Annotated in this window: 49 protein-coding genes, 2 tRNA genes and 1 pseudogene (2 of these 52 only partly in view); 34 read left to right on the top strand and 18 right to left on the bottom strand. The window is 35.5% G+C overall.

Annotated features, from left to right (window positions below; genetic code table 11):
* The 8 genes from AC5XHR_RS06730 to pckA form a co-directional block, all read left to right on the top strand.
* Nucleotides 1–792 carry the end of a SusC/RagA family TonB-linked outer membrane protein gene (locus AC5XHR_RS06730; protein WP_495950011.1) on the top strand. Its footprint begins 2136 nt before the window's first position, so 792 of the gene's 2928 nt are visible here — the last part of the coding sequence; the start codon falls outside the window, past its left edge; the stop codon is at nucleotides 790–792.
* Nucleotides 793–805: 13 nt separating this feature from the next.
* Nucleotides 806–2227 carry a RagB/SusD family nutrient uptake outer membrane protein gene (locus tag AC5XHR_RS06725; protein WP_495950010.1) on the top strand — a complete coding sequence of 474 codons (1422 nt, stop codon included), beginning with the start codon at nucleotides 806–808 and terminating at the stop codon, nucleotides 2225–2227.
* Between the two features lie 78 nt (nucleotides 2228–2305).
* Nucleotides 2306–4231, top strand: coding sequence for a putative porin (locus AC5XHR_RS06720; protein ID WP_495950009.1), 1926 nt, complete (start codon nucleotides 2306–2308; stop codon nucleotides 4229–4231).
* On the top strand, nucleotides 4231–5814 hold the full coding sequence (gene bshC / locus AC5XHR_RS06715) for a bacillithiol biosynthesis cysteine-adding enzyme BshC (protein ID WP_495950008.1): 1584 nt from the start codon (nucleotides 4231–4233) through the stop codon (nucleotides 5812–5814). Before AC5XHR_RS06720 ends, bshC begins: the two co-directional genes overlap by 1 nt.
* A gap of 37 nt (nucleotides 5815–5851) precedes the next feature.
* On the top strand, nucleotides 5852–7774 hold the full coding sequence (locus AC5XHR_RS06710; protein WP_495950007.1) for an amino acid ABC transporter substrate-binding protein: 1923 nt from the start codon (nucleotides 5852–5854) through the stop codon (nucleotides 7772–7774).
* A 52-nt stretch (nucleotides 7775–7826) separates the two neighbouring features.
* The gene (fabD, locus tag AC5XHR_RS06705) at nucleotides 7827–8702 is read left to right on the top strand and encodes an ACP S-malonyltransferase (protein WP_495950006.1); all 876 of its coding nucleotides are present in this window, start codon (nucleotides 7827–7829) and stop codon (nucleotides 8700–8702) included.
* A 6-nt stretch (nucleotides 8703–8708) separates the two neighbouring features.
* Nucleotides 8709–9611: a GYDIA family GHMP kinase gene (locus AC5XHR_RS06700; protein WP_495950005.1), complete on the top strand. Its 903-nt coding sequence runs from the start codon at nucleotides 8709–8711 to the stop codon at nucleotides 9609–9611.
* A gap of 133 nt (nucleotides 9612–9744) precedes the next feature.
* The gene (gene pckA, locus AC5XHR_RS06695; RefSeq protein ID WP_495950004.1) at nucleotides 9745–11349 is read left to right on the top strand and encodes a phosphoenolpyruvate carboxykinase (ATP); all 1605 of its coding nucleotides are present in this window, start codon (nucleotides 9745–9747) and stop codon (nucleotides 11347–11349) included.
* Between the two features lie 77 nt (nucleotides 11350–11426).
* Here pckA and AC5XHR_RS06690 read toward each other — a convergent pair whose 3' ends face one another.
* Nucleotides 11427–11840 (bottom strand): type II 3-dehydroquinate dehydratase, encoded by a 414-nt coding sequence (locus AC5XHR_RS06690; RefSeq protein WP_495950003.1) that lies wholly within the window; start codon nucleotides 11838–11840, stop codon nucleotides 11427–11429.
* A gap of 170 nt (nucleotides 11841–12010) precedes the next feature.
* On the opposite strand from AC5XHR_RS06690, the gene AC5XHR_RS06685 reads away from it, so the two are divergent.
* From AC5XHR_RS06685 to AC5XHR_RS06660, 6 genes and pseudogenes are all read left to right on the top strand, one after another.
* Nucleotides 12011–17023 carry a translocation/assembly module TamB domain-containing protein gene (locus AC5XHR_RS06685; RefSeq protein ID WP_495950002.1) on the top strand — a complete coding sequence of 1671 codons (5013 nt, stop codon included), beginning with the start codon at nucleotides 12011–12013 and terminating at the stop codon, nucleotides 17021–17023.
* 3 nt (nucleotides 17024–17026) lie between these two features.
* Nucleotides 17027–19348 (top strand): translocation and assembly module lipoprotein TamL, encoded by a 2322-nt coding sequence (gene tamL / locus AC5XHR_RS06680; RefSeq protein ID WP_495950001.1) that lies wholly within the window; start codon nucleotides 17027–17029, stop codon nucleotides 19346–19348.
* Nucleotides 19349–19365: 17 nt separating this feature from the next.
* Nucleotides 19366–20307, top strand: a complete 942-nt coding sequence (locus AC5XHR_RS06675; RefSeq protein ID WP_495950000.1) for a YihY/virulence factor BrkB family protein — start codon at nucleotides 19366–19368, stop codon at nucleotides 20305–20307.
* Between the two features lie 255 nt (nucleotides 20308–20562).
* Nucleotides 20563–20817 carry a hypothetical protein gene (locus tag AC5XHR_RS06670; RefSeq protein WP_495949999.1) on the top strand — a complete coding sequence of 85 codons (255 nt, stop codon included), beginning with the start codon at nucleotides 20563–20565 and terminating at the stop codon, nucleotides 20815–20817.
* Between the two features lie 12 nt (nucleotides 20818–20829).
* Nucleotides 20830–21012, top strand: a pseudogene (locus tag AC5XHR_RS06665) (GLPGLI family protein); the annotation flags it as partial.
* A complete protein-coding gene (locus tag AC5XHR_RS06660; RefSeq protein ID WP_495949998.1) occupies nucleotides 21013–21195 on the top strand; it encodes a hypothetical protein in 183 nt (60 codons plus the stop codon).
* 119 nt (nucleotides 21196–21314) lie between these two features.
* On the opposite strand, the gene AC5XHR_RS06655 is transcribed toward AC5XHR_RS06660, so the two are convergent.
* From AC5XHR_RS06655 to AC5XHR_RS06635, 5 genes are all read right to left on the bottom strand, one after another.
* On the bottom strand, nucleotides 21315–21530 hold the full coding sequence (locus tag AC5XHR_RS06655; RefSeq protein WP_495949997.1) for a hypothetical protein: 216 nt from the start codon (nucleotides 21528–21530) through the stop codon (nucleotides 21315–21317).
* Between the two features lie 140 nt (nucleotides 21531–21670).
* Nucleotides 21671–21742 (bottom strand) — tRNA-Glu (locus AC5XHR_RS06650).
* Nucleotides 21743–21752: 10 nt separating this feature from the next.
* Nucleotides 21753–22007, bottom strand: a complete 255-nt coding sequence (gene rpsT, locus AC5XHR_RS06645) for a 30S ribosomal protein S20 (RefSeq protein ID WP_495949996.1) — start codon at nucleotides 22005–22007, stop codon at nucleotides 21753–21755.
* A gap of 135 nt (nucleotides 22008–22142) precedes the next feature.
* Nucleotides 22143–22214 (bottom strand) — tRNA-Glu (locus AC5XHR_RS06640).
* Between the two features lie 44 nt (nucleotides 22215–22258).
* Complete coding sequence (locus AC5XHR_RS06635; RefSeq protein WP_495949995.1) at nucleotides 22259–23563, bottom strand: N-acetylmuramoyl-L-alanine amidase family protein; 1305 nt, start codon at nucleotides 23561–23563, stop codon at nucleotides 22259–22261.
* Between the two features lie 53 nt (nucleotides 23564–23616).
* On the opposite strand from AC5XHR_RS06635, the gene AC5XHR_RS06630 reads away from it, so the two are divergent.
* Genes AC5XHR_RS06630 through AC5XHR_RS06620 form a run of 3 tightly spaced genes read left to right on the top strand, consistent with a single transcriptional unit; the run spans nucleotide 23617 to nucleotide 27094 of the window.
* Nucleotides 23617–26211, top strand: a complete 2595-nt coding sequence (locus AC5XHR_RS06630) for a putative LPS assembly protein LptD (RefSeq protein WP_495950498.1) — start codon at nucleotides 23617–23619, stop codon at nucleotides 26209–26211.
* 50 nt (nucleotides 26212–26261) lie between these two features.
* On the top strand, nucleotides 26262–26645 hold the full coding sequence (locus tag AC5XHR_RS06625; protein ID WP_495949994.1) for a RidA family protein: 384 nt from the start codon (nucleotides 26262–26264) through the stop codon (nucleotides 26643–26645).
* Between the two features lie 2 nt (nucleotides 26646–26647).
* Nucleotides 26648–27094 (top strand): hypothetical protein, encoded by a 447-nt coding sequence (locus AC5XHR_RS06620; RefSeq protein ID WP_495949993.1) that lies wholly within the window; start codon nucleotides 26648–26650, stop codon nucleotides 27092–27094.
* 70 nt (nucleotides 27095–27164) lie between these two features.
* On the opposite strand, the gene AC5XHR_RS06615 is transcribed toward AC5XHR_RS06620, so the two are convergent.
* On the bottom strand, nucleotides 27165–28691 hold the full coding sequence (locus AC5XHR_RS06615) for a trypsin-like peptidase domain-containing protein (RefSeq protein ID WP_495949992.1): 1527 nt from the start codon (nucleotides 28689–28691) through the stop codon (nucleotides 27165–27167).
* A 295-nt stretch (nucleotides 28692–28986) separates the two neighbouring features.
* On the opposite strand from AC5XHR_RS06615, the gene trhO reads away from it, so the two are divergent.
* Together trhO and AC5XHR_RS06605 are read left to right on the top strand one after the other, a co-directional pair.
* On the top strand, nucleotides 28987–30363 hold the full coding sequence (gene trhO, locus AC5XHR_RS06610) for an oxygen-dependent tRNA uridine(34) hydroxylase TrhO (RefSeq protein WP_495949991.1): 1377 nt from the start codon (nucleotides 28987–28989) through the stop codon (nucleotides 30361–30363).
* A 7-nt stretch (nucleotides 30364–30370) separates the two neighbouring features.
* Nucleotides 30371–30952 (top strand): 5-formyltetrahydrofolate cyclo-ligase, encoded by a 582-nt coding sequence (locus tag AC5XHR_RS06605; RefSeq protein WP_495949990.1) that lies wholly within the window; start codon nucleotides 30371–30373, stop codon nucleotides 30950–30952.
* On the opposite strand, the gene AC5XHR_RS06600 is transcribed toward AC5XHR_RS06605, so the two are convergent.
* On the bottom strand, nucleotides 30895–31482 hold the full coding sequence (locus tag AC5XHR_RS06600) for a hypothetical protein (protein ID WP_495949989.1): 588 nt from the start codon (nucleotides 31480–31482) through the stop codon (nucleotides 30895–30897). The two genes, AC5XHR_RS06605 and AC5XHR_RS06600, sit on opposite strands and share 58 nt — an antisense overlap.
* Nucleotides 31469–32575: a hypothetical protein gene (locus tag AC5XHR_RS06595; protein ID WP_495949988.1), complete on the bottom strand. Its 1107-nt coding sequence runs from the start codon at nucleotides 32573–32575 to the stop codon at nucleotides 31469–31471. The genes AC5XHR_RS06600 and AC5XHR_RS06595 overlap by 14 nt, the downstream gene beginning before the upstream one ends.
* 242 nt (nucleotides 32576–32817) lie before the next feature.
* Here AC5XHR_RS06595 and AC5XHR_RS06590 point away from each other — a divergent pair, with 242 nt between their 5' ends.
* Complete coding sequence (locus tag AC5XHR_RS06590) at nucleotides 32818–33045, top strand: hypothetical protein (protein WP_495949987.1); 228 nt, start codon at nucleotides 32818–32820, stop codon at nucleotides 33043–33045.
* A 52-nt stretch (nucleotides 33046–33097) separates the two neighbouring features.
* On the opposite strand, the gene AC5XHR_RS06585 is transcribed toward AC5XHR_RS06590, so the two are convergent.
* The 6 genes from AC5XHR_RS06585 to AC5XHR_RS06560 all read right to left on the bottom strand — a co-directional run bounded on the left by AC5XHR_RS06585 (nucleotide 33098) and on the right by AC5XHR_RS06560 (nucleotide 39385).
* Nucleotides 33098–33862 (bottom strand): TrmH family RNA methyltransferase, encoded by a 765-nt coding sequence (locus AC5XHR_RS06585; RefSeq protein WP_495949986.1) that lies wholly within the window; start codon nucleotides 33860–33862, stop codon nucleotides 33098–33100.
* Between the two features lie 35 nt (nucleotides 33863–33897).
* A complete protein-coding gene (locus AC5XHR_RS06580) occupies nucleotides 33898–35262 on the bottom strand; it encodes a DNA recombination protein RmuC (protein WP_495949985.1) in 1365 nt (454 codons plus the stop codon).
* 285 nt (nucleotides 35263–35547) lie between these two features.
* Nucleotides 35548–35925: a hypothetical protein gene (locus tag AC5XHR_RS06575; RefSeq protein WP_495949984.1), complete on the bottom strand. Its 378-nt coding sequence runs from the start codon at nucleotides 35923–35925 to the stop codon at nucleotides 35548–35550.
* Between the two features lie 2 nt (nucleotides 35926–35927).
* Nucleotides 35928–37106 carry a nicotinate phosphoribosyltransferase gene (pncB, locus tag AC5XHR_RS06570; RefSeq protein WP_495949983.1) on the bottom strand — a complete coding sequence of 393 codons (1179 nt, stop codon included), beginning with the start codon at nucleotides 37104–37106 and terminating at the stop codon, nucleotides 35928–35930.
* 65 nt (nucleotides 37107–37171) lie between these two features.
* On the bottom strand, nucleotides 37172–38797 hold the full coding sequence (locus AC5XHR_RS06565) for a leucine-rich repeat domain-containing protein (RefSeq protein ID WP_495949982.1): 1626 nt from the start codon (nucleotides 38795–38797) through the stop codon (nucleotides 37172–37174).
* 111 nt (nucleotides 38798–38908) lie between these two features.
* On the bottom strand, nucleotides 38909–39385 hold the full coding sequence (locus AC5XHR_RS06560) for a Dps family protein (RefSeq protein ID WP_495949981.1): 477 nt from the start codon (nucleotides 39383–39385) through the stop codon (nucleotides 38909–38911).
* 140 nt (nucleotides 39386–39525) lie between these two features.
* Between AC5XHR_RS06560 and AC5XHR_RS06555 the strand changes: the two genes are divergently transcribed.
* The 8 genes from AC5XHR_RS06555 to AC5XHR_RS06520 all read left to right on the top strand — a co-directional run bounded on the left by AC5XHR_RS06555 (nucleotide 39526) and on the right by AC5XHR_RS06520 (nucleotide 46574).
* Nucleotides 39526–40890, top strand: coding sequence for a glycosyltransferase family protein (locus AC5XHR_RS06555; protein WP_495949980.1), 1365 nt, complete (start codon nucleotides 39526–39528; stop codon nucleotides 40888–40890).
* Between the two features lie 107 nt (nucleotides 40891–40997).
* Entirely contained in the window at nucleotides 40998–41405 is a 408-nt protein-coding gene (gene rpsL, locus AC5XHR_RS06550; RefSeq protein ID WP_495949979.1) for a 30S ribosomal protein S12, read from the top strand.
* Nucleotides 41406–41428: 23 nt separating this feature from the next.
* Nucleotides 41429–41905, top strand: coding sequence for a 30S ribosomal protein S7 (rpsG, locus tag AC5XHR_RS06545; protein WP_079667158.1), 477 nt, complete (start codon nucleotides 41429–41431; stop codon nucleotides 41903–41905).
* 8 nt (nucleotides 41906–41913) lie between these two features.
* Entirely contained in the window at nucleotides 41914–44031 is a 2118-nt protein-coding gene (gene fusA / locus AC5XHR_RS06540) for an elongation factor G (protein WP_495949978.1), read from the top strand.
* Between the two features lie 18 nt (nucleotides 44032–44049).
* Complete coding sequence (gene rpsJ, locus AC5XHR_RS06535) at nucleotides 44050–44355, top strand: 30S ribosomal protein S10 (RefSeq protein WP_069800872.1); 306 nt, start codon at nucleotides 44050–44052, stop codon at nucleotides 44353–44355.
* Between the two features lie 201 nt (nucleotides 44356–44556).
* A complete protein-coding gene (locus AC5XHR_RS06530) occupies nucleotides 44557–44832 on the top strand; it encodes a hypothetical protein (RefSeq protein ID WP_495949977.1) in 276 nt (91 codons plus the stop codon).
* Complete coding sequence (locus AC5XHR_RS06525; RefSeq protein ID WP_495949976.1) at nucleotides 44832–45641, top strand: GLPGLI family protein; 810 nt, start codon at nucleotides 44832–44834, stop codon at nucleotides 45639–45641. Before AC5XHR_RS06530 ends, AC5XHR_RS06525 begins: the two co-directional genes overlap by 1 nt.
* A 96-nt stretch (nucleotides 45642–45737) precedes the next feature.
* Nucleotides 45738–46574, top strand: a complete 837-nt coding sequence (locus tag AC5XHR_RS06520; protein WP_495949975.1) for a GLPGLI family protein — start codon at nucleotides 45738–45740, stop codon at nucleotides 46572–46574.
* A gap of 2 nt (nucleotides 46575–46576) precedes the next feature.
* On the opposite strand, the gene AC5XHR_RS06515 is transcribed toward AC5XHR_RS06520, so the two are convergent.
* Entirely contained in the window at nucleotides 46577–48220 is a 1644-nt protein-coding gene (locus tag AC5XHR_RS06515) for a tetratricopeptide repeat protein (protein ID WP_495949974.1), read from the bottom strand.
* A gap of 548 nt (nucleotides 48221–48768) precedes the next feature.
* Between AC5XHR_RS06515 and AC5XHR_RS06510 the strand changes: the two genes are divergently transcribed.
* On the top strand, nucleotides 48769–50979 hold the full coding sequence (locus AC5XHR_RS06510) for a TonB-dependent siderophore receptor (protein ID WP_495949973.1): 2211 nt from the start codon (nucleotides 48769–48771) through the stop codon (nucleotides 50977–50979).
* 87 nt (nucleotides 50980–51066) lie between these two features.
* On the opposite strand, the gene AC5XHR_RS06505 is transcribed toward AC5XHR_RS06510, so the two are convergent.
* Entirely contained in the window at nucleotides 51067–53760 is a 2694-nt protein-coding gene (locus AC5XHR_RS06505) for a hypothetical protein (RefSeq protein WP_495949972.1), read from the bottom strand.
* Nucleotides 53760–54734, bottom strand: a complete 975-nt coding sequence (locus AC5XHR_RS06500) for a hypothetical protein (protein ID WP_495949971.1) — start codon at nucleotides 54732–54734, stop codon at nucleotides 53760–53762. Before AC5XHR_RS06500 ends, AC5XHR_RS06505 begins: the two co-directional genes overlap by 1 nt.
* Before the next feature lie 81 nt (nucleotides 54735–54815).
* Between AC5XHR_RS06500 and AC5XHR_RS06495 the strand changes: the two genes are divergently transcribed.
* The 5 genes from AC5XHR_RS06495 to rplB form a co-directional block, all read left to right on the top strand.
* Entirely contained in the window at nucleotides 54816–55316 is a 501-nt protein-coding gene (locus AC5XHR_RS06495; protein WP_495949970.1) for a nuclear transport factor 2 family protein, read from the top strand.
* Nucleotides 55317–55577: 261 nt separating this feature from the next.
* Nucleotides 55578–56204, top strand: coding sequence for a 50S ribosomal protein L3 (gene rplC / locus AC5XHR_RS06490; RefSeq protein WP_495949969.1), 627 nt, complete (start codon nucleotides 55578–55580; stop codon nucleotides 56202–56204).
* Nucleotides 56195–56824 (top strand): 50S ribosomal protein L4, encoded by a 630-nt coding sequence (rplD, locus tag AC5XHR_RS06485; RefSeq protein ID WP_495949968.1) that lies wholly within the window; start codon nucleotides 56195–56197, stop codon nucleotides 56822–56824. Before rplC ends, rplD begins: the two co-directional genes overlap by 10 nt.
* A gap of 3 nt (nucleotides 56825–56827) precedes the next feature.
* Complete coding sequence (gene rplW / locus AC5XHR_RS06480) at nucleotides 56828–57118, top strand: 50S ribosomal protein L23 (protein ID WP_495949967.1); 291 nt, start codon at nucleotides 56828–56830, stop codon at nucleotides 57116–57118.
* 23 nt (nucleotides 57119–57141) lie between these two features.
* A protein-coding gene (gene rplB / locus AC5XHR_RS06475; RefSeq protein WP_495949966.1) for a 50S ribosomal protein L2 crosses the window boundary here: on the top strand, nucleotides 57142–57671 show its 5' portion. The gene runs 292 nt beyond the window's last position; 530 of the gene's 822 nt are visible here — the first part of the coding sequence; the start codon lies at nucleotides 57142–57144; its stop codon lies beyond the right edge, outside the window.

Genomic DNA, 57671 nt, shown 5'->3' with positions numbered 1-57671 from the left:
GACGTATCTTCACTAAACATCAAGAAAGAAAACTTCCAATGGAGAACTTCATTGAATATGAGTTTTGTTAAGAATGAATTTACAGAACTTACTCAAAAATCTGTTATCAGTGGAACTAAAAGATGGGCTGTAGGTCAATCATTGTATGATTTCTATTTAGTTGAATGGGCAGGTGTAAATCCAGATAATGGAAAAAGCTTATATTGGTTCGATAAACAAGATGCGAACGGGAATATAACAAGAGAAACAACGGAAGATTATAACTTAGCAAATACTGAAGCAAGTAAGAGATATGTAGGTAGCTCTTTGCCAGATTTCACAGGTGGTTTTACAAATTATGTGAAAATTGGACCTGTTGATTTGAATGCATTATTTAATTTTAGTTTTGGTAGTCAAGTGTATGATAGTAGTTACAATGCGTTAATGTCAGGTTTTGCTTCGGCAGGTAGACAGCAATCTGTAGATGTAATGAATGCTTGGCAAAAACCAGGAGATACTTCTAGTATCCCGGTTAATACAATGTCGCAGAATAACAATTCTGCAACATCTACAAGATTTTTGTTTGACAATGATTACGTAAGATTAAAGTCACTTACTTTAGGCTATAATATTAACAAGGAATTATTAACAGGTATCGGGCTTTCTGGTATGAGGATTTTTGCTCAAGCAGATAACTTATGGACATGGCAGTCACACAAAGGGATTGATCCGGAACAAAGTATTGCGGGAACAACAGATAGCCGTTCTTATAACTTGAAAACAATTTCACTAGGTTTTAACGTAAGTTTCTAAAAAATTAAAAAAAATGAAAAATTTAAAATATATTTTATTAATCGGACTAGGGTTGTTTATCACATCTTGTAGTAGCGATTATTTGGAAGAGCCTGCTCCAACAGATGCGGTTGCACCTGATGTTGCTTATGGTTCTTATGAAGGAGCAAAAGCTCACATGGCTGGGATTTTGAGAAGAACAAGAGGGCAATACCAATCAACTGATTCAGGGAATCTTGGAGCTTTATATTTTGCAAGAGAAGTAAAGGGGAATATTAGTGCAGTAAGTAATAACTGGTTTGCATTTGATTATGAAAATGATAACAGAGAAGCAAACTATAGAAGATCAGGATTTACTTGGAATTTTCTTTATACTTTGATTAATCAAGTAAATGCATTCATTAGTGGTGTTGAAGGTAGTACAGCCATCTCAATAGAAGAAAAAAATGAGCTTTTAGGACAGGCTTATACAATGAGAGCGATGTATTATTTTGAGTTGAGCCTAGACTTTCAACATACATACAAGTTCGATCCTAATTTGCCAGGTCTTCCTATTTATAAGGAGGCAGGGGCAACTGAAGGGAATGGAATGAGTACTATGAAGGAGGTTTATGACTTTATCATTAGTGACCTTGAACATGCGATTGAAATCGGTTCAACAGCTAGAGATAATAAATCATATTATAATAAGAATGTATCATATGCTGTTGCAGCTAGAGTTTACCAAGTGATCGAAAACTGGGCAAAAGCAAAGGACTATGCTAATAAAGCTTATGGAGGAAGTGCAAATGCGGTATTGTCGCCAAGCTTTTATCAAGCAGGTTTTGATAATATGGACGAAGGAAATGAGTGGATTTTAGCTGTTCCTCAGTCCTCAGATCAGTCAAATTACTATTATTTAGCGCCTCATGGATTCTATACAAGAACAGAATCTGCTTATAATAATACATTTATCAATAAATCTTTTGTCTCATTATTTTCTGCAACAGACGTAAGAAATCAATTTGCAAAAACTGGGGTGACAGATTATAGAGAGTGGTATACTAAAAAATTCAAATTTGCGTTTGATGCGCATTTAGCTTTGTTAAGAACTCCAGAAATGATTTTAATTGAAGCGGAAGCTATGTATAAATTAGGTGATACTACTGGTGCTCATAATTTATTATATACCTTACAAAAAAATAGAGATGCGAATGCGGTTAAATCTTCAGCATCCGGAGCTGATCTTTATGAAGAAATCCTTACTGAAAGAAAGAAAGAACTTTATGGCGAGATGGGTGTAGAATGGTATGACGCAAAACGTCTTAGAAGAGGTATTGCAAGAGATCCTTGGCATAGAGTAAATATGGCTAGCAATCCATTGAAACCGGATGATAACAGATTTATTCTTAAAATTCCACAAGCAGAGCTTGATTCGAATCCTAATATCCCAAGTGATATTAACTCAAATAGATAATTTTTGTTAATTGAAATACTGAATAGCCCATCAAAAGATGGGCTATTTTTTTCTTACATTTGTACCACAAAATACGCTATGAGGTACGTACTTTTTCTTTTATTCTTTTCTGGGGTGGTTCAGGCGCAAACGCTGCGAAAGCCCATTGTTAAAAAGGATTCTATTACTAATGCAGGAGATACTTTGGTCATCGACAACGGAAAAAAAGATTCTTTGAAGGTTTTCAAGCCTACGATTAACGATTACCGTTTCAAAACAGAAAATTCGGAGTATAGAACGATAGATACGACGTTTACGGCTCAGCATTCGTACAAATATACGCAGTATAACAACCGTGATAATTTTGGAAAAATCCAGTTTGCAAATATTGGTGCAGGTTTTCAAGACTTAATGTATCGTTGGAATCCCAATCAAACATTGACGTTACTTCCCACAAATAAATCCCATTTTATTATCGGTATTGACGATGTTAAGTATTACGATGTAAAAACGCCAACCACTTCGTTTTTGTATCATACTGCGATGCGAAATGGAGCAGCCTTGAATTCCAGATATACCCAAAACTTTGGCAAGCGATTTAATTTTGCAGTAGAATATATGGGGCTGCGTTCTATGGGCTTTTACAACAATAATTTAGCGGCAAATAACAATACGTTATTTTCTGGACGTTACGATTCAAAAAATGGGCGTTACCAGCTTTACGCACATTATTTACACCAAAATGTAAACAATGAAGAGAATGGCGGAATCAAAGATTTGGATTTGTTTCTAGGTGGTGATAGCCGTTTTAATAATCGGGCGAATGTTCCAGTAAATTTTGCCGATACCGATTCTCGTTTTTTCTACCGTCGATATTATTTAAGTCAAAGCTTTTTGCCGTTTGATCAAGAAAAAATGCCATTCAAGATTAAGCATGCCTTGTATTATCAAACTAACAAATATTGGTTGAATTTAGGTGCGGCGGATGGCACGTATTACGAAGCATTTTACGATGATGGAACGAATAAAACAAAGAAATATTCGAAAGATTTAAGCAATACCTTGAGTTTGGTTTTTGACAAGCCTAATTTTTATTTGGATGCCGGAGTTCGTCACCAACGCTTGATTTTAGGTGCTCGACGATCTTTAAGTGCGGGGGATTATTTCCAAGAATATGATGAAAACAGAATTGGTGCCGTTGGGAATTTGCGAATCAATCTTTGGGATAAATTAGATTTGAAATCAAAACTAGAGTTCTCCAACGGAAAACGATTCGGAACTTATGTTCTTTCCGATAACCAATTGCGTTTTGAGCCTATCAAAGATTTTTTTGTCGATGCCGATGTTGTTTTTCAAAGCGCGGCGCCTAGTTTTAATTATTTATTAAACTATTCTTCTGTTCTTACGTACAATTATAATTTCATGAATTTCAGCAATGAAAGCATGTTGAAAATTGGTGGTAAAGCTGGGTTGAAGTGGTTTGATGCGCAAGTTTTTGCCAATGTTTATCGTATAGACAATTACACGTACATCAATCAAGAAGGACAGCCCAATCAAAGTTCAAACTCGTTGAATATCTCCCAAGTTGGAGGTGAGGCCACGTTTAAATACAATAAATGGAATTTGAATACACGAGTTCAATTTCAATCCAATCTAACAAACAAAGACTTATTTCCTGCGCCGAATTTCATTGGTAGAGCCAATTTGTATTGGAAATCGCCGGCATTCAAAAAAGCGGCTGATATTATGGCGGGAATCAAATTATATTATTTTACCAAATTCAATTCTCGAGAATATTCGCCACTCCTAAGCGAGTTCATGTTGCCTTCGAGCCGTAGTTACGAGATCGGCGGTCAGCCAATTGCAGAAGTTTACGTCAACATGAAAGTGAAAACGATGCAATTTTATATCGAGGCGCAGAACGTAACAACGCCGATTATGCAAAACAAATCGTTTGCAGCGCCGTATTACCCGTTGTATGATTTTAGATTGAATATTGGGATACTTTGGAATTTATTTCACTAATGGAAGCACAACAAATTTCTTTTCTAGATATCGATAGCATTCCGAAACTGATAAAGGATTTTCTCCAGCAACAGGTTCCGGAAAGCGAAACCGCTTTTTTCAATTTGGAGAATGCGGAAAAGACCATGAATGAAAAGGAAACGTACTTTTCTTCAGATAAAAGAATGCTGATTTCCGAGGTTTTTCAAAAGCAATATGCGGGATTTACACTTTCGGAAAAGCAACAAAAAAATATTGATTCTTTACAAAAGAACCAAACGTTTACGATGGTTACAGGACATCAATTAAATCTGTTTTCTGGGCCTGTATTTTTTGTGTATAAAATTCTTCAAACTATCAAAACAGCGGAGTTTTTAAAACAAAAATTTCCCAATGCGGACTTTGTTCCTGTTTTTTGGATGGCGAGTGAAGATCATGATTTTGATGAAATAAACCATTTCAGAACAAAGGAGCGCTTTTACGAATTTAAGGCGCAAGCTGGCGGTCCGGTTGGTCGAATTGAAGTTCAAGATCAGTTTTTTATTCATGAATTTGAAAAAGAGTTCCGAGACACGATTTATGGAACGGAATTAATTCGTTGGATGAAAGAAGCGTATGCCGAAAGAAATTCATTGTCTTTGGCGATTCGGACATTAGTTCAGCGTTTGTTTTCGGATTACGGTTTGCTTTGTTTGGATGGTGATGATGCGCAGCTGAAGCAGTTGATGATTCCAGCGTTCCAGCAAGAATTGGTTGAAGAAAAAGTCTTTCACGCAACAAAAGAACATATTTCGTATTTGGAGAAAACCTACGGAAAAGTTCAAGTTAATCCGCGTGAAATCAATTTGTTTTACCTTTCGGAGACTCGCAATCGAATTGAAAAGCGAGGTTCTGATTATTTTATCGTTGATAAAGATTTGAAATTCAGTGAAACGGAAATCCTTGAAGAATTACATCAGTTTCCTGAAAAATTCAGCCCAAATGCGTTATTAAGACCGGTCTATCAAGAAACGGTTTTGCCCAATATTGCGTATGTTGGCGGAAATGCTGAAATCATGTATTGGCTAGAATTGACGCCTTATTTTGCTGAAATTCAATTGCCTTTTCCCATGTTAATTCCGCGAAATTCGATGTTGTTTCTTTCCGAAAAGACGATGTCGAAAATGGATAAATTAGATTTGAAGTTGACCGATTTCTTCGGAAATTTTGCTCAAATTATTCATTCTAAATTATTGAAAGATAGTCCTATTCAAGCGGAATTAGATAATCAAAAACTTAAATTACAATCCATTTTTGATGCGATGAAAAAGGTTTCTTCACAAACGGATGTTACGTTTGGAAATTTGGTTTCCGCTGAAGAAACGCGTCAATTAAAAGCGTTTGGCAGAATGCAAAAACGTCTGTTGAAAGCCGAAAAAATTAAGCATCAGGAAAAAATTGAACGTATCGAAACCTTATTTTTAGAAATTCATCCTGGAAAAATTTGGCAGGAAAGAATCTTTAATTTTAGCGTTTTTTATAGTGATCATGGGGCAGAATGGCTTCATAATTGTTACCAAAATATGGACGTGGAAAAATCGGGCATTATCATAATGACGATTTAATTTTAAAACTTTATTTTTGTATTTTATAAACAATAGGATGATTAAAAAGTTTTTGGTTTTATCAAGTTTGGCAGTTTTTGTGAGTTCTTTCGCTCAACAGAAACATACCGTTGTTAAGGGAGACAATCCGTACAATATTTCTAAAAAATATGGGATGTCTTTGGACGAGTTGTATCGTCTCAATCCTAAAGTTAAAGAAGGTGTTCTCAATATTGGTGATGTTCTTTCTGTAAAAGGAAAAGCAACAGCGAGTACGAAAGCTTCTGCGGCTTCAACAACCAAAGTTTCTGGCAAAACAGGAACCATCATGTTGCAACCGAAACAAACGCTTTACGGGATTACCAAGCAATATCACATCACTGAAGCAGATATTAGAAAACTAAATCCGAATTTGCAAATGCAAATCGGTGAAGTAATCACTCTTCCTATTGAAAATATTCAGAAATATGCTGATGCAGGAGCATCCGTAAATTCGACTCCAGTAAGTGTAGCACCTCCAACGACGATTCCAAATGCGACAGCGCAAACTTCATCTTCAACGAAGGTAGATGAAGGAAGTTATGTCGTTCAAGATAAAGACAATTATTACCGAGTTACTCGAAAATTCGGTGTTACTCAATCGCAACTTTTTGCGATGAATCCTGGTTTAGAAGATCGCGGATTGAAACCTGGTGACGTTATTAAAGTGAAATCTTTAGATTCTACGCCTGCGTTAGCCAATCAAGAACCGGTTAAAGCCTCAACTTCAACAACTTCGACTTCAAATACATCAACTAATGATGATTTCGTGACGTATACGGTGCAAAGTGGCGATACGGTTTTCGGAATTTTAAATCGTTTCGGAATTGGTTTAGATCAATTGTTAGAACTGAACCCAAGCATTACAAACGGTTTGAAAGCGGGAATGGTTATCAAAATTAAAGCTGTTGATGCGGCGTATGTAAAAAAATCAGGTGACGCACTTAACGTTGTGATGATGCTTCCTTTCGGATTTGATTCCAATGACAGCAAGTACAGAACGATGTCTGCAGACTTCTTAACAGGAGCCAAATTAGCTATTGAGCGTAACGTTCAAAAAGGCTTAAAACTGGATATTAAAGTGGTTGATGCGGGAAATGAAAGCAGTTTCAAAAACTCGTTGTCACAAATTAATCAAGATAATACGGATTTAATTATCGGTCCATTCTTCAAATCAAGTGTAATGGAGGTTCTTAACTTCGTTGGGAAGAAGAAAATTCCTGTTGTGGCGCCATTCGCAAACTCAGAAGATTTGTACGATTATGGTAACTTGATCATCATGGAAACGGCTGATAATGTCTATGCAGATCGCATAGTAAAAGAAGTTTCACAAGGATATAACAACCAAAAAATCTATATTCTTTCGGATACGGATAAGACGATGGCCAATGCGGTGAAAGCTGGTTTGAGCAAGTCTTTGAAGAATGCAGAAGTAAATGTTGTAACTTCAGCTAGTGAAATCGTTTTGGATAAAAACATGATGACCGGTCAAGAAGCACCTATAATTGCGGTTTTAGCTTCAAATAACGATGCGGTTGGAAATGCTTTTGCAAAACGCGTTATGGATCTTTCTAAAGATACAAATGGTTTGAAAGCATACAGCTTGTATTACCATTCAACTTTTGAAAAAAATGTTGATGAACTATCACAAGCCAATTTAGTCTATCTAATGGATAGAAAAATTGACACGGATGGAAGTTTCGAGAAAGAAATCATTGCAGATTATAAAGAAAAATATTGCAAAACACCTCCAAAATATGCGATTATCGGATTTGATATTGTAAATGATATCCTTTCCCGTGAGAATAAAAAAGGAGAGGTTTTGAAAAATATGGGGAAAACCCAAACACAATTGGCAACCAAGTTTGAATACGTTCGTGTGAAAAACAACGGAGCATTTGTCAATACAGGATACAGAGTTATTAGACTCCTTCCTCAATAAGAACACAAACACACAAATGATAAGTTTCTAATTTAAACTTATTCAATAATATATGAAGGCACTAGTATTTCCTGGGCAAGGCTCTCAATTTGTCGGGATGGGACAAGAATTGTACGACTCCCGTAAAGACATTAAAGATTTGATGGAGTTTGCTAACGAAATCTTAGGATTTGATATTCTATCCATCATGTTCAAAGGAACGGATGAAGAGTTAAAACAAACGAGCGTAACACAACCTGCAATTTTTATACATTCGGTTGCAGCAGTAAAAGCAATTGATGCACTTGGTGCTACAATGGTTGCAGGACATTCTTTAGGAGAGTTTTCTTCTTTGGTGGGGAACGGCGTGCTTTCGTTTGAGGACGGACTGAAATTGGTAGCTGAGCGTGCGAAAGCAATGCAAGAAGCTTGTGATGCCAATCCTAGTTCTATGGCTGCAATTCTTGGTCTTGAAGATCAAGTGGTAGAAGACGTTTGCGCTTCCATCAACGGAATTGTTGTTCCTGCGAATTACAACTGTCCTGGGCAATTGGTTATTTCTGGTGAGACTGCAGCGGTAGAAGAAGCTTGTGCAAAGTTGAAAGACGCGGGAGCAAAAAGAGCTTTACTACTTCCTGTAAACGGAGCATTCCACTCGCCATTGATGCAACCCGCTCAAGAACGTTTGGCAGAAGCGATTAACAAAGCGAATTTCAGAAAGGCAACGATGCCTGTTTATCAAAATATTACCACAACGGCAGTTAATGATCCTCAAGAAATCAAAAAGAACCTTATTGCTCAGCTTACAGGACCTGTAAAATGGACGCAATCGGTTCAGAATATGATTAAAGACGGAGCACAACAATTCATTGAAGTTGGTCCTGGTAAGACATTACAAGGATTGATTAAAAAGATTGATGCTTCTGTAAATGTTTCATCTGCAGTGTAAATTTCTATGAGCCAAATAGTTTCGCCGGGCAAATTAATGCTCACATCGGAATATTTCGCTATAGACGGAGCTCTTGTTCTAGCGGTACCTACCCAACTAGGACAAGAGTTTTTTTTTGAAGAAGAGGCCAACGGAAAAGCTATCGTTGTTTGGGAAGCCTATCATCAAAATAAACTTTGGCTCGAAGCCAAAATAAATTACACCGATTGGTCTATTCTAGAAACCAATCTTCCAGAATCTGCTGCCTTTATCATAAAGGTTTTGCAGAATGTACAAAAAATGTCTTCGGAGGTTTTTCAATCGGATATTTCCTATTATTTAAAAACCAATTTGCAGTTTCCATCGGATTATGGCTTGGGAAGCAGTTCGACATTAATGGCGAATTTAGGCGCTTGGGCGAATATTGATCCTTTTGTTTTAAATGAAATTAGCTTGGGAGGAAGTGGCTACGATATTGCCGTTGCTCAATCCAAATCGGCGGTTTTGTATCAAAACAAACCCATTCGTCAATTTGAAAAATTGGCTTATCAACCTTCCTTTAAAGATGAGTTGATTTTCATTCATCTCAATCAAAAACAAGACAGCCGCGAAGGAATTCGATTATACAAATCCAAAGAAAAATCAGTTGGCTTAATTGCTGAATTTTCCGCTTTAACACGTGAAATTGTTCAAACCAAGGATTTAGAAAATTTTTCTGATTTGATGTGTATTCATGAGGCTAAAGTTTCTAATTTTCTTGGAATCCCAACAGCAAAAGAAAAATATTTCCAAGACTGCCCTTCATTCATCAAAAGTTTGGGTGCTTGGGGTGGCGATTTTATCATGGCATCAAAATTTGATGGTTATGAAGATTGGTTTTCGCATCGAGGATTTTCAACAATCTTCTCTTGGAGTAATTTAATTTGTTGATTTTTAATTAGTTAAAAGTCAAATTCCCTTTATTTGTTTTTCTGACGAATATCATTATCTTTTCCACGCTTTTTAGGATAAGGAATCTCTAAATTTGACAAACAAATTCAAACACTAAAGAAAACAAGGCACTATGAAGAACATCAAAATCATCCAAGAGTTGCATGAACTAGGGATTACAGGCTATAGTGAAGTAGTTTACAACCCTACTTATGAAGAACTTTTTAAGGCTGAGATGTCTACCAAAAATCAAGGTTTCGAGAAGGGCGCTCTTACAGATCTAGGAGCTGTGGCAGTAAAAACGGGAATTTTTACCGGGCGTTCACCTAAAGACAGATACATCGTAGAGGATGATGTTACTAAAGACACTATTTGTTGGGACGGAAAAGTAAATTTCCCAACGACTCAAGACACATTTACACATTGTAAAAATTTGGTTCTAGAGCAATTATCTAAATCAAAAAGACTATATGTTGTTGATGCATTTTGTGGGACCAATCCAGATACACGTTTAAAAGTAAGATTCGTTGTAGAAGTAGCTTGGCAAGCACATTTTGTAAGCAATATGTTCATTAGACCTTCGCATTATGAACTAGAACATTTCGGGAAGCCAGACTTCGTTGTAATGAACGGTTCGAAAGCAGTAAACCCAGATTGGGAAGTGCAAGGTCTTAATTCTGAAAACTTCGTGATGTTCAACTTTACAGAGAGAATCCAAATCATTGGAGGAACTTGGTATGGTGGCGAAATGAAGAAAGGAATGTTTGCTATCATGAACTACTTCTTACCATTAAAAGGAATGGCGTCTATGCACTGTTCTGCAAACGTTGGTGAAGAAGGAGATGTAGCGTTGTTCTTCGGTTTATCAGGAACGGGTAAAACAACGCTTTCTGCAGATCCAAAAAGATATCTAATCGGTGACGATGAGCACGGATGGGATGATAATGGAGTTTTCAACTATGAAGGGGGTTGTTATGCAAAAGTTATTGACTTAACAGAAGAAAAAGAACCAGATATTTATAGAGCAATCAAGAGAGATGCTTTATTAGAAAACGTTGTGGTAAACGAATACGGTGAAGTAGATTTTATGGATGGATCTATCACGGAAAACACGAGAGTATCGTATCCTATTTATCATATTAATAAAATTGTACTTCCTTCAAAAGCGGGTCATGCAAAGAAGATTATTTATCTTTCTGCTGATGCTTTTGGGGTACTTCCTCCAGTTTCTATCTTAGATGATGACCAAGCACAATATCATTTCTTGTGCGGATATACATCTAAATTAGCAGGAACGGAAAGAGGAATTACAGAACCAACGCCTTCGTTCTCACCAGCATTTGGAGAAGCTTTCTTAACATTGCACCCAACGATGTATTCTAAAACCTTAATCGGGAAAATGAAAGAACATGGTGCGAAAGCCTATTTGGTAAACACAGGTTGGAACGGTACTGGAAAGAGAATTTCATTGAAAGATACGAGAGCAATTATTGATGCAATCCTTGACGGAAGCATTGAAAAAGCGCCAAAACAACATATTCCTATCTTGAACTTAGAAGTTCCAACAGAACTTCCTAACGTAAATACGGCAATCCTTGATCCAAGAGATACGTATTCTGAAGCTTCAGTTTGGGAAGGAAAAGCAAAGGATTTAGCGGCAAAATATATCGAGAACTTCAAACAGTATGCAGATACAGAAGAAGGTCAAAGATTAGTAAACGCTGGACCTCAGATTTAGTCAACTTATTGATCACTATATGGAAGGCGCCGCAACATTTGTTGCGGCGCCTTTTTTTATTTTTATTAAATCTGCTATTAGTTAGAGACCAAACTGGAAACAGCTAGAGCGTATCCATTCATTCCAAATCCGGACATCAAACCATCAGTAAACGCCGCTGTAACGGATTTTTGACGAAATTCTTCACGCTTGTAAATATTGCTAATGTGTACTTCAATTTTTGGTTTCGAAATGTTTTTTAAACAATCGGCAATGGCGTATGAGTAATGGGTAAATGCTCCTGGATTAAGTACCAATGCATCAAAATCAACTTCTTGAAGTCGGTTGATAATTTCACCTTCTACATTCGATTGAAAAAATAAAATTTCAGTTTGCGGAAATTGGTTTCTAATCGCCATTAAACAATCTTCCATGGAAGTTGTTCCGTAAATTTCGGGTTCACGAGTTCCTAAAAGGTTAAGATTAGGCCCATTTAATAGTAATATTCTCATAGAAATGCGTCTTAGAAAAAATGTTTGCGTATTTTTATAGTGTAAATTTATAGAATTCAGTTTAATAATCGTTTGCAAGTCCTCATTTTCCTTAGAAAATTATATAATGCTTCCACTAAAAGTTATAAACAGACGGAAATAGGGATTAGTATTTTTGTAAAAAACACGTTTTGAAAGTTAACTTCAAGAAGATTTTTAAAATTTCTGGAATTACACTTCTTTCCATTGTAGTGCTTTTGGTACTTTTGGTTTTGAGTTTAAGACTTCCAGCCGTTCAAAATTTTGTCAAAAACAGATTGGTTACTTACCTCGAAGATAAGGTGAAAACCAAAGTTTCCTTGGATAAAGTCTATATCGATTTTCCGAGTAGTTTGGTCATGGAAAATTTGTATTTGCAAGGTCAAGATGTGGATACATTGCTGTATGCAAAAAATCTCGATGTTGGTCTTAATATTCCCAATTTACTCAAAAACAAAGCCGATATTACTTCCATTGATTTAAAAACACTTCGTGCCAATGTTGTTCGAAAAAAAGATGGAACGTTTAATTTTGATTACATCATCAATGCCTTTGCAACAACCGATAAAGAAGCAGATAATGAGTCAAAACCGTTTATTATTTCACTTGATAAAATTGATTTAAAAGATATCGGAGTTTCCTTTATTGATCAGCAAGGAGGGAATAATATCAACGCCTCTTTCAAAGATTTTCACACCCGAATTAAAACCTTTGATCTTGAGAAAAATAAATATGCCATAGGAGATATTCTTATGGATGGTTTAAAGTTGAAATTAAAGCAGGATTTATTAGAAGAAGTGGCAGATAATGTAGAGCAGAAAGTAGATTCTTTGAACGATAAAAAACCAATGCAGATTGATTTGAACAAAATCAAACTCACTAATTTTGATATTGATTACGGAGATGATCGTACCAAAATTTTTGCTAAGGTTAATTTTAAAGAACTGAGCACCCAAATCAATGCGTTGGATTTGGACAAGTCAAAATATGATATTGAAGATGTTTTGCTTTCTGGCGCGAAGGTTGAAGCGAATTTATACTTGCCTTCCAATCCAAAATCAACAAATTCAAAAGCAGAAAAAGCAACCGATAAACAAGAAGAATTGATGCAGATTTTGCTTGGAAAAGCCGTTTTTGATGATGTTCAAATTGCGTATAACAATACGGCCGTTGCGCCTACGCGCCAAGGAATGGACTTTAATCATCTTAATTTTTCAAAGTTAAATCTGGATTTACGAGATTTTAAAATGTTAGGTTCCACGTTTGAAGGCTCCATTAAAAGCGGAGAAATTCAAGAGCAGCGAGGTCTGAATGTCCAAAAAGTGAACACAGATTTCGTGTATAATGACAAGCAAGCGTATCTTAAAAATCTGTATCTACAAACGCCAAAAACGATTTTACGAGACGAATTAATTCTTAATTATGCTTCTGTAGAACAGCTTACAGCCAATCCTGGCGAAGTAGAAGTTTTAGCCAATATTAAAAATTCAAAAGTTGGATTTTCAGATATTTTAAATTTAGTTCCTACGCTGCGAAATACCGCGCCGTTCAACAAATATCCAAACGCAATTCTGAACGTAAATACACGTCTCAAAGGAAAAGTGAACAATCTACAGATTTCCAATTTGGAACTTTCGGGTATTGACAAACTTCGCGTTGCGGCTTCAGGAACTGTGAAAAATGCGATGAATCCTGATCAATTGTATTATGATTTTAAGATTCGAGAACTGTCTTCCAATTCAAAAACCATTTACAATTTCCTTCCTAAAAATACCATTCCGAGTAACATTACGTTGCCTTCACACATGTCGATTAAGGGAACGGCAAAAGGAACAACGAAACAAGTTAATACCAATCTGAACTTAAAATCAACGCTTGGAAATGCCGTCGTACAAGCGATTGTGGACATGCGTAAGAAGAATCGTGAAACATATAATGTTAAAGCCAATCTTCAAAACCTACAAGTAGGAACCTTAATCGGTAACAAAGATGTTGGCTCAGTCACTGGACAAATCGCTGCTAAAGGTCAAAGTTTTGATTTCAAAAACGGAAATGCGGCGCTTACGGGACATATAAATTCCATGGGCTATAACGGCTATCAGTATTCGAATGTTGATGTAAAAGGTAGCTTGAATCGTGGTTTGTATGATGTTCATTTGAATTCTAAAGATCCGAATGCCCGATTAAATTTGGTTGCTTCGGGAGTTTATAACGAAACCAAACCGACGGTAAAAGTGAAGGGAAGTGTTTTTAAATTGGATTTGCATAAACTTGGTTTTTATAATGAACCGATGATTATTGCAGGTAGTTTAGATGGTGATTTTTCGAATTTAGATCCTGACGCTTTGAATGGTCATTTGTATTTAACCAACTTTGCGCTTTCCAATACCAAGGATGTTTTTCCAATGCAGGAGGTTATTTTGGAAGCCGTTGCTACAGCCGACCAGAATTCATTGATTTTAAAATCTCAAATCGCGGATGTAGATTTGGTAGGTAAATATAAATTAACTCAGATTTTTGGTGCGTTAGCTTCGACGATCAATCAATATTATCAATTTCAAAAACCAAGCGCAGCCGCTAAAATTACTCCAGGACAATATTTTACACTGAATGCACAAATTAAAAATGACGATTTAATTCGACGTTTTGTTCCCGATTTGAAAAGTTTTGAAACCATCACTCTGAACGGAAATTTTAACGCCGATTCCCGCCAATTGGAGGTTCACGGGCAGATTCCACAGTTGACTTATGGAAGCAATGTGATTGATAATGCCGTCTTAGATATTAGCAATTCTGCCGATGCATTGCAGTATCAATTAAGTGCGGGTTCTTTGAAAAGCGAAAGTTTTGCGTTAAATAAAATCAGTGCGCAAGGAGATATTGCAGATAATGTGATTCGTTATGATGTGACTACGAAAGATGCGAAGGATGTTACCCAATTTTTAGTGGCGGGACAAGCCAAAAGTTTGAACGATATCACAGAAATTAGCTTAAATCCAAACGGTTTAAAATTGAATTACGATGATTGGCAAGTTGGTGAAGGCAATAAAATTCAGTTGAGTAACAAGGGTATTTGGGCTGATAATTTCAAACTTTCTAATAATGGAAGTGAAATTTTACTGCAATCTGAAACGACGGCTGCGAATAGTCCACTCAATGTGACGATCAAAGATTTTAAAATCGAAACCATCACTGAGCTGATTAAAAAAGATACGCTTTTAGCGAAAGGAACCATCAATGGAACGGCTCAAATTAGAGATTTACAAAAGAATATGACGTTCAATTCGGACTTGAAGGTGACGGATTTAATTGTCTTCGGAAATCCTGTTGGAAATCTTGATGCGAAAGTGAAAAATACGTCCGCTCAGACGATCAATGCGGATGTTAATTTAACGGGAAATAACAATGATGTTCGACTTTTCGGAGATTATCATACTTCGAAATCTTCCTTTGATTTGGATTTGGATGTGAATCGTTTAGAGATGCTAACGGCGCAAGCTTTTTCCATGAACGCAATTCAAAAAGCCGAAGGCTATTTATCTGGTGATTTAAAAATTAATGGAACGATTGAAAAACCCTCTATTCTAGGAAAGTTGCAGTTTAATGATGTCGGATTTGGGATTACCCAAACAGGAAGCCATTTCAAAAATCTTAATGACGCCATTGATTTCACAAACCGAGGAATTGAGTTGAATCGATTCAAAATTAACGATACAGATGGCAATTCTTTGACATTGAATGGTCAAATTCTTACGCAAGATTACCGCGATTATGCATTTAATTTAGATGCAGTTGCGCGTGATTTTAAAGTGGTGAATTCCGAGAAAAACAATGATGCGTTAATGTACGGTATTTTGGCGGTGGACGCTAATCTTCAAATACGTGGTGATCTCGATTTACCCAAAGTTGACGGACGTTTAGCGGTAACGGATAATACCGATTTCACGTTTGTACTTCCGCAGTCTTCGCCTCAATTGCAAGAACGAGAAGGTATTGTTGAGTTTATCGATCAGGATCAAGTGGCTTTGCAAGAAACAATAGTTGCAGATTCTATTGACTCGAAAACGGATATCAAAGGAATGGATGTGAACGTGAATATTGAGCTGACCAAAGAAGCGAAACTTTCCATTATTATTGATAAAGCCAACGGTGATTTTGTGAAACTTCAAGGGGAAGCAAACCTTACAGGAGGCATCGACCCTTCGGGAAAAACCACGCTTGTTGGAGTTTATGAGGTTGATCAAGGAGCGTATGAACTTTCGGTAAGTATGTTGAAACGAAAATTCGATATTCAAAAAGGATCAACTATAACGTGGACGGGCGAACCAACCACGGCTCAACTCGATATAACGGCCGTTTATAAAACCGAAGCGGCACCGATAGATTTAGTTCAACAGCAATTAGGAGCCAAATCTGCATCGGAATTGAATATGTTCAAACAACGAATTCCATTCAATACTTTATTGGTTTTGAAAGGCGAATTATTGAAACCAGAAATTAAATTCAATATCACGATGGATGATGAAAATCCATCGGTACCAACGGTTGTTATTGACGAAACGAAAGCTAAACTCGACCAAATTCGAAACGAAGAAACGGAAATGAACAAGCAAGTTTTTGCGTTGTTATTGCTGAATCGTTTTATTGGTGAGAATCCGTTCCAAAGTCAAGCGGGACTTTCCGCCGGAACCATTGCAAGACAAAGTGTGAGTAGTATTTTGTCGCAACAGCTTAACAATTTGGCTGCGGATCTTATTTCAGGAGTTGACATCAATTTCGGTTTGGATGCTTCGGAAGATTATTCAACAGGTGAGCGTATGAATCGCACAGATTTAAGTGTTGACATTAGTAAAAAGTTATTAAACGATCGACTAAAAGTTACGGTGGGAAGTAATTTTGGTATTGAAGGAGATGCACGTCAAAACGAACAAATGACGAATATCGCGGGTGATATTAGCATGGATTATAGTTTGTCTCGAGATGGACGATATATGTTGAGAGCCTATCGTAAAAATGAATATCAAGTGGCTCTACAAGGACAAATTGTTGAAACAGGGGTTGGTTTTATCATTACCTTGGATTACGATAAGTTTAAAGAAATCTTTGAAAAATCGAAACGTAATCGAGAGTACAGACGGAACAGACCACAAAATTCTAATAAGTAAATCATGAAGTGGATTGATTATATTAAAACGAGCTTTTTAGTTTTGGTGATTTTCACTTGGACTGGATGTAGCAATACGAAATATTTAAAAGAAGGCGAATTACTTTATACCGGTGCAAAAATTGACATCATTGGAGATTCCCTTTCAAAAAAGGAAAAGTCTGATTTAAAATCGGCGTATCAGGAAAACCTTCGTCCAAAGCCGAATTCCAGCATTTTAGGTTTACGCCCGAAATTGTATTTCTATAATATTACGGACGAGCCGAAAAAGGATAAAGGCTTTAAATATTGGATGAAATATAAGTTGGGTGAAAAACCTGTTTTGCTGGGCGATGTAGATCGAGAATTTAACGAGAATATCATAGTTAATTATTCAGAAAACAAAGGGTATTTCAATGCAAAAGCGTCAAGTGACACCTTATCTAAAAACAAAAAAGCGCAGGTTACCTATAAAGTGAAACCTGGACAACGCTATCAGATTAGTCAGGTAAATTTCCCAACGGATTCTTCTTTGGTGAATTCGGAAATTCAAGCGATCAAAGATAAAACGCTTTTAAAGGCGGGGGATTATTTTGATTTGGATGTGATTAAAATGGAACGCGAACGAATCGACGCTCGAATGAAAGAGCGCGGTTTTTATTATTTTCATCCCGATAATATTATTGTTCAAGCAGATTCTACGGTTGCGAAAAATCAAAAAGTGGAGCTTTTCGTTAAATTGAAAAAGAACACGCCCGAAGAAGCGAAAGAACAATTTACCATTAACGATGTTATTATTTTCCCGAATTATAACCTTCGAGATGCGCGTCGTGGATTGTATTCAATTCCTGTGAATAAAGACACCTTAGAGCAATATAAGTATAACGATATGTACATTATTGATCCTGAAAAACGTTTCAAACCGAAGATTTTCGATCGAGCAATGTATGTGAATAAAGGCGATATCTACAATCGAACCGAGCATAATTTATCATTAAATCGTTTGATTAGTTTAGGTGTTTTCAAATTTGTGAAAAATGATTTCCGAGTTTCGGACTCGTTGAAACATCAGTTTGATGCCTATTATTTATTGACGCCAAGAGAAATTCAATCCTTGCGATTTGAAGTTTTGGGAAGAACGAATTCGGCGAATTACGGTGGAGGTGAACTTAATTTGAATTGGACGCATCGTAATTTCTTTAAAGGTGCCGAACAATTGAAAGCCGCTTTATACGGTGCATTTGATGTTCAATTGGGTGGACCAAAAGATGCGAATAATCTTTTTCGAGCTGGAGCGAACGCGCAACTTTCTATTCCTCGAATTGTGGCGCCATTCCGTTTCCAATCCTCGAGTGCGTATGTTCCACGAACCAATATCAACATTGGTTATGAATATCAAAGCCGAACTAAATTATACACATTACATAACTTCAATACGTCGTTTGGATACGTTTGGAAGGAGAATATTCGAAAAGAACATGATTTGAAAATTTTCAGTGCGACGTTGGTTTATCCTGAAAAAATAACGCCGGAATATCAAGCGCAGATGGATAGTTCCCAAGTGGCGGCACGTGCCGTAGCCAAGCAATTGATTTTTGGTCCAACCTATAGTTATACCTACACAACGACGATGCTTCCTAAGAAAAATACGGTTTACTATAAAGGATCGGTTGATTTTTCTGGAAATTTAACGGGTTTATTAATGGGAGCGAATGTTGAAAAAGGAAAGCAAAAAGAAATTTTCAATATTCCATTTAGTCAATTTGCAAAGATGGAACACGATTTCCGTTTTTATCATAAGCTGAATGAAAAATCTTCGATTGCGACACGTTTTATTGGAGGAATTGCGTATCCGTATGGAAATTCGGATAACGTGCCATTTTCGAGACAATTTTTTGTAGGTGGAAGTAACTCGGTTCGTGCATTTAGAGCGAGAACTTTAGGTCCGGGAAGTTACGATCCGAGAAATCAACGAGCCAATTTCTTTTTTGACCAATCGGGTGATGTCAAATTAGAATTGAATGCGGAATACCGAGCGAATCTTTACAAATTTTTAAACGTTGCGGCTTTTGCGGATGCAGGAAATATTTGGTTAATCAATGAAGATCCAGAAAGACCAGGCGGAAAATTTTCTAAGAATTTCTTATCGGAAATTGCGGTTGGTGCTGGAGTTGGTTTGCGTTTAGATTTTAGTATTTTGATTTTGCGTTTGGACTTTGCCATTCCGATTCGAACGCCGTACTATGAAAAAGGCGACCGTTGGATGTTTGACAAAATTAATTTCGGGGACAAGCAATGGCGTCGCGATAATTTGATGTTGAATATCGCCATCGGATATCCTTTCTAATTTTAAACTTAAAAATCATGTTGAAAAGAATCCAGTTTTTATGGGAATGTCTCGTAGATACATTCAAAGAGTGGAACAGTTCGCCGGCTTCGAAATATTCGGCTAGTTTGGCGTATTACGCGATCTTTTCAATTCCGGGTTTACTTATTATTATCATTTGGATTGCAGGGTATTTCTTCGGTCAAGATGCGATTCAAGGTGAAATTAGTAAGCAAATTGGTCAAATCATGGGCAGTGAAGTCGCTAAAAGTATTGAGCAAATGATTGCTGGCGCTCTGATTGATAAGGACAATGTGTTTATGAAAACAGTGGGTGTTTTCTCGTTGGTTTTTGGAGCAACAACGATATTCTTTCAGCTGCAACAAGCGTTGAATGAACTTTGGGATATCCAGCCAGCACCGAAAAAAGCCTTGGTGAAATTCCTTTTGGATCGAGCCAATTCTTTAGGAATGATTTTGATTCTTGGCTTTCTCTTGATGATTACGATGGTTCTTTCATCGATGATTAGCTTATTTAATAATTTTATCACCTCTCAATTAGGATGGGAAACTTATTATTTAATGGAAGTGGTGAATTTTTCAATGGGCTTCCTTTTGGTGATGATGGTTTTTGCCTTTATGTTTAAAGTTTTACCAGATGTCGAAATTAGTTGGAAATCGGTGTGGTCAGGTGCTTTTCTCACTTCGGTATTGTTTACCATCGGAAAGTTTTTGTTAAGTCTGTATTTCGGTGAAATGAAACCGACTTCGGCATTTGGTGCTGCGGGAACGGTTATCTTAATTATGATGTGGATTAATTATTCCTGTATGCTTATTTTCTTTGGTGCAGAATTCACTAAAATATATTCCTACAAAAAGGGTTTCTATATTACCCCTTCAAAACACGCGAAATGGTCTGCTACCAAATTGTATCATGACCAACAAAGGCTAGAAGCGGAAGCGAAGAAGCGAGAAGAGTAGGTTTTCCGAACTGTTTTCATTTTTTTGTAACGACATGATTTATTATTTCAAACTAAATAAAAGAGTATATTTAATTTAAAATAATAAAGATGAGACTAGGACAATTACTTCTTTTCCTGTTCGTAACTCACATTAACGCTCAAAGTGGAACTTTTCTTTATGAAATGAAAAATAAAAAGTTGAGTGATAGTACCTATTCATCAACTATTTATAGTCTAGATGTACTAGATAGAGTATCTGTTTTCCGAACTTTAAATGAAAAAAAAATCAGATTCACTTAAAAATTTAAATAAGTTTGGATATGGCCCAAACCTTAATATTGAGGCACAAATATATCTGGTTAAAAATTCAAAAGACAAAATCGTCTATAAAAGTATCCAGCCAGAGAGTAAAGTTTACTATGATTTAATAATAGATGAAAAATTGATCTGGAAAATTTTACCTGAAACATCATCGATAGCCCAAATGAAAGTACAGAAAGCAACGACAGATTATGGTAGGCGTATGTAGACGGCATGTTTTGCTCCAGATATCCAAATTCAAGAAGGGCCCTATGTTTTTAGTGGTTTACCGGGATTATTTTTAAAAATTAATGACGATTTCAACGATTATATTTTTGATATTCAAGAAATCAAACAAAATGAGGAGCCACTTCATTATAGAAAAACTGGGTTAAAGATGATTTTTCCTACTTTTAAAAAATTCATGATGAATTACTACATAGAACCGTATGCTGAAAAGAAAGTTAAAAATGAACCAATATTTAAAGCGACTGATACTGGAGAAATTGTGAGAGATAATTATAATGATGCAACTAAATATTTACAAAAAATAATTAAAGAGAACAATAACCCTATCGAGCTCAATTATAAAAACAATTACAAGTAGTTAATCGCAAAAAAACTCCCAAAAAAAGCTTTATTGGTAGGGTTTTACCTGGGATTATCATCGAACTTGTCCCATCAAAATATAGTAAACTCACAAATTAATATGTCGCACATGTTAATTTACTTCTTGTCTTTCAAAATATGTTCCTTTGGGAATGAATTTTTATAAATTTCAAAATACTTCTCAAAGTATTCAGGCTTTCCCCATTTTGTTAAAAACTCTTTCACATCATCTTTAGTCTTTGAAAACTCCATTGCACCCCAAATAATGATGTCGATTTCATTCTCATCATCTATCATCATTTGTGCGTGGTCGCTCATTGTAAATTCATCCATAGTAAGGCAAAGGTAATGAAAAGAAAAGAGAGTTGTACATTCAATAGTTAGATAATCCGTGCGTTAAATAATCGTCACAGATAATTATTATTACGATAAGACACAAAAAAAACTCCCAAAGTTAAACTTTGGGAGCTTCGTAGCCCGTAGGGGAATCGAACCCCTCTTACCAGAATGAAAATCTGAGGTCCTAACCGATAGACGAACGGGCCAAATATTTTCTTACGCTAACTTGCTAACGTGTTTCGTTAACTTGCTCTTTAAGTTAGCAGCTTTGTTCTTGTGGATAATGTTTTTCTTAGCCAATTTGTCAAGCAAAGAAATAACCTTTGGCAATTGCTCTTGAGCTGCCGTTTTGTTCTCCTCTGTTCTTAATACTTTCATAGCTGTTCTTGCAGTCTTATGGTAGTATCTGTTACGCAATCTCTTTACTGCGTTCTGTCTGATTCTCTTTAATGCTGATTTATGATTTGCCATAATTGCTTCTCAAATGTGGGTGCAAAGATATATTATTTTTTATTAACTCCAAATTTTTTCTCAAAAATTTTTCATTTTTTTCACTTTCCAAATTCCGACCTTCCTTCTCAAGCTTCAATCTTTAAAAAAAGACTGTAGCCTATAGGGGAATCGAACCCCTGTTGCAAGGATGAAAACCTTGAGTCCTAACCACTAGACGAATAGGCCGATTTTGGAGGTGCAAATATAGTGATGTTTTCTGAACCTACAAACTATCTTGCAACTTTTTGTACGACGGTATTCTTAATGCCTTTATCCTCAAGCTCTTTTTGTGCTTTTACAACATCTTCTAGGGAGTTGAATTTACCATAAGTATAATAGAAAATACCATTATCCTTTTTACGTTCTACATTTTTCAATGTTTGCAGCATAAACGAGTTTGAGCTTAATTTATCCTTCGTGGCTGCTAATTCTAGCGTATAATAACCACTGGCTAATTTTTGATTCGGAACAAACCCTACGGAAATAGCGTTTCGGAAACCGGCGTCTTTCGCTGTTTTTAGATTGCTGTCACGTACGGAAGCCAAATTGGTGGTTGCATAATAGTATTTGTATTGATTCCCTTCTTTTATCGTTAAAATATAATTTAAACCTTTTAACGCAGGATCGTTACCAATATATCGAGTAGGTGTACTCATTAATAAGATTCGGAAATCATTCTTTAACGGAACTTCTGTCGGTTTTACAGGTTCAGGTTTTACATCATCATTATCAGCGTATTTTCCACCACCACGTTTATCCATTACTTTTTTATACGAAATAATAGAGTTGTAAATACTTTCTGCAATTTCATTTTGTCCTTTATCCGAAGCAATATAATGCGCTTCATCAGGATTACTCACAAATCCCATTTCGACTAGTACGGAAGGCATGGAGCTTCTTCGCAAAATGTGTAAGTTTTGTTGTTTTACACCACGGGAAAGTCGTTTGTCTTTTTTTACGAAGTTTTCTTCAACAAAACCACCGAAAATTAAACTGCGTTCCAAATATTTGCTTTGTTGGATTTTCAATGCAATTAAAGATTCTGGAGAAGATGGGTCGTACGATGCAAAAGTTTGCTTATCCTGCTCATCTAAAAAGATTACGTCATTTTCTGCTTTAGCAACTTCTAAGTTCTCTCTATTCTGATCAGGACCTTGTACAAACGTTTCGGTTCCATAAGCGGACGTATTTTTAACACCATTTACGTGAATCGAAATAAAAAGATCCGCTTTGCTACGATTCGCAAGGTTGGTTCGTTCAGTCAAAGATGGATAGATATCCGTTTTTCTGGTGTAAATTACTTTAAAGTCGTTATTTCGCTCAAGCATTTTGCCCAATTTCAAAGTTACCGATAACGTAATATCTTTTTCAGCAACATAGCCTAAGTCGCCATAATTTCTATTAGTTCCATGGTCTCCACCTCCGTGTCCTGCATCTAATACAAGGATGAATTTCTTTTGTGCAGAAGCAAAAATTAACAGAAATAAAAAGGCGAATGTGAAATATTTTTTGAAAGAATGTGTTTTAATACTCATAGGAATTTTAAAATGTATTAATTTTGACCCCGATAATTTTTAATTTTTCAAGAATCAGACTAAGTTCCAAAAATAGATTACAAATTTTAATTATCCTAATTTTTAACAGTTTTTTAGCAAATGTAAATGCACAAAATACGGTAAAAAAAGAGGGGGTTAATGACAGTATTTCCCGAAAAGACACTTTGGTAAAAAAAGAGCCATTGGAGGGAGTTGTCAAATATTCTGCGGATAATATTCGGAATGATATTCCGAAGAAAATGTCGTTTCTAAATACCACAGCAAAAATCAATTATCTCGACATGGATATTGCTGCGGATTACATCACCATTGATTGGAGTACGGGGAATATTTTTGCACGAGGTTTACTTGATGCTAAAGGTAAAATTAAGGAGCCTGTTGTTGCCACTCAAGGTGGAAAGACCTACGAAACCGATCAGTTTAACTTTAATTTTAAAACTCGACAAGCTATTGCTTATAATGCTAGAACCGAAGAATCGGGTGGTGTTATTGTGGCAGAAAAAACGAAGAAAGTAAACGATTCCATCTTCTATTTTGCTCGTGGAAAATATACAACCGATGAGTATTTTATACAGAAAAAAGATACGTTAGCAGATTATTACCTTTTGGCGCCTAATATGAAGTTGCAAAAAGGTAAAAATAGCTCGCAAATTATCACTGGACCAATACAAATGTACATTGAACGCGTACCGACGCCGTTGGTTCTTCCGTTTGCAGTTCTTCCGTTTTCGGAAAAACGTTCGGCTGGACTTATAATTCCAAGTTTTGGAGAACGCGAATCGGTTGGTTTTTATTTGAATGGACTTGGATATTATCAACCTTTGGGTGAGCATTTTGATGTAAAAGTCCTCATGGATATGTACACCAAAGGAAGTTGGAATTTCCGTCCAGAAGTCAATTACCGAAAGAATTACCGCTATAATGGAAACTTTTCTGCCGATTTTGGAACAGTAGTGCGTGGTATCAAAGGATTAGATGATTATCAAAAATCGAAAAATTATCGAATTGCATGGCGTCATACGCAAGATGCGAAAGCCAATCCGTATTTTTCTTTTTCGACATCGGTAGATATTGTTAATAGCAATACGTTTTACAATAACTCAATCAACAACAACTATATCTTCAACGAGAACGTTTTAAATACGCAACAGAACTCGAGTATTTCAGTTACCAAGCGATTTTTAAAACTTCCGATGACGATTACTGGTTCGGCTTCGTATTCACAAAATTTCAGTAATGGAACGGTGAATTTGAGGCTTCCACAAATGAATGTGGCGGTGAATCAATTCTATCTTTTCAAGCCAAGTAATGGAGTGATTAGAGAAGGTTTATTGGAAAATATTACGGTAAATACCGGTTTGAATTTTTCGAATTACGTGAACACCAAACAAGATCAATTGTTTAAAGACGGAATGTGGGACGAGATGCAAACGGGACTTCAGAACAATATCGCTATTGCGACAAATACGACGTTTGCTAAGTTTTTCACGTTCTCACTTTCTGCTAATGCCAACAATGTTTTAACAACAAAAACGGTTGAAAAAAGATACGATCCTATCGCTAACGAATTGGTGACGAGTTACAATAAAGGAATTAACGGATTCTCGACATTCTCGACAGGAGCTAGTGTTCAAACAACGATATACGGAAATAGAGATTTCGGCGATAAGTTTTTCATCAAGGCCATTCGACATATGATTACGCCGAGTTTTAGTTTCACGTATACGCCTGATTTTGGAACAAAAAATTGGGGCTATTACCGAAATTATTACGACGCAAACGGAGCCATGACGCCTTATTCTATCTTTGATGGTGGTGTTTTTGGAAGTCCTTCTACCGGTTTAACGCAATCGGTTGGTTTTAATATTGGAAATAATATTGAAATGAAAGTTCGCTCTAAAACCGATTCTACAGGAATTAAGAAAGTGAAGATTTTTGAAAGTTTAAATATTTCTGGAGGTTATAATTTTGCAGCCAATTCGCACAAGTTTTCGATGATTAACATCAACGGTCAAACTTCATTTTTCGACAATAAAATGAGCGTAAACACGAGTTTGGTGATTGATCCGTACAAAACGGTTTATGATGCTAATGGCGTAGGAACGCGAACCGAAAAGCTAGGGAATTTTGGAGTTCAAGGATTTAACGTTCAAATGTCATTTCCTTTAAACAACGATACTTTTGCGTCAAAAGATGCAGAGAAAATTGAAAATAAGTACAAAACCAAAGGCGAAATTCGGAATGAGAATTACTTCTTTGATGACGATATGTACGCTCGTTTTACACAACCGTGGTCGCTAAACATTACAGCGAACTATGCGTATATGAAGAATACATCCAACATGTTTGGGACGCAAGTAGCTTCTGTTGGTTTGAATGGAAACTTAAAGTTGACACCCTACTGGAATTTAACAGCAAGTACGTATTACGACGTTATTAATAAAGATTTGGGGTTAACGAGGATTGGTTTCTCACGAGATCAGCGAAGTTTCTCAATCAACTTCAATTGGGTGCCTTTTGGACAATATAAAGTGTATGATTTCTTAATTGGTATTAAAGCAAATATCCTTTCAGATGCTTTAAAATACAAAGATCGAAGTTTTACACAACCAAATGCACCATTCTAATTTTTATTTTACATACTTAATTTTATATTTGCTACGGATAAACAACGTATATGAAAAAGATTATTTCCACAGATCAGGCGCCAGCAGCAATTGGGCCTTATGCTCAAGCGAACATGGCAAACGGAGTTTTGTACATTTCAGGCCAAATTCCCATTGATCCTGCAACAGGAAAGATTGCAGAAGGTGTAGAAAAGAGTACGCATCAAGTGATGAAGAACTTATCGGCGGTTTTAGAAGCTGCCGGAATGACGTTCAGAAACGTAGTGAAAGCAACAATATTTCTTAAAAATATGGATGATTTTGCGGTGATGAATGATATTTATGCATCGTATTTAGATTCAGATGCATATCCAGCGAGAGAAACGGTTCAGGTTTCTTGTTTACCAAAAAATGTTGATGTAGAAATCTCTATGATTGCTCATCAGGACGCATAGAAATGAATTTTTTACGAAACTGTATCGGTGTTATTGTAGGTCTAGCGATTGCTGGATTGATTATCTCTTTAGGAGTACGATTGAATCCTGAATGGGTAAACTATGATTATTTTTCACCATTTCAGACTTGGGAAAAGTTTCTAAAATCCGTTCAACATGATGAACAATTCTACGTTTTTTTATTGTTTATTTCAGGTATTGCAGCTTCTGTAGGAGGCGTTGTTACAGCAATTATTGTAAAGTATGCTAAAGTTGCCTATGCGATTTTAATTGGTTTTATTTTACTCTTTATTGCGATGTTGGATGTGATAATCTTCCCGTATCATCCTACATTTTATAAGATTTGTATTTTCTTGACGTTTTTTCCATTTGCTTGGATCGGAGGGAAAATTACAGAAGTTATCTACGAACGTAAAAAGAAAAAAGAACGAGCTAAAAAATATTTATAAGCTTAAAAAAATTAAAAGTCGCGCAACCGAAGGTTGCGCGACTTTTTTATTGCTATCTGGTTTTTTGAACTTAGTTCGGCATTACAAAACCTGTGGTTGTAATTCGACCGTATTCATCAACGTATTTTATGGAAACATTTCCTTTGTAGCCATTTAAGATTTTCTCAACATCTTTTTGACTGTTTACCGTTTTCCCGTTCACTTCGAAAACGATGTAATTATCGGAAATTCCTTTTTTGTCCAATTCACCTCCCGAAACAACGTTCTTAACGATAACTCCAGAATTCAAGCCGTAATCGGTTTTAATTCGATCACTCAACGGTTCAAACTCGGCACCAATTTTCTCTGTAACTGTTAGATCGGCTTTGCTTCTGAAACTTGTATTTCCTTTTTGATCTTTCAAAGTTACATTGGTTGTTGCTTCTCTACCATTTCTCGAATAGGTTACAGCAACACGATCTCCAGGTCTTTTACTTCCGGTTACAAAAGATAAATCTGCATAACCACTAATTGTTGTATTATCTACTTTCGTAATAACGTCTCCAACTCGGATTCCAGCTTCTTCTGCACCGCCGCTTCTAGAAACATCGGTTACGTATACACCACTTCCTGTTTTCAGTTTTGCGTTCTTCTCTTTATTGTAATACGCAACTTGCTGATCGTTTGATAAATCCAATGTAGATACACCTAAGAAACCTCTTTGAACCATTCCGAATTTCTTGATATCCTCAATTACCTTTCGAGCCAAATTCGCTGGAACGGCAAATCCATAACCTTCATAATATCCTGTGTTAGATGAAATCGCTGAGTTGATTCCAATTAAAGTTCCGTTGGTATCCACCAAAGCTCCACCAGAGTTTCCTGGGTTAATCGCCGCATCAGTTTGTAAGAAACTTTCAATTGGCGTTGCCGATTGTTGTCTTAATAAATCAATACTTCTTCCTTTCGCGGAGATAATTCCCGCTGTTACTGTAGAGTTTAACCCTAGCGGGTTTCCTACCGCCAATACCCATTGTCCAACTTCAACAGCATCCGAATTTCCAAAATTCAAATACGGAAGTCCTTTTTCTTCAATCTTTAAAAGGGCAATATCTGTCATAGGATCGGTTCCTACCAAGGTTGCGGTATAGGATTTTTTGTTACTTAAAACAACTTCAAGTTTATTCGATCCTGCTACAACGTGGTTGTTTGAAATAATGTATCCATCAGGTGAGATAATCACCCCAGAACCCATTCCCGAAGGAACATTTTGCGGCGGCTGCTGCTGTTGAGGTCTTTTTTGTTGGTTTCTTCCAAAGGGATCGCCAAAGAAAAAGTCCATCAAATCCTGGTCAGACGCTCTTCCTGTTGTTCTGTTCTGGTAATTTTTAATGGTTACTACTGCCGGAACCGTCATTTTAGATGCTTTGACAAAGTCATCACCAACGACTCCTGAGTTCATCCCTGCAAATTGGGATGTGGTATTTTTTGGAGCAAAAAACTCAAAATCTGCATCATTGTTTACATGGTCAAAAGTCTTAATAGCACCAAAAGTGGTGGCTCCCGAAATAACACCTACCAATGCGTAAGGCATAATGCTTTTCAATGTCTTCTTCATAGTATGTAATCTTATCTTTATAATTTACGATTTATTGTTATGATAAACAAATTTAATGCTAAATGAGTGTTTAATTCAAGGCAGTTGTTTCAGATTTAACTAAAGTTTAACGAGATTTATATCTATTTATAATTTCGAGTCTTAAAAAGCCCTGTTTTTATGAATTGTTAAAGACTTTTTGCTGTCAATTTGTATGATTAAAGTCAGTACGAATGCCATTATTTCCATTTTTTAGTCAACAATAAAAATCCGTACCTTTGCCGAAATTATTTTTCTCACTTAAAACGTTTATAGCATGCAACTGTACAACACATTAAGCGCAGAAGAAAGAGCTCAACTTATTGATGAAGCTGGTAAGGAACGTCTTACATTGTCTTTCTACGCGTACGCAAAAATTCAAGATCCCAAAAAATTTCGTGACGACCTATTCATAGCTTGGAATGCACTCGATGCACTTGGCCGAATTTACGTTGCTAAAGAAGGTATTAATGCTCAAATGAGTGTTCCTACAGAGAATTTTGAAGCGTTTCGCGAGACTTTAGAACAATACGATTTTATGAAAGGTATTCGTTTGAATGTAGCTGTTGAGCAAGATAATCACTCGTTTTTGAAGTTAACTATTAAAGTTAGAAACAAAATTGTAGCTGATGGTTTGAACGATGAAACTTTTGACGTTACGAATAAAGGAATTCACCTAAAAGCTCAAGAATTTAATGATTTGTTAGAAGATCCCAATACGATTGTTGTGGATTTCCGAAATCATTATGAAAGCGAAGTCGGTCATTTTGAAGGGGCAATTACGCCAGATGTAGAAAATTTCCGAGAAAGCTTACCAATTATCAACGATCAGTTGCAAGATTTCAAAGAAGATAAAAACTTGTTGATGTATTGTACAGGCGGAATTCGTTGTGAAAAAGCGAGTGCTTATTTCAAACATCAAGGTTTCAAAAATGTATATCAATTAGAGGGCGGAATTATTGAATATACTCGTCAAATCAAAGAAGAAAATATTCCAAGTAAGTTTATTGGGAAAAATTTCGTGTTCGATCATCGTTTAGGAGAAAGGATTACAGACGATATTATTTCACAGTGTCATCAATGCGGAAAACCGTGTGATAACCACACTAATTGTGCAAATGATGCTTGTCATTTGTTGTTTATCCAATGTGATGAATGTAAAGCTGCGATGGAGAATACATGTTGCACAGAATGTTTAGAGACTATTCATTTGCCTTGGGAGGAGCAAGTTGCAAAACGTAAAGGTTTACAAGTTGGAAATAAAATTTTCAGAAAAGGAAAATCCGATTCTTTGAAATTTAAAAAATCTGGAGATTTATCGACAACAACTTTAGCAAAAGCAACAACAAAAGCAGAAACTAACGATATTCGTCAGAAAATTAAAGTTAAAAAGACGTTGCTTGGTAAAGCAGAACATTATTTTACGAAATCTAAAATTGCTCAATTCTTAATTGAGAATAATGAAATTTCTGTTGGAGATAAAGTTTTAATTTCTGGACCAACAACTGGTGAACAAGAAGTTACTATTACAGAGCTTTTTGCAAACGGAGCATCTTGTGAAGTGGCAACAAAAGGAGATCAAATCACTTTTGAGCTTCCTTTTAGAGTTCGTTTGTCGGATAAGATTTATAAGATATTAGATTCAGAAAACTAATAATCGCATGTTGAAATCTGAACTTAGAAAACTATATTTAGAAAAAAGAAAAGCCTTTTCGAAAGAAGAGGTTTTGCTTTTTTCAGAACAGATCAAAAACCAATTTTTTGAACGTTTTCAGTTACAGAAAGGTGATTGTGTTCACATTTTTCTGTCGATTGATAAGTTCAACGAAGTTGATACTTCAGCGATTATTCAAGAATTATGGGCGCGCGAAATTCGAGTTTTTGTTCCGAAAATGATTGGTGACAATCTGATAACCTTAGAAATTCTTCCCAATACCATTTTTGAAACCAATTCATGGGGAATTCGCGAACCCTTAGGGACTGAAGATTCAAGTTCTGTAAATCTAAAATATTGCATCACGCCATTACTTTATTGCGATCCAAATGGGCAGCGAGTCGGCTACGGTAAAGGATTTTATGATCGGCTTTTTGCTAGTTTAAGTTCGGAGCCAATTAAGATTGGAGTTGGATTTTTTACTCCAGACCAATCTGTTTCAGATACTTCCGATTGGGATATTCCAATGGATTATCTCATTACGCCTACAGAAGTGGTGTCTTTTACCACTGCTTTACCTTTTTTATAGAAGTTCTTAAAGAAAAACTTAAATTCTTTGTCGCCTTTATTCGACGGTAATAACGTGTATTCGGCACTTCGGTCAAACTTCCCAATGGATTTGTTATTTTTATCGAAGTATTCAACATTAAATTTTGCAATATCAATAGTATCACTGCCATTAATGTTCTGTAAAACCTCTAGTTGACTCACTTTCGCGGTTTTAGGTTTTAAGCTGTCTAATTCCGAAAATAATGGTTTGAAAGTCAACGAATCCGGTTGATAGAAGTATTCTTGAAGTTGCTTATAAATCGCTTGATCAATTTGTGTTTTTCTATTTCCACCCACATATAAGGTAGAAAGTTCTAGTAATTCTTGAACTTTTTGCTTCGTTATTGAATTAATTGCTTGAATACTATCCATTTGTACTGCTGGATAACTTATCTCGTTGGTTGAATTTCGAAGTTTATCCAAATCGCTCATTTCTGGCGCTTTCTTGTCACAGGCAATGAAAAATAAGGCTAGGCAAACGATTGCTAGTAGGATATTAATTTTTTTCATGATCGGTGATTTTAAATTTAATGGAAATGATTTTTCCTTGATCGTCTCGCTTCATCTCAATTAGGTTGAGATTTTTAAGAGAAGTTGTTGGAGTGGTTACTAGAGTGATGTATTTTTCTTTGCTAATATTTTCTACGCCGTATAAATCCGAATCGTAAATCTGCTTAATAACAGCGTTATTGCTGATTCTAGCCTCTAATTCTTTTCTTTTTTGATTAATATTTTGCTCGGATTGTCCAGAAACATTCATTTGGGAGAAATAATAGAGCGCAAATTTATAATCGTCTGGTTTTAGTTCGATGCTTTCTTCCTTAGGAGCATTTTCGAGATTTCGATTGACGATGAGGTTTTCATACAGCGGAGAACTTATTTCCATAGAAAGACTTTGATCTTTTGTAGGATAATGGAAACACTCACCCGGTTTTACGCGATAAAAGATGGGAGATTCATTCTCTTTAATAACTTTAATTTCGATATCCCACTTTAATTTACTTCCTCTATCGGCATCGGTGAAGCAGTACGTATAGTTTTTTCCAAAAATTTCATCTTTAAAACCTAAAAGTCCAGCTCCCGATCCAAAAATTAATGCCAAGCCAAGCCATAAATATTTTTTTATCCAAGAAATTGCCCCTTTTTTTTCCAATTTTTCATTTTGAGTAGTCGGAGTGGATTGAATAGTTTGTTTTTTTGTAATTTGCTGGTTTTCAGATTCTATATTTTGTAAAACGGTTGTTTTTGATTCTGTTTTTGGTTCCAAAGTTGCCGTTTTTTCAACCGTAACTTCAGATTTTGGTTGTTCAAAATCTAATAATTTAGGTTCGACCTCTTCATTTTTACTTGAAGGAATATTTTCACCCGCAATTGCATTTTTTTTCTTAAATTCAGACCACGATTGATATCCTACATAAATCGCAAGCAAATTTAGCATATCAATTCTCGGGAGTTTTCCGTTAGAATTGTTCTTAAAGTAGGTGTAGAAAGACTTTTCGCTGATATTTCCTTTTGCGAGTTTTCGCAAATCTTCTTGGAAATAAACAATGTCTATCCCTTTCCAAGTAGAAATATTTTCGTTCTCAGGGGTGTGAGTCTCCAAATATTGAGCTTGAATATTCTTTTTTAATTGCTCAAAGTATAAAATCTCGAAATCTGTCAAAATAATTAAAAATATATAATTGCCTGATTGTCAGTGATAATTTTTTGTAAAACTATTTTACAAATGTATTACAATTATTTTTCTTAGACAAATTTAATTGCTGCCATACCTTTGTCCTGTTCAATTAGATGAACATTAGTGATCAAGAAAAAAATATTTAACAAAATTAAATTTAATTTATTATGAAAAAATCATTGTTCGTAGCTGGTATCGCTGCTTTAGCTCTTGTAGCTTGTAAAAAAACTGAATCAACTGAAGTAACTGCTGCTACAGATTCTATCGAAGCAACTGCAGATTCTGCAACTAACGCTATCGATTCTACAGCTAACGCTGCTACTGATTCTGTAAAAGTTGCTGCTGACTCTGCTACTGCTAAAGTAGAAGAAGTTGCTAAAGAAGCTACTAAGTAATTTACTGAACAAGTAAAAAACAAGAACCGTTTCTCTCAGAGAAGCGGTTTTTTTATGCCATTTTTTGTCTTAAGAACTCGTAGCAACTAATCGCCACAGCATTACTCAAATTCAGGGAATCGATTGTTCCGCTCATTGGGATTAAACAATTTTTTCCTTTATCCTTCCAATAGTCTGTTAAACCAGAATGTTCCGTTCCGAAAAAAAGAGCAGTTTTTGACTTTAAATCTACTTGAGGAAGTAGTTTTGCATCATCTGACATGAATGTCGTTTTTATTTCAACATTATTTTCTTTCAGAAATGCATATAATTCTTCATTAGTAGATTCAAATAACTGCATTCCGAAAAGGCAACCAACACTAGAGCGGATCACGTTAGGATTATAGAAATCTACTTTAGACTCCGTGATAATAAGAGCGTCAATACCAAAAGCTTCACAGCTTCTTAGGATTGCGCCAAGATTTCCAGGTTTTTCCATGCCCTCAACGACGATAATTGATGCGTTATCAGGAACGTTGAAGTTTTCTAAAGAATGATCTTTCGCCACATAAATACCTATAATACCTTCCGAAGTTCCACGATACGCTATTTTTTCATAGACTTTATCGGTAACTAAATGAACTTTGCCATTTGGATGTTCTTTTTGAAAATATACCTCACAGATAAAGAACTCCTGTGGTGAATAGCCAAACTGAATGGCTCTATCGTTTTCTTGTTGACCTTCAACAACGATAAATTTCGATTTTTTTCGGAATCGGTTGTCCGTATTAAGTCGGTTTAAGTTTTTGATTTTTTCGTTTTGTAGGCTTTCAATCATGATGGAATCATTTCTAGATGCAAAAATACAAAATTCTACTCTCCTTTATTCGAAGTTTCTTCCTCTTCAAGCCAAGAATTGGGCAGTTCCTTTTTGTTTTTTATGCCAAGATTTTTCATTTTTTCCGTTTGAAGAACTAAATTGTCCTTTCCAGATGTTAACGTTTTAAATGCGTCGTCGTACGAAGTTTTTGCTTGATCGATGTTTTTTCCTACACGCTCCAAATGTTCGGTAAACGTGACAAACTTATCATATAATTTCGCTCCACGTGAAGCGATTTCTAGCGCATTTTTGTTTTGATTTTCACGTTTCCACAAATCCGAAACCAATTTTAAGGACGTTATTAAATTGCTTGGATTTAAAAGTAAAATTCGCTTGTCATATGCATAATTCCACAAGTTAGAATCTAATTGCATAGCTGCTATATATGCTGCCTCATTTGGGATGAACATCATGACAAAATCCAACGTATTTTGATAATCATCATAAGCTTTTGACGATAATTCATTGATATGGTTTTTTATGGAATTGAGATGTTTGTATAATAAAAGTTCATGTGTTTCCGGATCGTTTTCATCTGTAATTTCAGAAAAATGAGTTAACGAAACCTTGGAATCAATAATCACATGACGATCGTCGGGATATTTTACAACGGCGTCTGGACGCATTTTTTTTCCAGAGAACTGACTATACAACGGATTGTCGTCTTCGTTGGTTAATTGATATTCCAAAAAATATTCTCGCCCTTTTGTCAAGCCTGATTTTTCCAGGATTCGTTCCAGGATCATTTCACCCCAATTTCCTTGAGTTTTAGAATCGCCTTTTAAAGCACGAGTGAGCTTTTTGGCATCGTCGGAGATCTGTTGATTTAACGAGGCGAGCTCTTTTACTTTTTCAGCTAATGAGAAACGTTCTTTATTTTCTTTTTCATAAACTTCGCTTACTTGCTTTTTGAAATCGTTTATTTTTTCCTGAAATGGTTCTAGAATTTGTTTGAGTTGCTGAGTGTTATTTAATGAGAACTTTTCCGATTTTTCTTCCAGGATTTTATTTGCTAGATTTTCAAATTGAAGTTGCGATTGTTCTTGCAGTTTTTGGAAATCTTCATGTTGAGATTTTAATTTGCTGGCTAAAATCTCTTTTTCAGCATTGGTTTTAAAATATTCATTTTTCAAATCCTCGATCAAATCAACTTTTTCAGCTAGTTCTGAATTTGTGATTTCTAGCTTTGTTTCTGAAGAATTTAATTTTTCTTCTAGGACCGAGTTTCGAATAGTTTCTTCAGAAAGACGTTTTTGATTTTCAATATGTAAATCTTTAGAAACCCAAATCGTTTTTAGGTATAAAAAAGTGAATAAAGCGCCTAGAAGTGAAGCAAAAATATAATAGAGGATTTCCATAATTCAAAAATAGAAAGAAAAACTGAGCCGTGTTTTGTTGTTTTGAATTAATGTTTGAATGGGGGTACGTGTTTTTAAATAGTTAACGGCGGCCGAAGGCCGCCGTTAACTTGTACTAAATCAAAAAAAATTAAGGCTTTTTCTACTCAATTTTTTCGTGATATTTTAAATACATCGGAATAGCAGCCGAGCCAAACCAAGGTAAAACCTCGTAACTGAAAACGCCCGCTACAATGGTAGGATCTTTTTCTACCAGCTGCTTTGCTTCGGCTTCTGTTTTAACATCTAAAAGAAATAAACCCGGTATTGAAGTTCGTTTTTGGTTGCAAAAGGTCCAGCGATTTTCAGTTTTCCTGCTTTTTGCATTTCTTCCATATTTGAAAAGTGACCTTTAAACAATTCCGACCGTTTTTCTTTGTCCGTTATTTTCGAATCTTGAGGTCCGGTTTTCAAAATAACAAGCATATAGGTTTTCATTCCCATTGCATCAGCACCTAAAGAATCTGCTAGTTTTTTATTGGCCGCTTCGGTTTCTTTCAACTTTTGAAGTCGAACTTCCTCACTTGTTTTTCCAGGTGCTCCATTTTGTTTTTTGACTCCGGTGATATTGATGGCACACGAAGTCAGCAAAAGTGCACAAAATAATGAATAGACAATTTTCATAACTAATCTTTAATTCGTAAAAATTCTTTTGCTAGTTCAATCATTTTAGGGTCGCCCGTATATTTTCCATGTTCGTCAGAAAGTTTTACGGTAGGAATCCATTCTTTATTGGATGCTTGTACACCGATAAGTTTCATAACGATATTCATTGGTTTTAAGCCTACATCGTTGGTTAAATTTGTTCCAATTCCAAATGAAATTCCGATTTTCCCGGTGCAATATTTCGTTATTTCTTCAACTTTTTCAAGATTCAAACCATCCGAAAAAATAATGTATTTGTACAAAGGGTTAATGCCGTTGTTCTTGTAATGTTGAATCGTTTTATCTGCAAATTCTAATGGATCGCCACTGTCATGACGAACGCCATCAAATAATTTCGAGAATTTTTTATCAAATTGCTGGAAGAAAACATCCGTCGTGTAGGTGTCTGAAAGAGCAACTCCTAAATCTCCACGATACACATCAACCCAATGTTCTAGGGCGATTTCGTTTGCCATTTTGAATCCGTATTGGGCTGCATGGAACATAAACCATTCGTGAGCATGCGTTCCAATTGGTTTGATACCGTATTTCATGGCAAAATGAACGTTGGAAGAGCCAATAAATGTTGTATTTGCCCTTTCTTTCAAGGCTTTTACAACCAAATCTTGTACGTTGTAGGAATGTCTTCTTCGTGTTCCGAATTCTGCAAACGTAACGCCAAGTTTATTTAATTGATCGGCTTTGTCTAACGTTTTTTCAATAACCAATTCATTGGAGTCTCGTTCCATATGATTCATCACATAATGCAGCTCGGAAATCAAAGCCAACAAAGGAACTTCCCATAAAATGGTGCGATACCAAAGTCCTTCAACACGAACGCTAAGATCAGATCCGTTTTGCTCGATATGAACTTCCGATGGGTCGTAGCGATAACCCTCAAGGAAATCCAAATACGGCAAATCAATATAAGGACAGGTTTTCGCCATATATGCTTTTTCTTCCTTGGATAGCTTTAGCTCAGCCATGGCGTTTACAAGCTTTCGAAGTTCGGCATCAAAACCTTCCGGGAAAAAGTGTTTTCCACGATTGATGAATTCGTATTTTACGATTGGACTAGGAAAAAGTTTTACCACCGCATTTTGCATGGTAATTTTATAGAAATCGTTGTCCAGTATGGATTTTAAATGAATGTTGTGCATTTGCGCATTTTTGTGAGAATTCAAAAATACGGAAGTTTCGCAATAAAAAAGGTAGAAACGATAGATTAAAGTTTAATCCATTTGTAAACTAAATTACCTTTCTCGGTATTGATCACTAGAAGGTAAGCGCCAGAAGGTAACGTGCGAACGTCTATTTTATTTGATTTACTTTTCAATACGAGTTTTCCTGATAAATCGTAAATAGCCGATTCGTTAAAAGAAATTCCTTTGGATAGGATGTTAAGATAATCTTTGGTCGGATTGGGGTAAATTGCTAGTTGTTTTTTGATGTCTTCAACAGCTAATTCATTTTCGATAAAAATCGGTTCTCTAAATAAAGAAAGTTCAAATAATTTTGAACCTAAATCTTGCTCCAAATACGCTTCGGCAGTGTAATACACGAAATCAGCTTCTTGAATGTTGTTTAAACTCAGGCTTTCCGATGGTTTTTGAAGATTGGTGTCGAGATTTTTAAACCACGAAAACGTGTAGCCATCTTGACTGGGTAAGCTTTGCTTTAACAATGCATTTCCGCCAATCGATGCTTTGATGGTTGTGGCTTCGTCATAACGTTGTGGCGAATATCGAAAATCAACCATTTGTGGGTTCGATGAAACGGCATCTTGTAAGTTGGCCGTCGTAAAACGATTATTGCTCACATCAACCATTTCAGGCAGCGCTTGTGGTAAATTCCCCGTCAATTGATTACTTCGTAAAGCAAGCATTTGAAGGTTTTTCATTTGCTGAATTTCATTAGGGAAATTGCCATCAAATAAATTATTATGCAACCAAACTTGTTGAAGATTCTTTAATTGGGTAAGCGAAGACAGGTTTCCTGAGATTCGGTTTCTTCCTAGATTTAGATGAACTAAATTTTTCAGCACCAAAATTTCCGATGGAATTGTTGAAAACTGATTGTTTTCCAACGAAAGCCATTCTAAATTTTGAAGGTTTACTAATGATGGGATTTTAGAGTTGTCAATTTGATTCGAACTCAAATCCAATTCCACCAAAGATGAAAGTTGATTGATTTCTTTCGGTATCGCTGTTAATTGATTATTTGCTAGTTGTAGTTTTTTTAAACTACTTAATCCAACCAAATTTGAAAAACCCGTTTTAATTTGATTATTGGAAAGTTTTAATTCTTCTAATTGCGTTAAATTTTGAATAGAACTCGGAATTTCAATCAAATCAAAATTCGAAATATCCAATCGAGTAACTTGTTTGATGCTTTCAAGAAACGAATTCGGATTGTTGAATTTCCAAAGGTTATCTCCTAAATACAATTCTTTAAGTCGTGTATTTCCGCTAAATTCACTCGAAATAGTTCCTGAAAATTCATTGGAACTAAAATCGGCGCTTTCCAGAAAATTTAAACCAGCGATCCAACCGATATTTCCTTGAAGTCTGTTAGAGCTTACATCCAAAACTTTCAAATTTGGAAGACCGGAAAGGCTTGGAAGGTTTCCTTGAAGTAGATTTCCGTTCAAACGGAGTTCAACGACCGTTCCGTTTTTCACTTTTACGCCGTACCAAAATCGAGGTTCTTTGGATAAATCCCATTGGATAGACCAGTTTTCACCATTAGTTTGCTGGTGCAATTGGAGAAGCGCATTTTTCTCAGCCGAAGAAATTCCGGTTTGAGCAAAGTTTAAAATTGAAAAAAAGAGGAGAGAATAAAGTAACTTCAAATGAGTAATTTTTCGGCAAATATAGAAAATATTCTTTCGCATTGTGTTGGCGATCAAATAAAAAACGCTCTTCTGAAGAAAAGCGTTTTTATACCTTATTTATAAGGAAGGTTATTTTCCTAAATAAGCGGAGTACATCCAAACTTCTTTTTCTTGTTCGGTAATGTAATCACTCATTTGTGAGTTGGTTCCTTCGTCATTGGCTTTTTCGGTAACGTCCAAAAGGTCACGTTGCAATGCAATTACCGTTTTGAAGGACGCAAGAATGTTTTCAACGCATTTCGTTCCATCAACTACTTCTTTACTTTCTTTTATTGTAGAAAGTTTTAGATAATCAGAATAATTATGGTTTGGTGTTGATCCTAAAGTTAAAATACGTTCCGCAATTTCATCGATTTTGAGAACTAGGTTATTGTAAAGTTCTTCAAACTTTGGATGTAACGTAAAAAACTGATCCCCTTTAATGTTCCAATGTGCGCCTCTGGTGTTCTGATAGAAAATAGAGTAGTTGGCTAAAAGGACGTTAAGTTGTTCTGATATTTTTTTGCAATCGGCTTCTTGTAGTCCGATAAAATTAGAATTCTTCATAAGCTTGTATTTATATAACAAAGGTATGGTTTTGTATTTCGGATACGAAGGATTCTTGATTGATACTGCCTATAGGACGTTTTTTGTATTTAGTTTGAATAAAGTTTTCTATTATTGCACAATATATAAATCTATAAAAAATGAAATATAAAATTTTGGCTGTAATTGTAATAGTAGTCTATTTTTTGCAGACTTTTTTTGTTTCATTTGGAGGGGTTGGTGCAGATAGTTTGTCTTATTTTGGGATTGCAGCAGATTTACCTGAGCTTAAAACAAATTTATTTCCGTTGGGGTATCCAATTCTACTAAAAACGATGTTTTATTTTACTCAAGATTACTTTTGGGCTTCAAAAATATTGAACACAATTTTTGGAATTCTAATTTTAGTTTTTTCTTACAGTAAAAAATTTTATTTCAGAGAAACGGTTTTATTACTAGCAGCAAAGACTTTTTATTTTGCTTTTTTTGGAGCGATGTCTGAAGGACCATTTATATTCTTCATGTATTTTCTTCTTTATTTTTTACATCAATTGATGCATAATAAGAGTGGTTATTCTAATGCTTTACTAGCTTCTTTCATGTTGTTTTTTATGTTTACTTGTAGGTATTCAGCAATATATGTGTATTTAGGAATTACGTTGTTTTTTGTTTTGACGATTAGTAAAATGAGAAGCAAGGGTTATTTTTTACCATTCTTACTGTTTTTATGTGTTTCAGGTGTGGCAATTGGTTCTTATTTGATTTTTAATTACATGTATTTTGGAAGTTTTACGGGAGAAGTTATCCGTGGAAGCGAAAACGATTTATCTATGACTCAAACTTTTCGAAATGTCGTCGGGATGTTTAATGCTATTGATCCTTATATAGGTTTGAAGCCAAAATCGGATAGTTTTGGGAGCCTTGCCTTTCAGTTAATTTTATTTTTAGTAGATATCGCTATTCTTCGTTTTATTATCATTTATTTTCGAAAAGCAAAAAATACAGAAAATTATTATTTTCATTTATTATTATGGGTGGTTTCTTTATTTTATGCAGTTGCAATGTTTTTTTCATTTCGGTTTCAACAGATTGAAGAGTTGGGAATCCGATTAATGCTGGTTAGCAACATTTGTCTGTTTTTTTCTTTTCTTATACTGTACTTTAAAAATACGACATCGGATAAAATTGTTTGGAATACGAGCTGTCTGTTTTTTATTTTTTTGGTTTTGTATGGATTAAAAGATCCAGGAAATTATTTGGAAAATAAAAAGGAAATAGAGCCGCAAATGGCGCAATTTGCAAATAAAGAGTATATTTTTAATGATGAAACCCACATCATTCAAGTCACAAATTATCAATTGCCGTTTTCTAATAAATCTTTTCAATATACACATACTAATAATCAGATAGGGAAATTGAAGGAAAGTTATGCTGGTACTATAAATCCAAAAATTAAGTGGTTAAAACAAGATACAGTAAAAGATAAATCTAAAGTTTTGTATACCTCGCAGCTGAGATTAAAATGATAGCCCATGTTTTCAATTCCATATTAAATCTTCAGAATATTTTTTCTAACTACTTGTGGATTAAAAAAATATTAGTATTTTTGCACCCTAAAATATAAAGCAATTAAATGCCTACTATTCAACAATTAGTAAGAAAAGGAAGAGCCACGCTTGCCAAGAAGAGCAAATCGGCTGCCCTTGATTCTTGTCCACAAAGACGAGGTGTATGTACAAGAGTATATACCACTACCCCTAAGAAACCTAACTCTGCACTTAGAAAAGTTGCAAGGGTAAGACTTTCTAATGGTAAAGAAGTTAACGCCTATATCCCGGGCGAAGGACATAATCTTCAAGAGCACTCGATAGTATTGGTAAGAGGCGGAAGGGTGAAAGACCTACCGGGAGTACGTTACCACATCGTAAGAGGTGCATTAGACACTGCAGGTGTTAATGGAAGAACACAAAGAAGATCTAAGTATGGAGCTAAGAGACCTAAACCAGGTCAAGCTGCAGCTACAACAGGTAAGAAAAAATAATCATTAAATAAGGTACAAAAGCAATGAGAAAGACAAAAGCGAAAAAAAGACCGTTGTTACCAGATCCGAAGTTTAATGATCAATTGGTAACAAGATTCGTAAACAACTTAATGTTAGACGGTAAAAAATCTATCGCATTCAAAATTTTTTATGATGCGTTAGATATCGTTGAAAACAAAAAAGGTGATAACGAAAAAACTTCTCTAGAAATCTGGAAAGATGCATTAACTAACGTTATGCCTCACGTAGAAGTAAGATCTAGAAGAGTTGGAGGTGCTAACTTCCAAATTCCTATGCCAATCAGAGCAGATAGAAAAATTTCTATGGCGATGAAATGGTTAATCAAATACTCTAAAGCAAGAAATGATAAGTCAATGGCTCAGAAATTAGCTGCTGAAGTTATCGCAGCTGCGAAAGAGGAAGGTGCTGCATATAAGAAGAAAACAGATACTCACAAAATGGCAGAAGCTAACAAAGCTTTCTCTCACTTTAAATTCTAATTAAGACAATGAGTAGAGATCTTAAATTAACTAGAAATATTGGTATTGCTGCGCACATTGATGCTGGTAAAACTACAACAACTGAACGTATCTTATTTTATTCAGGTAAAAATCACAAGATTGGGGAAACTCACGAAGGTGGTTCTACAACTGACTGGATGGAGCAAGAAGCAGAAAGAGGTATTACCATTACTTCTGCAGCAGTAACTGTTGATTGGAAATTCCCAACAGAGCAAGGTAAACCACTTCCTGATGCTAAAAATTACCATTTTAACGTAATCGATACACCAGGACACGTTGACTTTACTGTTGAGGTTAACCGTTCATTAAGAGTATTAGATGGTTTAGTGTTCTTGTTTTCTGCTGTTGATGGTGTTGAGCCACAATCAGAAACTAACTGGAGACTAGCAGATAATTACAAAGTTCCTAGAATGGGATTTGTAAACAAAATGGACCGTCAAGGGGCAGACTTCTTAAACGTTTGTAAGCAAGTTAAAGAAATGTTAGGTTCTAATGCAGTTCCTATCGTTTTACCAATCGGTGAAGAATCAGACTTTAAAGGAGTAGTAGACTTAGTAAAAAATAGAGCTATTGTTTGGCATGATGATAACTATGGTTCTACTTTTGACATCGTTGACATTCCAGAATCAATGTTAGACGAAGTTAAGCAATTCAGAGGTCAATTGATCGAAGAGATTGCAGCTTACGATGAAGAGTTATTAGAGAAATATATGGAAGATGAAAACTCTATTACAGAGGAAGAAATCCATACAGCTCTAAGAGCAGCAACTTTGGATATGTCTATCATTCCAATGACTTGTGGTTCTTCATTCAAAAATAAAGGTGTTCAGTTTATGTTAGATGCAGTTTGTCGTTATTTACCATCTCCGATGGATAAAGAAGCGATTCACGGTACTGATCCTAAGACAGATGAGCCTATCTCAAGAAAGCCTTCAGTATCTGAGCCATTTGCAGCTTTAGCATTTAAAATTGCAACTGACCCATTCGTAGGAAGATTAGCATTCTTCAGAGCGTATTCTGGTAGATTAGATGCTGGTTCTTACATTTTGAATACAAGATCTAACAACAGAGAAAGAATTTCTCGTATTTTCCAAATGCATGCTAATAAGCAAGAGCCTATCGAGTTTATCGAAGCTGGTGATATTGGTGCAGCAGTAGGATTTAAAGATATTAAAACAGGGGATACATTATGTGATGAAAAGAACCCAATCGTTCTTGAATCTATGGTTTTCCCAGATCCAGTAATTGGTATCGCAGTTGAGCCTAAAACTAAGGCTGACCAGGATAAAATGGGTAACGCTTTAGCAAAATTAGCTGAAGAAGATCCTACTTTCACGGTTAAAACTGACGAGGCTTCTGGACAAACGATCATCTCTGGTATGGGTGAGCTTCACTTAGATATCATCGTAGACCGTATGAGAAGAGAGTTCAAGGTTGAAGTTAACCAAGGACAACCTCAAGTAGAGTACAAAGAAGCTTTAACAGTTACGGCTAACCACAGAGAAGTTTACAAAAAACAATCAGGTGGTAGAGGTAAATTTGCTGATATTGTATTTACAATCGGTCCAGCAGACGAAGGTAAACCAGGTCTAGAATTCGTTAACGAAATTAAAGGTGGTAACATTCCTAAAGAATTTATCCCTTCAGTTGAGAAAGGTTTCAAAGAATCAATGAAAAATGGTCCTTTGGCTGGTTTCGAAGTTGACTCAATGAAAATCGTTCTTAAAGATGGATCTTTCCACGCGGTTGACTCGGATCAGTTATCTTTCGAATTAGCTGCAAAAATGGGATTCAAAGAATCTGGAAGAGCTGCGAAAGCGGTTATCATGGAGCCAATCATGAAGTTAGAAGTTGTTACTCCAGAAGAGTACATGGGAGATATCGTTGGTGACCTTAACAGAAGAAGAGGTACGGTAAACGGTATGGATGACAGAAATAACGCTAAAGTTATCAAAGCATTCGTTCCACTTTCTGAAATGTTTGGTTATGTAACTTCATTAAGAACATTATCTTCAGGTAGAGCTACATCTTCTATGGAATTCGAAAAATACGAAGCAGCTCCACAGAATGTCGCTGAAGATGTAATCGCGAAGTCTAAAGCTTAATATTTAAATTAGATTAAAATGTCACAAAGAATCAGAATAAAACTTAAGTCTTACGATTACAATTTAGTAGATAAATCTGCTGAGAAAATCGTAAAAACTGTAAAAGCTACAGGTGCGGTAGTTAATGGTCCTATTCCATTGCCTACACACAAGAGAATCTTCACAGTGTTGAGATCTCCGCACGTAAACAAGAAAGCAAGAGAGCAGTTCCAATTATCAGCTCACAAGAGATTGATGGATATCTATTCTTCTTCTTCTAAAACTGTAGACGCATTAATGAAACTAGAACTTCCTTCAGGAGTTGACGTAGAAATTAAAGTGTGATACAAGCATACTTTGCTATGATTATAGAATCCCCTTTCGAAATGAAAGGGGATTTTTATTTGAATTTAAAGTTCATAAGTGATTAATTTAACTTTAAAAATTTATTATTTTTTTTATATTTTTTAATAAATTATTTGCATAGTTTTAGTTTTAGTTTTAGTTTTAGTTTTACTGCACTTAATAACCAAAATTTTATTTATTATGAAAAAATTATTAGTAGTTTCTGCACTAAGTCTTGCAGGACTTATGAGTGCTAACATTAAGAATGAAGTTCCTAAAGAAAAAAAAGAGACTCAGAAAAATGAAGTAAAAAAACAAAAAGAAAATGTAGAGAGAGAGTGTAGAGTTTATCATTCGTCTTGCGGAGAAGCTGGTTTTTTTTGTAGAGATGCAGCTGAATTCCCAGAGGAAGAGTATATTGAGTTTGGGTATTTAGTAGAGGATACTTTTTGTGGAGGATGCTATATTGATTGCTAATGAAGTTAAGGTTATATTTATTATTTTCTCTTTTTGCGCTATATTGTGCCGCCCAACAAAATGGAACAAATCATTTGTTTTATTATTCAATGACTTACAGTAGCGCAAAAAAGGATTCCACAGGTATAAATGGAGAGGCTAAATTTGTTCTAAGTGTGCAGGATAGTGTTTCAATATTTAGCAATGTTAGAAATGTTCATAGGGATTCAATATTACTTCATTGGAAAAACCAACCTAAGGATATCAAAGGTAATCTTTCAATGGCTGGAGTTCCAAGAACGCCTTTTACCTTTTACATTAAAAAGCTGAAAGTAAAGAATGAAGTCATTACCTATGATCTTATAGGAGGAAAGAATTTTTATTATAGTGAAAATTTTCCTAAAGAAAGATGGATACTAAAAGAAGGGACAAAAATGGTCGAGGGTTTTAAATGCTATAATGCAGAGATTAGTATCTACGGTAGAAACTTCATTGCTTGGTATGCGCCTGAAATTCCTTTTCATGAAGGACCGTATAAATTTTCTGGATTACCAGGGCTTATAGTTGAATTATATGATAGCGAAAACATTTATAACTTTAAATTAATCAAATTTGATCCTAACGATCATCAGTTTATTTCAATTCCTGAATTACGGAAATTTAAAATCACCAAGACAGATAAAAAAACTTTTATAAAGGCGAAAGACAATTATCAAGAAAACCTAGCTGAAGTCGCCAAATCTATGGGGTTGCAAGTAAGTGAAGAGCGAGCAAAACAAATTCGTGAAAGAGCTAAGCGGAAAATTCTTCCATTAGAACTTAGCGAATAATTTAACTTTTATAATCTCCTTTCGAAATGAAAGGAGATTTTTTTTGTGTATCGGGTGTTTGTTTTTTTTGCTATTTTTAATTACAAATACATTTTGATGAAAATTTTACCTTTTCTTTTTATTCTTGTTGGCCTAATTTCAAACGCGCAAACGCATCGTTTTTTTTACGAAGTTCAGTATAAAAAGGATTCTTTGGATTCTCTTCTTACAAAAGAGCTTTACCATTTGGATATCAACCCGAAAGAAAGTCTTTTTTATGGGCGTGATTATTATGTTTTGGATTCTATAGTGAATAACAATATAGAATTGAATTCTGAAAATGCACCAAGCTTTACTAGTATTACGTTCCATGATAAGGGGAGTGTTAATTTTGCGGAATGTGTTTTAATTGAATATCAAATGTATAAAATGTCATCAAATGATGTTCAAACCTGGAAATTACTTGATGAAAAGAAGAAAGTAGGGCAATATACCTTACAAAAGGCGACCACAACTTGGGGCGGAAGAAAGTGGATAGCTTGGTTTACACCTGAGATTCCTTTTCAAGAAGGACCGTATAAATTTCATGGATTACCTGGTTTAATTATGGAGATTTCCGATGATAAGGAAAACTATTCATTTAAAGTTATTAAATCTCAAAATTTCGAGGAGACTCAACCGACATTAAAGTATTTTGGAATTTTATACGAAAAGGCGATAAGTCTTAGTTGGGAAAAATATATAAAACTTAGACTTTCAAATTATATTGATCCACTTAGTTTTATGAAGAGTGGAGGTATGGATTTCGATAAATTTGAAGGGGTTTATTTAAATGATGGAACTTTGGTGACTTCTAAAAATCAAAATGAAGTTCGGGCGGATCAGCAACGAAAGTTGAGAAAGTATAATAATCCAATTGACCTAACGAAAGCGATTCCCTATCCTAGTAAGTAGGTTTAGTTCACGCCAGAAAGATATGGTTCCATAGCGTCACCATACTTCTTGCGAAGGCGCTGTTTTGCCTTTTTGATGCCTTCTACCGTAACGCCAAGAATTCGGGTCATTTCATTATTTTTAAATCCTAGTTGACTTAATATGACAATCCTAAGATTAGAATCCGTAAGGTCAGGAAATAAATCTATTATTTTTAGATAGTCTTGGCTGTATTCATTCTGGTAAGCCAATTTGCATTTTTCCCAATTTTCTTGCGTCATCAAATGCGATTGCAGCAGGTTTTCAAGTTCTGATTTTTTCGTTTCAAAATCGGGAGAAACGTCTTTGAGATTTTCTATTTCCGTTTCGAGGATTTCAATTTGTTTATTTTTTTCCGAAAGATAGTCGGTGTACGATTTTATGGTTTGCTGTGATGCATGAAGTTTATTTTCCGAACTTATTTTGTCCACCATCAGCCTCAATACTTTCTTTTCGTATTGCGCTTTTTCATTTTTTTGTTCGTTGCGAAGTGATCTTCTAATGACAAAGAAAATGATGGAAAGTAAAACAATAAACGCAATAGCTGCTATTTTTTGTAATTTTTCTTTTGAAGCTTTGGCTTGTTCCGCTTCTATTTGATATTCGTAAGATTGTTTTTGTGCTTCCCAATAGACTTCGTTTGTAGTTTCTATACCGTCCATTGTCTTCAACTCTTCCCGAAGAATATCCATTTTTCGGCGAAGTTCTAATTCTGTTTTTGAATCTCCTTTTTGTTGAGCCAGATTTTTTTGAAGTTCTATAATTTCATAAAGATCCGATTTGTAGTAAGTCGAAGCAGAAGCTATTTTTTCTGCATCTTTTAATGTTTTTTCAGCATCACTGATTTTATTTTGTTTTAGATAGGTTTTAGCTAGAAGGACGGTCGCAAACATTTCATTCATTTCCATCTTTTCGTTTTTAGAAATAGAAATGTCTTCCAAGAGAAGTTTTTCTGCTTCCTGGTAGCTGCCTTCAAGAAGATTGATATTGCCCATGTTCCCGAGAACTTTGGCATATCTCGGTTTGTCATTAATTTTTAGTGCCACCGATTTCGCAACTTCTAGATTTTCTTTTGCTTTTTGAAGTTGATTCAGTTTAATAAGATTGACGGCAATATTATCTACAATTGCTGCATATTCACTTGAGTTATTGGGATACGAACTTTTGGCCTTCTGCAAAAATTGGGTTGATTTTTCAAGCTCGCCAATGGATGCAAGAAAGTACCCAATCCGCATATAACTTTGACCCGAGTCGATGATTTTGTTTTCTGGTAAGTTTTCTAGAATCTTAATTCCGATCATGTATTGCTGGAACGCTTTTTTAAGGTGTCTGTACGTATATAGATAACGCGCATATTGTAGCGTGGTCCATGCAATAACATTAGGTTTTCCCAATTCTTTTGCATCTTCAATAGCTTTTGTATAATGTTTTGTACTTGTTGGATTTTCCTTTCCAATAAGATCAGCATATTTTTGAGCAACGAGAGCCGAAGTAAGTATTTCTTTTGGAATAAGATTACGTACTTCTTGATTATTTGTTATGGTTTGGTTTAATGATGCTTTTAGTGATTGAGTATCCTTTTTGGATGCATAGACATTTGCAATTTCTTGGAACAAAGTCTTCTGCATTTTTCCCTCGTTTTGTAAATTGAAAAACTGAGAAAAATGAAAAATGGGAAGAAAAATGAAGAGTACTAATGCATAAAATTTAACCATATAAGTCTTTAAGTTTCACTTTGATAAAATTAAATAAAAGAATTTTCTTGTACAATTGATTTTTTATCGATGCTTTAATTGCATGTTGTTTTTTCTAGAACTGTTTGTTGATGGTGCTTTATAAGATGTCCACCCTTTTGTCCACCCTGATTTTTTGATTTTTTTTGCTTGCTTTTCTATTTTTGATGTACACAAAATCTTCCACCATAACTGTATTTGGATTTTGTACAGAGACCGAAAACACATTTTTATGAAGAAGGTAAAAACTAATAACCACAGTATATTGAATTAGAATTTAATGGTGAAAAAAAATAAGTAAAATTTTAGTTATGGTATCTTAGTCGTCGTTACATTTTTTGTAACGACGATTTTTTTTGCCTGTTTTTGCGAATTATGAGATTTATCATAATTTATCTTTAATTAGAATAATTATAAATAATATATTTGCAAAAATATTTTACATGAAGAGATCAATAGTACTTTCATTAGTTGCATGCGGTGGATTTTTTGCCAGCGCTCAAGACACAGATAATGATACCATCAGAAAAACGAATGCCATCGAAGAAGTAGAACTTTTTGGAGAACGAGGAAAAAGTCCCGAAAAGCTAGAAGTTATCACACGTTTACCTTTAAAAATTCGTGATCAAATCCAAAGTATATCGGTAATTTCATATAAGGTGATTGAAGACCTCGGGGGATTAACTATAACGGATGTTGCCAAAAATATTCCTGGAGTAACCCAGTTTGGTAGTTATGGTGGTGTAAAAGAAAGTATGTCTATTCGTGGTTATCGCGGTGTTCCTGTTTTGAAGAATGGTGTCATGATGGATTCCGATTTCAGAACCGGTTCTATGCTTACCGAAATGCAAGGTGTAGAAACCATTCAAGTAATCAAAGGTTCTGCTGCGGTTACGCAAGGAATTGGTGATGGACTAGGTGCAGCAGGAGGTGTTATTAATGTAGTGACGAAAGTTCCGAAGTTTCAAAATTTAACTAATGTTGGTTTCCGATATGGTTCTTGGGATTTGTATCGTCCAACTTTAGATTTTCAAAGAGTTTTAGATGCTAATGGTCGAGTTGCTGTCCGTTTTAATGCGGCGTATCAAAACAGCAATTCTTTTAGAAAATATGTTTCTACAGAACGTATTTATGTAAATCCTTCGATTGCTTTTCGTCCAGACGACAAAACAGAAATTGTTGTTGAAATGGATTACATGAATAACGATACGACGCCTGATCGTGGTACCGTTAATCTTGCGAGCGGAACGGTTAATGCTCTTTATGAAATGCCAAAAGGGAAGTTCCTTGGTTTTTCATCAGACAATGCCCATACTGAAACATTCAATTTTTCAACATCCGCAACTAGAAAGTTAACAGATAAATTAAAATTGCGTACGGCCTTTATCAATTCAAACTACGATAGCGAAAGTACAGGAGCATCATTGTCACCAGTAGATTCTAAAAATCCAAACGAATTTAGAAATAGAACCCTTGCAAAAAGTGCAAGAAAAGATTTAAACAAAGTTTTCCAATTCGACTTTATCGGGCAAGATGTAGAAACTGGTTTCTTAAAACATACCTTCCAAGTAGGAATGGATTGGAAGCAAACCGATGTTACTACTACGTCGTACAAAGCATACAAAGGTAGTATTGCTCCTGCAAATGCAATAAAAAGCATCGATCAGATTAATGTTTTGCAAGATGTTAGCAATACATTACCTTACGATGTTGTATTTGAAGGTACACAAAGTACACCCAATGTTACCCCAACTTTAGGTTTTATGGCTCAAGATGTAGTGTCTATCGGGAAGTATGCGAAAGCACATTTAGGTATCCGATATAGTAAAGTTAATGGTTCTTCTAGCATTGATACCGATGCTTGGAATCCGTCATTTGGATTAATGTTGTTCCCAATTGAGAACTTAAATGTTTTTGGATCTTACACAACGACTACTTCATTGCGATCTGCAAATAATACATTGATTTCTGGCGGAAACGTTGGAGCTTCAGATACGAAGCAGTGGGAATTTGGAATCAAATCCGATTGGTTAGGAGAAAAATTACGTTTTAATGTGACGTATTTTGATATTAAAACAGATAATCTGTCTTTCGGAATTCTAGATGAAAATTACAATCCCGTAATTGTTAATGGACAAACGATGTACGGTTTAGCAGGAAGTCTTCGTAGAAGCGGGGTTGAAGTGGAATTAATCGGCCGAATTTTACCAAACCTTCAGATTATGTCTGGATGGGCTTTATTAAATGCTAAATATCAAGACAGTCCATCTTATGTGAATGGTTCTTCACCAATGAATGCGCCAAAGCATACCGCAAATGCATGGTTGAATTACAAATTTGAAGGTGCATTACGAGGTCTGGATATTGGTGCGGGTGTTTATTATGTTGGTGAAAGACCAGTGGATGAGTGGACTCAGAAATCCTTTACGGCTGGACATGTAAATAGTGTGCAGCCCGGTGAAAAGCCTTTCATGATGAAAGAGTACACAACTGTTGATGCGCAAATAGGTTACAATCTTAATAATAAATATAACTTAAGAGTATTCTTTAATAATATTTTCGATACGGTGGGGTATAATTCGTATTTCCGTGGTGGATATATCGATCAAATCAATCCTCGAAATATCGCAGTTCAGTTTAATTACAAGTTTTAGTAAATGCAATCGCCATTTCAATTTCGAAATGGCGATTTTTTCTCAGTTATTTAAGATGAAAAGCACCTTGTAAGAGGTGCTTTTTGTTTATTTCATATAGTATTCAAAATACAGACAGTTGCCCATCAGTTCTTTGACTTTTTCTGTATTGCGATAGTTTTGTTTTAGTTGTGCAAAATACGTTTTGTATTCTTTATTCTTCACTGCTAACAAATGGTCTTCACGCTTCTTCAGTCGTTCGCTCCAGTCCTCGCCTGTATAATCGATTTCAGGTTGTTTCATTTCCCATTGGTAGTATTTCCCTTGTTCAGCACTTGCTAATTGGAAAAGAATTTGCGCTTTCTGATCTTGGTTTGTCGCCGTTTTCAATGCCTTTTCGTAATATTTCATCGGAGTGTTGAAGTTATCAGGTCTTAAATATTGTTCCCAAGCGTAATTTTTATAGTACACAATTCGATTGTAATTTGTTCCCCAATCCCTGAACTTAGGCCCGTTAGAATTATCAATGTCCATCACAAACAAATGACGATAATAGCCAAGCTTGGACGTATTGTACAATACATTTCCGATAAGTTGATTGGCTTGAGCTGCTTTTTCATCGCTTCCATTTCCGATTTTTGATAATTCAACCAAAGCATTTGCAATTTCTAGTTTGTTCATGTTGGCTTTCACCATTGGAAATTGGCTCACAAATGGTTCTGCTTGCATGGTTTCATCGTCAGCACTTCCATAACTTACCATGGTGTTGTGACCAAACACAAGCCCAGGAATATTTTTGAATCCATTATAACCATCCGTTTTTTGTGGGACAATCTCGGATTTTTGAGTCTCCGTATTATAAAAATAATCGGGACCACGGCTAATTCCTGCAAAGTTTTGTGCTTTCTCATAATGCTTTTTCGCATTTAGGAAGTTTGCATTTTTCATTTCACCATCACCATAAATGATATTGAAAAACGCATTAACATCACCTACTTGATCCACATTGGAAGCGATAATGTTGGTTTCGAAATCATTTTTACCAGGTTTGTTCACAAAAGCTTCCACTTGTTTTACCAACTGTAAATCTGGGTTGGATTGTAGGCCTGAAAGTTTGTTGGACATTAAGAACGATTTTCCATGTTCGCCCTGCAAGAAATACCGATTGGCCAAAATATCTTGGATAAACTCACCTGTGGATGGTCTCATGGCTTCATAATCGTAGTTTCCTAAAGAATCTACAGCAGGCGTGGTTTCTTCTTTTGCAAATTCTTTTGGATAGGTACGATATAAATGCTGTTCAAATTCATTTGTAATTCTTGGTTGAGATACAATTTCGTTCAGCATTTTCATTTTATTCGTTTGGGCAAGGTACTCAGGATTTTTAGAGTTTATTTTAGATAAAATATCCGAACTTCCTTCGTAATCCTGCTTCATGAATTTTACATAAGCTAAAGCGATTTTCCAGTATTCATCTTGAGATTCATCTTGAGTTTTATCTAAAAACTTCTCTAAACTTTCTAAATAGTCTTTTTCTGTTGCTTTGGTGTCGTCTCCATTGTAATATTGGTTGTTATCAGTAAAAAACGGAATTCGATTTGGGTTGTTTAAAAGTTCTTTATCAGATGATTTAGATCCTGTTTCCGTGGTTCCTTTCTCTTTTTTAGAACTGAATAAATTTCTAAAGAAACGGACGATCTTGTCCCAAATGCCTAGCTTTTTTTCTTCTGCTTTAATTTCGGTAGTCGTTGTTCCTGTTTTAGCATCACCTTCAGATCCGACGCGGTAATCTGGATTGTAAAATGTGGGAAGATAGCTTCGCTCCAATTCGTTTATAGCTCGCGTTGCTAATACTTTCAACTCGTTCGAATTTGGGTCTATCGCATACATTTTTTCCATCATCGGTAACGGATTGTTAAAATCCTGATAGCCCAAAAGAAAATAAGCCATATTTTTTTCAGGATTGGTTTTTACTCGATTTAGCAAATCATCAAAGGATGCATGATCATAAAATGTCATCGATGTATAAGCACTTTCCTTCATCCAATTAGAGTGCAAAAAGACTTGAAAGAAATTCCAGTTGGCATCCTCTTTTTTTCCTAAGCCGCGCAAAGCTCCTGCATATTGATCCAAAGCCATGTAATACGGGATTCCTCGAGCAGAGATAGGTTCTACATATTTTTTAAAAGCATCAACGGCTTTTTGATATTGATGGGTGTAATGATTAAGACGCACCATTTGGAAACCGTACCGCTGCTTGATTTCTGGATTCTTCGCCTCATTATATAAAGATTCTAAAGCGACAATTGTTTTCGGATATTCCAAATCCGTTGCGTTTAGTGTATTTTCTGGCGCCGAATAAAAGGAGTCCGAAGGAGTTCCGCCACCGATATACATGAAAGGTTCCATGTATTTGGCTTCCATTAAATAATCAATAGCTTCGGCGTTTTTTTTGTAAAAACCTGTCCCCAATTTTTTAAGCAAAGGTCGATTGAATACGCCATCCCGCATCTGTCTCAGCTCGTCTAATGTGACCTCGTTGACCAATTCATTGGTTTGGTCGTAGGTTAACTGATTTCCAAAAAACGATTTCCAAGATTGGATATTATCATCATTAATTCTGAATTTATGAGGATAGTATTTGGAATCGTAGGTGAGAAGAAAAGGCGCATAGGCTTTTTCGGGAATTATGGTTTGGGTGAATAAATTAAAGTATTCATATTCCGGATCGTACCAAGCGCAGGCATCATAGGTTTGGTAGGTTGCGGCTACTAAAGCCAAACTTAAAATACACTTTTTCATCATTTTGGGATTTGGTTTTTAACAAATTTACGGTCTAATTGATAATATACTATATCGTAATTTTTTACTTTTTTATCAAGATATGCAGTTGTCTCTTTTAATTGATCTGCAGTTATTTCTTCTACTTTAATGTGAAATCCTTTATTAAGAAAGTATCCAAAATAGAAGCCATCTTTTTCAACTTCGGCTTCATTGGTGGAAATTCTCTTCAATCCATCTTTGCTTAAATCTTCAGACGATAGCGCATTGATGAGTTTATGCTTGCCAACATGATTGGTAATAATTCCCCACGAGTAAATGGGTAGTGCTATGCTCATGTTTTTAATAGGGTAGTCCTCTAGTTTTGCCGTATAGTTTTTCAGCAAAGAAAAATCCAATATCGAGTTTTTTGTTGAATTTTCTAAAGGTGACGAAGTGGAGTAGCACATGAGATATACTTTTTCCACGGGCGGAACCCCCATTGCTTTTTTGTCTTTTACTTGATGCAAACGTAAGGTGCTTGTAATTTCTTTTCCAGATTGTTTTTTCAACTCTTCAAGAAAAGCAAAATAATCCGCTTTTGTTCCAGCTGTCCAATCGCAATCGATTTGGATTTCATTGGATGTTTGAAGTTGCAATTCCGTATTTTTTTTCTGAATTAAATCCAAAATACTTTTCGCTAAAAACGGAATTTCATCTCGTTTAATATTAAGAAGCGACCGATTGGTTAAAAAGATAGTAGGAACAATTTTTTTATTGGTTTCGAAACTTTCATTTTTTGTAATCACGCCAACAGGTTGGAATTGACTTCCTATTTTATCAACATCAAAATAGCGAACGTAGAGAAAAGGAATTTCCGCTTCTGTTAATGCTTTTTTCTCCACTTCATCCAAAGCGAGTTTTGTTTTCCAATAATAATACGTGTGCTGGTGCTTCTTCGGCTCTGCACAGTGCAAGAGCAGGAAACAAAAACATAAACCAATAAGGTATTTCATAAGATAAAAATAGCATACTTTTTTCTTTAACGAAGACTTTTTCAGATTGTTTTGTATATTTCAATCCAAATTAGAAAATATATGAAACGAGGATTTCTTTTGACGTTGATGTTGTTCTTTGGGTTTACGGTTGCGCAACAAGAAAAAGTGGTGGACAAACTTATGACGGATTGGCATCACGCTGCTGCGGTTGCAGATTTTGATAGGTATTTTAATCCGATGCATGAAAAGTCTATTTACATGGGAACAGATGCAACAGAGCGTTGGACAAAATCCGAATTTATTTCTTTTGCTAAACCCTATTTTGATCGTACGAAGCGAAAGTCGGCTTGGGATTTTAAAGCGATTGATCGTCATGTGGTGATTTCAAAAGACGGAAAAACCGCTTGGGTAGATGAACTTCTGGAAGGACATATGAAGATTTGCAGAGGTTCTGGGGTTTTGGTTAAAGAAAAAAATGGTTGGAAGATCATTCAATATATATTATCGATGACTATTCCGAATAATAATACCACAGAAGTCGTAAAACTAAAAGCAGCCGAAGAGGATAAAGTGATTGAACGTTTTAAAAATAAAAAATAAATAGATTCTTTGGTTTAGAATAAAAAAGTGAAAGTCGACTCGGCTTTCACTTTTTTTGTTGACTTACATAATTTCACTCGAAAATTCCGTATCTCCTTAAAATTCAAAATATTTTGTAAAATTTATTTGCCGGTTTAGAAAATATTCTTACATTTGCACACTCATTTTAGGGGTGTAGTGTGCCTATATCAGACGTAGAAATCACGATCAACCGCCTAAAATGGTGAAAAACAAAGGATAAATTTTATTTTTTTATAAACAATGTCAGGATTAATTGGAAAGAAAATCGGTATGACTTCCCTGTTTGACGAAAACGGAAAAAATATTCCGTGTACTGTTATTCAGGCGGGGCCATGTGCGGTTTTACAGGTCAGAACCATTGAGAACGACGGCTACAAAGCTGTGCAGTTAGGTTTCGATGACAAGAGTGAGAAGAACGTTGGAAAAGCGTTAGTTGGCCATTTTAAAAAGGCTGGTTTTACTCCTAAAGCGAAGTTGGTAGAATTCTATAGAGAATTCGTTGATGAAGTGAAAGTAGGAGAAGAAGTGAAAGTTGACTTATTCAACGAAGGTGAATATGTTGACATTACAGGGACTTCAAAAGGTAAAGGATTCCAGGGGGTTGTGAAAAGACACAACTTTGGTGGGGTTATGCAAGCAACTCATGGACAGCACAACAGACTTAGAGCTCCAGGTTCTATCGGTGCTGGATCTGACCCTTCAAGAGTATTCAAAGGGATGAGAATGGCTGGAAGAATGGGAGGTAAGCAGGTAACTGTACAAAACCTTCAAGTGTTAAAAGTGGATCAAGAACAAAATCTTTTAGTAGTAAAAGGTGCTGTTCCGGGAGCTAAAAATTCTTATGTAATTATCAGAAAATGGAACTAGTAGTATTAAATACATCAGGAAAAGAAACCGGAAGAAAAGTAACTCTTGACGATGCAATATTCGGAATTGAGCCAAATCAGCACGCGGTTTACTTAGAAGTGAAACAATATCTTGCTGCTCAGCGTCAAGGTACACATAAAGCAAAAGAAAGAAGCGAGATTACTGCTTCTACAAAAAAGCTTAAGAAACAAAAAGGATCAGGATCTGCAAGATACGGTGATATCAAATCTCCAACTTTCAGAGGTGGAGGTAGAGTATTCGGTCCTAAACCAAGAGATTACAGATTCAAATTGAACAAAGCTCTTAAGAGATTGGCTAAGAAATCTGTTCTTTCTCAAAAAATGAGAGATAACTCTATTAAAGTATTAGAAGCATTCAACTTTGACGCTCCTAAAACAAAAGAATTCATCAACCTAAACAACGCGTTAGGATTTGAAGGTAAAAAATCTCTTTACATTTTAGCAGAAGCTAACAAAAACGTTTACTTGTCTTCAAGAAACTTGCCTAAAACAAAAGTAATGACTTATAACGAGATCAGTTCTTATGATTTAGTGCACGCTGGAGAGATTGTATTCTTAGAAGGTGCTATCGAGAAATTTCAAGAAAATTTAAAGAAATAAATCATGTCAGTAATTATTAAACCAGTTATTTCGGAAAAAGCAAATTACCTTACAGATTTGAGAGGGACGTATAGCTTCTTAGTGAATACTAAGGCTAACAAAATCCAGATCAAAGAAGCGGTAGAAGCGGCTTACGGTGTGAAAGTGGCAGAGGTAAATACAATGATTTACGCTCCTAAAGTTTCTTCAAAATACACGAAAAAAGGACTTCAAGTTGGGAAAACCAACAAATTGAAAAAAGCGGTAATTAAACTTCAAGAAGGAGAGGTTATCGATATTTTCGCTACAAATTAATTTAGTAATCATAAATAATAGTAATGTCTGTTAGAAAATTAAAACCTATCACCCCGGGACAGAGATTCAGAGTTGTAAACAATTTTGAAGAAATTACTACCAACAAACCAGAGAAGTCTCTAACAGTTGGTATTAGTAAGTCAGGTGGACGTAACCAAACTGGTAAAATGACCATGCGTTACACCGGAGGTGGACACAAAAAGAAATACAGAATTATCGACTTCAAAAGAAACAAATTTGATGTTACCGCTGAAGTTAAATCTGTAGAGTACGATCCAAACAGAACTGCTTTCATCGCTTTAGTAGAATACACAGACGGAGAGAAGAGATACATCATCGCTCCAAACGGTATCAAAGTAGGACAACAAGTAGTTTCAGGAGAAAGCGTAGAGCCTAACGTAGGTAACGCAATGAAATTGAAGAACATTCCATTGGGTACAGTTATCTCTTGTGTAGAACTTAGACCAGGTCAAGGAGCTATCCTTGCAAGATCTGCAGGTTCATCAGCACAGCTTACTTCTAGAGATGGAAAGTATGCAATCGTTAAATTGCC

It is taken from the genome of Kaistella sp. CFF1-2 (assembly GCF_059509915.1).
Note: the sequence above shows the minus strand (reverse complement) of the source record. Positions and strands in the feature narration are given on the sequence as shown.

Coding starts and splice junctions, on each gene's coding strand:
- AC5XHR_RS06615 (WP_495949992.1), bottom strand. CDS start 28,691: ATGAAGAAGACATTGAAAAGCATTATGCCTTACGCATTGGTAGGTGTT.
- AC5XHR_RS06515 (WP_495949974.1), bottom strand. CDS start 48,220: ATGCAGAAGACTTTGTTCCAAGAAATTGCAAATGTCTATGCATCCAAA.
- AC5XHR_RS06670 (WP_495949999.1), top strand. CDS start 20,563: ATGAAAAAAAAATCAGATTCACTTAAAAATTTAAATAAGTTTGGATAT.
- tamL (WP_495950001.1), top strand. CDS start 17,027: ATGAAGTGGATTGATTATATTAAAACGAGCTTTTTAGTTTTGGTGATT.
- rpsJ (WP_069800872.1), top strand. CDS start 44,050: ATGTCACAAAGAATCAGAATAAAACTTAAGTCTTACGATTACAATTTA.
- AC5XHR_RS06675 (WP_495950000.1), top strand. CDS start 19,366: ATGTTGAAAAGAATCCAGTTTTTATGGGAATGTCTCGTAGATACATTC.
- trhO (WP_495949991.1), top strand. CDS start 28,987: ATGCAACTGTACAACACATTAAGCGCAGAAGAAAGAGCTCAACTTATT.
- AC5XHR_RS06500 (WP_495949971.1), bottom strand. CDS start 54,734: ATGAAATACCTTATTGGTTTATGTTTTTGTTTCCTGCTCTTGCACTGT.
- AC5XHR_RS06580 (WP_495949985.1), bottom strand. CDS start 35,262: ATGGAAATCCTCTATTATATTTTTGCTTCACTTCTAGGCGCTTTATTC.
- pckA (WP_495950004.1), top strand. CDS start 9,745: ATGAAGAACATCAAAATCATCCAAGAGTTGCATGAACTAGGGATTACA.
- rpsL (WP_495949979.1), top strand. CDS start 40,998: ATGCCTACTATTCAACAATTAGTAAGAAAAGGAAGAGCCACGCTTGCC.
- rplC (WP_495949969.1), top strand. CDS start 55,578: ATGTCAGGATTAATTGGAAAGAAAATCGGTATGACTTCCCTGTTTGAC.
- AC5XHR_RS06575 (WP_495949984.1), bottom strand. CDS start 35,925: ATGAAAATTGTCTATTCATTATTTTGTGCACTTTTGCTGACTTCGTGT.
- AC5XHR_RS06655 (WP_495949997.1), bottom strand. CDS start 21,530: ATGGATGAATTTACAATGAGCGACCACGCACAAATGATGATAGATGAT.
- bshC (WP_495950008.1), top strand. CDS start 4,231: ATGGAAGCACAACAAATTTCTTTTCTAGATATCGATAGCATTCCGAAA.
- AC5XHR_RS06605 (WP_495949990.1), top strand. CDS start 30,371: ATGTTGAAATCTGAACTTAGAAAACTATATTTAGAAAAAAGAAAAGCC.
- AC5XHR_RS06560 (WP_495949981.1), bottom strand. CDS start 39,385: ATGAAGAATTCTAATTTTATCGGACTACAAGAAGCCGATTGCAAAAAA.
- AC5XHR_RS06620 (WP_495949993.1), top strand. CDS start 26,648: ATGAATTTTTTACGAAACTGTATCGGTGTTATTGTAGGTCTAGCGATT.
- AC5XHR_RS06590 (WP_495949987.1), top strand. CDS start 32,818: ATGAAAAAATCATTGTTCGTAGCTGGTATCGCTGCTTTAGCTCTTGTA.
- AC5XHR_RS06635 (WP_495949995.1), bottom strand. CDS start 23,563: ATGAGTATTAAAACACATTCTTTCAAAAAATATTTCACATTCGCCTTT.
- AC5XHR_RS06725 (WP_495950010.1), top strand. CDS start 806: ATGAAAAATTTAAAATATATTTTATTAATCGGACTAGGGTTGTTTATC.
- AC5XHR_RS06710 (WP_495950007.1), top strand. CDS start 5,852: ATGATTAAAAAGTTTTTGGTTTTATCAAGTTTGGCAGTTTTTGTGAGT.
- fabD (WP_495950006.1), top strand. CDS start 7,827: ATGAAGGCACTAGTATTTCCTGGGCAAGGCTCTCAATTTGTCGGGATG.
- rpsT (WP_495949996.1), bottom strand. CDS start 22,007: ATGGCAAATCATAAATCAGCATTAAAGAGAATCAGACAGAACGCAGTA.
- rplW (WP_495949967.1), top strand. CDS start 56,828: ATGTCAGTAATTATTAAACCAGTTATTTCGGAAAAAGCAAATTACCTT.
- AC5XHR_RS06555 (WP_495949980.1), top strand. CDS start 39,526: ATGAAATATAAAATTTTGGCTGTAATTGTAATAGTAGTCTATTTTTTG.
- rpsG (WP_079667158.1), top strand. CDS start 41,429: ATGAGAAAGACAAAAGCGAAAAAAAGACCGTTGTTACCAGATCCGAAG.
- AC5XHR_RS06660 (WP_495949998.1), top strand. CDS start 21,013: ATGATGAATTACTACATAGAACCGTATGCTGAAAAGAAAGTTAAAAAT.
- AC5XHR_RS06520 (WP_495949975.1), top strand. CDS start 45,738: ATGAAAATTTTACCTTTTCTTTTTATTCTTGTTGGCCTAATTTCAAAC.
- AC5XHR_RS06600 (WP_495949989.1), bottom strand. CDS start 31,482: ATGAAAAAAATTAATATCCTACTAGCAATCGTTTGCCTAGCCTTATTT.
- AC5XHR_RS06505 (WP_495949972.1), bottom strand. CDS start 53,760: ATGAAAAAGTGTATTTTAAGTTTGGCTTTAGTAGCCGCAACCTACCAA.
- fusA (WP_495949978.1), top strand. CDS start 41,914: ATGAGTAGAGATCTTAAATTAACTAGAAATATTGGTATTGCTGCGCAC.
- AC5XHR_RS06720 (WP_495950009.1), top strand. CDS start 2,306: ATGAGGTACGTACTTTTTCTTTTATTCTTTTCTGGGGTGGTTCAGGCG.
- AC5XHR_RS06495 (WP_495949970.1), top strand. CDS start 54,816: ATGAAACGAGGATTTCTTTTGACGTTGATGTTGTTCTTTGGGTTTACG.
- AC5XHR_RS06700 (WP_495950005.1), top strand. CDS start 8,709: ATGAGCCAAATAGTTTCGCCGGGCAAATTAATGCTCACATCGGAATAT.
- AC5XHR_RS06690 (WP_495950003.1), bottom strand. CDS start 11,840: ATGAGAATATTACTATTAAATGGGCCTAATCTTAACCTTTTAGGAACT.
- AC5XHR_RS06625 (WP_495949994.1), top strand. CDS start 26,262: ATGAAAAAGATTATTTCCACAGATCAGGCGCCAGCAGCAATTGGGCCT.
- AC5XHR_RS06525 (WP_495949976.1), top strand. CDS start 44,832: ATGAAGTTAAGGTTATATTTATTATTTTCTCTTTTTGCGCTATATTGT.
- AC5XHR_RS06585 (WP_495949986.1), bottom strand. CDS start 33,862: ATGATTGAAAGCCTACAAAACGAAAAAATCAAAAACTTAAACCGACTT.
- pncB (WP_495949983.1), bottom strand. CDS start 37,106: ATGCACAACATTCATTTAAAATCCATACTGGACAACGATTTCTATAAA.
- AC5XHR_RS06530 (WP_495949977.1), top strand. CDS start 44,557: ATGAAAAAATTATTAGTAGTTTCTGCACTAAGTCTTGCAGGACTTATG.
- AC5XHR_RS06510 (WP_495949973.1), top strand. CDS start 48,769: ATGAAGAGATCAATAGTACTTTCATTAGTTGCATGCGGTGGATTTTTT.
- rplD (WP_495949968.1), top strand. CDS start 56,195: ATGGAACTAGTAGTATTAAATACATCAGGAAAAGAAACCGGAAGAAAA.